A 43915-nucleotide genomic window follows, 5' to 3' on the forward strand; every position below is an offset into this window, starting at 1 on the left:
CGAGCGCGGCGGCGGTGTGCAGCGCGGCGGCCGCCCCCGTGCTGGCGCCGAACAGGCCGAGCGGCAGACCGCGGGTCTCCGGCCGGGCGGCCAGCCGTCCCGCGACGGCGGTCAGCCGGGCTCCCAGCAGCCCCACGTCGAAGACGTTGCGGCGGTCCGCCTCCTCGTCCTCGGTGAGCAGGTCGAAGAGCAGGGTCGCCAGCCCGGAGCGGTTCAGGTGCCCGGCGACGTGGCGGTTGCGCGGGCTGCGCCGACCGCTGCCGCTGCCGTGCGCGAACACCACGATGCCGCGGGCCCCGGCCGGGACGGTCAGCCGGCCGGTCAGCCGGACCCCGGCGGCCGGCAGTACGAGTTCGCGGTCCACGGGCCCGTCGGCCGTTGCCGGCGCGGCCCGGGCCTCGGCCAGCAGCCGCAGCACCTCCTCGTCGCCGGTCTGCGAGAAGTCGCGGTAGAACTCGCCGATCGCGAAGAACGGGGACGGCGTGCCCACGCAGACCAGCTCGTCGGCGACATCCGCCAGGCGCTCCGTCCAGTCCACGGGGGCCACCGGCACGGCGAGCACCACCCGGGCCGCTCCCCGGGCCCGGACGATCCGGCAGGCGGCCCGGGCGGTGGAGCCGGTGGCGACGCCGTCGTCCACCACGACCACCGTGCGTCCGCGTAGGTCCGCGGGCGGGCGGTCGCCCCGGTAGCGGCGTGCCCGGCGCTCCAGCTCGGCGCGCTCGCGCCGCTCCACCTCGGCGAGCTCCGCCTCACCGGCCCCGGCGAGGCGGATGACCTGCTGGTTGAGCACCCGGACGCCGTCCTCGCCGATCGCCCCCATGCCGAGCTCGGGCTGCCGGGGTGCCCCGAGCTTGCGGATCACGCAGATGTCCAGCGGTGCGCCGAGCGCCCGGGCCACCTCGGCGGCCACCGGCACCCCGCCCCTGGGCAGCGCGACCACCACGGTGCCGGGGCCGCCCAGGTGGCCCAGACGGGCGGCCAGCCGCCGGCCCGCGTCCGTGCGGTCGGTGAAGTGCGTCCCGGTGACGTGCATGACACGGCCTCCGTGTTCCACCGTACGCCGGGCGGTGGCCGGTGGAGGGGGCGGGCGGACCCGCGCGGGGAGGGGCGCACACGCGGGCGTGCGGGAGGGTTCCGGCGCCCCGGGCGTGCGGGCGGCGCCCCGGGCGCGGACCCGGACGGACCCGGCGTGGCCCAGGCCGGAGCCGGGCGGTCCCGGGACGAACCCGGGGTGGCCCGGGCCGGAGCCGGGCGCTTCCGGGACGGGCGGTTGGGCGGACCCGGCGCGCACCCGGGCCTGGCCCGGCCCGGGCCCGGGTCAAGCCCGGGCGGTGCACGGGAACGGGACGGGACGACACCCCCGTGTGGCCGGGACGACGGGCGGCGCACGGTTGGTCACAGAGGCGGACCGCCGGGCCCGCCCGCGATCGGAAGGAGCCCCGAAATGCCGGGCACCGTCATCACCGATCTGCGCCGCCGCGGCGCGGTCGACCCCGGCCGCCTGCTGTCGGGTCCCCTGTGCGGCGTCGGACTCCAGTGGCTCGACCCGGGCCACAGCACCGAACTGGCCGCCGACGAGGTCGAGCACGCGTTCTACGTCACCGCCGGCTCCGGTCTGGCCTCCGTTCCCGCGGAGGCCCTCCGGGCGGAGGAGGCCGGTGCGGGCGTCCCGCTGGTGGAGGGCACCTCGGTCGTCCTCCCGCTCGGCTCCCGGACCGTCCTCACCGCCGGCACCGCCGGGCTCGAGTTCTTCCACGCCGTCCTCGCCGTCCCGGTGGGCAGCACGGCCACCGCCGACGCCTTCTCCGCGGACGGAACCGCCGCGGACGACACCTCCGACGACATCCCTGACGCCCCCGACGCCTCCAGCGCCCCCGACGACGTCGACGCCCCTGACGCCGCCGACGCTCCCGACAGCCCCGACACCCCGAACGAAGGTGAACCCAGGTGATCGTCACCACCGACACCGGCACCGCCATGGTCCTCCTCGGCCCGGACGGCGAACGCGTACGGGTCCGCCCGCTCGCCCGCCGCGCGATGCTCACCAGCGCCTGCGAGTCCTTCGACCACCTGCGGCTGAGCCCCGGCGCCCACCACGTGCTCCCGGGCCGCCCCGACGCCGAGACCGTGCTGCACGTCCTGCGCGGGGCCGCCGTCGTCGGCCGGCTCCCCGACGGGACCGACCACCTGGCCTCGGACGGCGACCTGCTGCTGGCCCCGCGCGGCAACGCGCTCCACCTCGAAGCCGGACCGCTCGGCGTGGAACTGCTCTGCCTCACCCTCGCCGTCCCCCGGCACGCCGCCGGCACCCGGGCAGCCCTGGCCCGGCGCCGCGCCGACCGCCGAGCCCGTCCCTGACCGCACCGCCCGAGGAGGCCGTCGTGATCCTCGTCCCCGCCGCCGTCCCCCGTACCGCGCCCGCCCTCCGGCGGCTGATCGATCCCGCACAGCGCCCGGCGGTCCTCGCCGGACTGACCGTCGAGGCCCTGCCCCCCGGTGTCCACGTCGAGCAACTCCCCTGCACCGGGCCAGAGTCGGCCACCGTGGTGCTCGCCGGCCGGCTGATCGCGGCGGACCGGATCCTGTCGCCCGGCGAGGCCCTGCACCACCGGTCGGGCCGGGCCTGCCGGTTCACCGCCGTCCGCGGCGCGCCGACCGTGCTGCTCACCGTCCGCCCGGTCGCGTCCGAGGCCGCCATCCCGTCCCAGCGCTCGAACTCTCACCCCGCCGACGACCGCCGGCGGGTCACCGTGGAGACCGTGGAACTCGCCCCGGGCGAGGTCCACGGCGTGTCGGCCGGCCCGGGGGCGGACGCCTTCCTGCTGGTCCTCTCGGGCACCGGCGGCTTCCTCGACACCGCCGGAGAGGCGTCGCTGTACCCCGGCGACCTGCTCTACCTGCGGGCGGGGGAGCGCTGCGGCCTCCGGGCCGGCCCGCGCGGGCCCGTCACGGCCGTGCTGGGGCGTGCCGGGGCGCTCGCCCCCGGTCTCCGGGCCGAGCGCCGGGAGGAGCGGGCCCGGTCGCTCCCCTGACCCCGCACCCTCCGGCCCGTCGGCCGTGGCCCCCGCCCGGGGTCGCGGCCGACGGCCGTTCCGGTACCCCGACGGCTCCGGCCGCCGTCGGATTCCGGGACCGGAATGGGACGGCGAGCCCATGCGACCGGGGCGTCGCGCTCCGCACAGTGGAGACAAGAGCGATCGACCGAACGGTTGCTCGGAACATTGAGGAGAACCACCCCATGGCTACGAACACCGCGACCAAGGCGCTCTGCCTGGCCTCGGCCCTGGCCGGAGCGATCGCCTCAGCCATCGCGTTCAGGAACGCCTGCGCCGTCGCCGCGCCGGCCAAGCCCAGCAAGCCGAACACGACCCCTCCGCCCGCGGACATCTGCACCCTCGGGCAGGGCGACTGCAACCCCTCTTGACTCCGGTGTGACGACCGTGGCGGCGCACCCGCCACCCCGTCCCGTCCAGGCCCCCGGCACCGCCAGTGCCGGGGGCCTCCCCGTGCCCCGAGCCCTTCCCGTGTCGCCTCCGGCTCCTGCGCCCGCCGTCCCGGGTACGGGCCCGGCACCCGAACGGGCTAACCCGCCCCCGTCCCGCCCGGGGCGTCCGTCGCGCCGGTGGCGCCCGCCGCACCGGCAGTACCAGCAGCACCGGCGGCGCCGGGTGCACCGGCCGCCGCCGAGCGCGGCAGCACCGCCACCACCCGGGTGCCGGGAGTGCCCGGCAGCGACTCCACGGTGCAGTGCCCGCCGATCTCCGCGGCGCGGTCCGCCATCGAGCGCAGCCCCACCCCGCCCGGCCCGTCCCCGTACGGCCCCTGCGGCGACCGCTGCTCCAGCCCGTCGCGGCCCGCCGCACCGCCGCCGTCCCCGCCCCCGGCTCCGGTCCCCGTCCCGACCCCGACCCCGTCGTCCCGGACGGTCAGGGTGAGCGCCGCGTCGTCGACCCGCACCGTCACCTCGGCGGTGCGGGCCCGGGCGTGCCGCAGCACGTTGTTCAGCGCCTCGGCGACGATCCGGTAGGTCGCCACCTCCACGGCGGCCGGCAGCTCGGGCAACGGGTCCGGGCGCAGGTCGGCCGTGACGGTGAGCTCGGCGGTGTCGAAGCCGGCGGCCAGCTGCCGGATCGCCCGGGCCAGCCCGAACTCGCCGAGCGGGGCGGGGCCCAGCCGGTCGGTGATTCGCCGGACCTCCCTGATCGCCATCGCGAGGCCGTCCGAGATGCCGTGCAGCGTCCCGCCCAGGCGGTCCTCCCCGCCACCACCGGCGGCGGCGTTGTCCACTCTCAGCCGCAGCCCCGCCAGCGCGGGCCCGAGGCCGTCGTGGATGTCCCGGCGCAGCCAGCGCCGCTCCTCCTCGCGCGCGGCGACGATCTGCTCCCGGCTGGCCTGCAGGTCCTCCAGGAGCTGCAGGGACGCCACGGCGGGGGAGGCCTGGTCGGACAGCGAGCGCAGGATGTCGATGTCGCTGGCGTCCAGCTCCTGCTCGCCCTCGCGCAGGCCGACGGTCAACTCGCCGATCGGCGCGCCGCGGTGGACCAGCGGGAAGGCCTGCCTCCGCCCGTCCAGGCGGCCGACGGCGGCCAGCCGGCGCTGCCCGGCCCGGGTGGCGACGGTCAGGGCGACGCCGGGCAGCCGCAGCTGCTCCGCGACGGCGGCGCACAGCGCGTCCGGCAGCCGTTCCGGCTCGCCGACCTGCCGCACCCGCCCGGCCAGGGTCCGCAACACCTGGTAGGGGTGGGCGCGTTCGCCGTAGTACAGGTGGTCGATCAGGGAGACCGCCCGGCGGGTGGCCCGGGGCAGGCCCGCACCGAGCGCGAAGACCAGCCCGATCAGCAGCAGCGCGGCCCCGCCCCGCCCGGGCACCAGCCAGCTCGACAGCACGGCCGCCAGCACCACGAACAGCGTCAGCAACCCGGTGGCCAGCAGCAGCCCGGTCAGCACGCTGCGGGCCGCCCGGTCGAGCCGCCAGCCGCCGTCGCGGATCACCAGGTAGCCGATGGCGACGGCCCAGACGGCCCCGGCGACGGCGAAGACGGTGTAGCTGAGCCAGTAGTGCTCCTGGTAGTTGTGCGTGTAGAAGTCCTGCATGCCGGCGAGGAGCAGGTACGCGGCCAGCAGCCCCGCCACGTGCGCCCGGTGCCGCAGCGCCCAGTCCTTCCGGGGGTCCGCCGCCGGCGGCCGCGCGGGCCGGACCAGGCGTACCAGCAGGACGAGCGCGGCGAAGCCGATGAGCAGGTAGTTGACGGGCTGGTAGAGGTCGAGGAGCCGGTTGGAGAGGTGCCCGAAGAACGTCGCGGGGGCGGTGTCGGCCAGCGGGTTGGGGTGGCCGAAGGCGTTGGTGCGGTGCAGGAACCAGAGGTTGGCCGGCAGCTGCCACAGCGCGACCGCCCCGATGTACCACCACCAGTGGCGGCTGGTCAGCCGTCCGGAGGGGAGCCAGAGCGGCAGCACGTAGAACAGCGTCGCGCTGACCACGTCGCACACCGCGCGCAGCGCCACCGTCGCGCCGACGATGCCCGGGTCGGAGACCTCCACCCACACCGGGGCGGAGGCCGCGTTGGGCAGGATCAGGGCCAGCGCGTAGCAGAGCATCACCCAGCCCAGCGGGCTGCCCGGGCGGTGGGCGTGCAGCAGCATCCCGGCACCGGCGGTGGGCAGCGCGTAGATCAGGGTGCCGAGCTCGTTGCGCGGGTAGGTGATGGCGGGGTCGCCGAGATGGACGAGCACGTAGCAGGTCCAGAGCATCGACACGACCAGGCAGACCGAGGTGACGGTGGCCGCCGCGGCTAGCTGCCGTCGGGCGGGGGACGGTCCGGAACTGCGCCGGGAGGGCGCGCGGCCGGACCGGGGAGAGGTCACCGTGATCATGGAACCGCCTCGAAATGGACTGGGGGTGTGGTCCACCGGCCGGAATGTGGTGCGCCGGTACTGGTCGGCCGGCACACGGTCCAGTCTCGGCTGCCCGGTGTCCCGGGCGCGTGGGGCAGCGGTCCCGCTTTCCGGCCGGGACGGGTCGGGGCCGGCGGGCCGCCGCGCCCGGGAGCACCCCGGAGAGGGGCAACTCCGAGCATGTCACGGAAAGTCACGAGATCATCGCTGGTAGTGTCGGCCGGGTGGATGAACAGCCGCCGGTGGCACCCCCGGGGCGGGCGCCCGACGCCCCGCCCGTCCGTGTACTGATCGTCGACGACCACCCCCTCTTCCGGGAGGGGCTCAAGGTGGCGCTGGAGAGCGCCGAGGGCGTCGTGGTGGTGGCCGAGGCCGAGCGGGTCGCGGACGTGTCCGGGGCCGTCGAACGGCACCGTCCCAACGTCGTGATCATGGACCTCTCGCTGCCCGACGGCTCGGGCCTGGAAGCCGTCCGGCGGCTCTCGGCGCAGGAACAGGCGCCGCCGGTGCTGATGCTGACCATGTCCGACGACGACGGCAACCTGCTCGCCGCCCTCCAGGCCGGTGCGCGCGGCTACCTGGTCAAGGGCGCCGGGCGGGAGGAGGTGCTGCACGCGGTGCGCACCGTCGCGGCGGGCGGCGCCGTCTTCGGCGGCGAGGTCGCCGGGCGGATCACCGCCCTGCTCGCCGGCGCCCGGATGCGCGAGGCGGAACAGCTCTTCCCGGAGCTCACCGCGCGGGAGGCCGAGGTGCTGGACCTGGTCGCGCGCGGCCTGGACAACCGGCGGATCGCCCGGGAGCTGGTGGTCGCGGAGAAGACCGTCCGCAACCACGTCACCCACATCTTCGAGAAGCTGCACGTCGCCACCCGGGCCGAGGCCGTCGCCCGGGCCCGGGACATGGGCCTCGGCGACGGCTGAACGGGGCCGGGGTGCCGGGGGTCCTGGACGCGCCGGGGTGCCGCGGGTGCCGCGGGACGGAACCGGGGGTGCCGGTCCGCCGACCGGCACCCCCGGGGGTCCCTCCGTGGTCTTTCCCGACGGGTGACTACGGCTGCATCTCGTACGCGCCCGACAGCCCCTCGACCATCGCCCACACCGCGTCGGCGCGCACCGCGTTGGCGACCGGCCGGCGCACGTTCGCCAGCGCCCAGGCGGCCTGCTCCTCGGTGGTCGAGGACTTGCCGTGCAGCTCGGTGGCGTGCGCGGAGAAGTCGCGGACCAGCGCGTCGAAGATCTGGTCCAGCACGTCCTCGTCCAGGCCGGTCAGCTCGGCCTGCTCCAGCACCAGCTGGCCGTAGACGATCAGCGCGAAGAGCTGGCCGATCTCCAGCAGGAAGTCCAGGTCGGCCTGCTGCTCCTTGCTCGGCGCGTGGCTGAGCAGCAGCTCGCAGAAGCCGTCGGCCTGCTCGCGGAAGCGGGCGACGTTCGGGACCTGCGCGTGGCGGTCGTAGGCCGTGCGCCAGTCGTGGAAGCGGATCGCGCCCAGGCCGCGGGCCGCGCCCTGGCGGAACAGGAAGGCGTCGTCGGCGGCGTCCAGGCGGCTCGGCACCGGCGCGTACTCGGTCGGGGCGAACAGGTAGTTGCCCATGAACTTGAGGATCAGCGCTAGGTTGACGTGGACGGTGCCCTCCAGCTTCGGCAGGCCGCGGATGTCCTTCGCCGCCTTGTCGAAGTAGGTGTCCGCCTCGAAGCCCTTGGCCGCGATGACGTCCCACATCAGGTCGATGACCTTCTCGCCCTCGGTGGTGACCTTCATCTTGGTCATCGGGTTGAAGAGCAGGTAGCGGCGGTCCTCGGGGGAGGCGGTGCGGAAGTAGTCCACGGCGCGCGCGCTGAACAGCTTCATCGCCACCAGGCGGGCGTACGCGTCGGTCAACTCGCGGCGCACGTGCGGGAAGTCGGTGACCTTGCGGCCGTACAGCACCCGGTTGTGGGCGTGTGTGACGGCCTCGTACATCGCGTGCTCGCAGATGCCGACGGAGGCCGTGCAGAGGTTGAACTTGCCGACGTTGACGGTGTTCAGCGCCGCGTCGAAGGCCGCCTGGCCGGTGTGCAGCACGTCCTCGGCGCGCACCGGGTAGTCCTCGAGCCGGAACTCGCTGACGTACATCTGGGCGTTCACCACGTTCTTGACCAGGTGGTACGCCTCGTGGCGGCTGTCGGCGGCGAAGAAGACGTAGCCCTCCGGGCCCTCGACGTCCGAGCGGCGGCCGAAGACCGAGACCAGGCCGGCCACGTTGCCGTTGCCGATGTAGTACTTGGAGCCGGTCGCGGTGAAGCCGCCCTCGCCGTCGGGGGTGAGGATCATGTCGGTGGAGTAGATGTCGGCGCCGTGGGTGCGCTCGGAGAGCCCGAACGCCATCACGTGACCCTCCGTCAGGAGCTTGGCAGCACGGGCCCGGACGGCCTCGTTGCCGCTCTGCCAGACCGGGCCGAGGCCGAGGATGGTGACCTGCCAGGTGTACCAGTAGCCGAGGCCGTAGAAGCCGAGGATCTCGTTCAGCTCGGCGATCCGGGCGGTGTCCCAGCGCTTGCCGGCGTCGGCCGAGGACGGCGTCAGGAACTCCGCGAACAGGCCCTCCTTGGCGGCGAACTCGAGGAAGTCGCCGTACCAGCTGCGGTCGATGTAGGTGTCGATCAGCGCCTTCTTGCCGCGGGACTCGAACCAGTCCACGGTCGCGCGCAGCAGCCGGCGGGTCGGCTCGTCGAACTGCGCGGGGTCGTACGTACGCGGGTTGAAGAGCATCACGGGCTCCCGGGGGTCGAGGGTGTGTCGGGGGGTGTGGGTCGGTCGGGCGGCTGTCGGCCGGGCGGGGCGACTGACGGATCACGGGTTTCAGATGACAGGTGACAGATTTCAGATTTCATCATCTGTCATCTGTCATTCGTCATCCGTCATCCGTCGGCGGGCGTCCGGTGTCCGGCGCCCGCCTTCGGCCGTCCGTCCGGCGCCCTTCGTCGATCGGTCCTCCGGCCCGGGTTCCCCGCCGTGCGCCGTCCGCTGTTCGATCGTCGGATCCGGTGGCGGGGCGCCGGGCGGAGTCGTCAGGACTGCCGGTCGGCGGCGAGGCGGTGGAGCGTTTCGAGCACGTCGTCGAGCCAGGCGAGGGTCATCCGCTCGTACTCGATGCCGCCGCGCAGCACCACGTGCTGGAGCTCCTGGCGGGTGTCGAGCGAGGTGAGGTCGGGGAAGTCGCGCTGTTCGCCGTGCAGGTAGCGGGCGAGCAGGGCGGCGTGTCCCTCGCGGTGCCGTTCGACCTCGGAGATCAGCGCGGCCGGGTCGTCGAAGGCGGCGGCGCGGATCTTGACCGCGAGCTCGTGGCGGACGGTCTCCGGTTCGACCGGTTCGCGCAGCCAGCCGGCCAGTGCGGCCCGGCCGGGCTCGGCGGCCGAGTAGACCTTCTTGTCCGGTCTGCCGTCCTGGGCGACCTCCTCGGCGGCGACCCAGCCGTCGGCCTCCATGCGTCGCAGCACCCGGTAGATCTGCTGGTGGGTGGCGGTCCAGAAGCGGCCGATGGAGCGGTCGAACCGCCGGGCCAGCTCGTAGCCGGAGCCGGGCTGCTCCAGGAGGGATACGAGGATCGCGTGCTCCAGTGCCATGCCCGCATCCTGCTATGCAACGAGTTGCATAGGCAATGGGGCCTCGGGCCGGTGAGACGCAGGTCACCGGCGTGATCGGATGGTTATCGATCATTTCGGACAATCAGGTACAAAACGTTAGAGAAGGGCCAGAATGGGTACGGGGCAAGCGCCTTCCATGTTCCGAACCGTAGGAGGTGGTATCGGTGTCTACCCAGATCCCGATGGGCATGGAACACCACCCGGACATCGTCGAACTCCGGGAACACTACGAGCGGGTCACCTCGACCCCCCGGGCCCAGGGCGTGGAGGCCCTGGCCGTACTGGCCGGTCTCTTCCTGGCCGCGTCGCCGTGGATCGTCGGCTTCACCGCGTTCAGCACCCTGACCGTCACCTGTCTGATCGTCGGCCTGGCCTACTGCCTGCTGATGGCGGGCTACGGATCGGCCTACGAGCGCACGCACGCGAGGGCCTGGGCGGCCACCGCGCTCGGCGCGTGGACGATCATCTCCCCCTGGGTCGTCTCCGGGTCGGTCGCGCACGGCAAGAACATCGTCACCTGCGTCATCGTCGGCGCCGTGATGTTCCTGCTCGGACTCGCGGCGATCTCGATGGCCACGATCACGTCGAACGGAGCTGCGATGCGGCTCGGCCGGGCCGGCCGAGCGAAGGACTGATCCTCCCCTCGTCGGGGTCCGGGGCGCGGAGGACGGAACCGACCTCCGCGCCCCGGCATGCGCCGCCCGCCGCACCGGCGGGCGGCGCGCCGCGTCGGGGGCGGGTCAGGGGCGGGTCATCCGCAGCACGTCCAGGGCCTCGTCGAGCTGCTCCGCGGTGAGCGCGCCCCGCTCCAGGTAGCCGCGTTCCAGGACGACCTGGCGGATCGTCTTGCGCTCCGCGAGGGCCTGCTTGGCGACCTTGGCGGCCTCCTCGTACCCGATGTACCGGTTCAGCGGCGTCACCACCGAGGGCGAGGACTCCGCGTACTCGCGGGCCCGTTCGACGTTGGCGGTGATGCCGTCCACCGTCCGGTCCGCCAGCAGCCGGGCGCTGTTGGCCAGCAGTCGCACCGACTCCAGCACGTTGCGGGCGATCACCGGGAGCATCACGTTCAGCTCGAAGTTGCCGCTCGCGCCGGCCAGCGTCACCGTCGCGTCGTTGCCGACCACCTGCGCGGCGACCATCAGCACCACCTCGGGCAGCACCGGGTTCACCTTGCCCGGCATGATCGACGAACCGGGCTGCAGATCAGGCAGGTTGATCTCGCCGAGGCCGGTGCGCGGCCCGGAGCCCATCCACCGCAGGTCGTTCGCGATCTTCGTGAACCCGACTGCCACCGTGCGCAGTTGGCCGCTCAGCTCGACCAGGGCGTCGCGCGCGCCCTGCGCCTCGAAGTGGTCCCTGGCCTCGGTCAGCGGCAGCTCCGTGGCGCGGGCCACCTCCTCGATGACCGCGGCCGGGAAACCGGGCGGGGTGTTGATGCCCGTGCCCACCGCCGTGCCGCCGAGCGGGAGTTCGGCCACCCGGGGGAGCGTGGCCAGCAGCCGCTCGCGGCCGTGCCGCACCTGGGCCGCGTAGCCGCCGAACTCCTGGCCGAGGGTGACGGGCGTGGCGTCCATCAGGTGCGTCCGGCCGGACTTGACCACCTGCGCGAACTCGGCGGCCTTGCGCTCCAGGGCCTCCGCCAGGTGCTCCAGTGCCGGGATCAGGTCATGGGTGACGGCGGCGGTCGCGGCGATGTGGATCGACGACGGGAACACGTCGTTGGACGACTGACTGGCGTTGACGTGGTCGTTCGGGTGGACCGGCCGGCCCAGCCGCTCCGTCGCCAGGGTCGCGATCACCTCGTTGGTGTTCATGTTGGACGAGGTGCCCGACCCGGTCTGGAACACGTCCACCGGGAACTCGCCGTCCCAGCGCCCGTCGGCGACCTCCTCGGCCGCCGCCGCGATCGCCGCCGCGGTCTCCTCGTCGAGGACGCCGAGGCGGGCGTTCACCCGGGCCGCCGCCGCCTTGATCCGGGCCAGGGCCGCGATGTGCGCACGTTCCAGCCGCTGACCGGACACCGGGAAGTTCTCCACGGCCCGCTGGGTCTGCGCCTGCCACTTCGCGGCGGCCGGCACCCGCACCTCGCCCATCGAGTCGTGCTCGATCCGGAACGCGGACCCGCCCTGCCGGCGGTCGTCCTGCCGCTCCACCTGCTCGTCACCCATCGCGCGCTGCACCTCCTGAACGGGCCGGTCCGGCCCCCGGGCTGTCTTCGATCACCACAGCCGCGCGCGGGCCCCGGGTATTTCCGACGGTGCCCGGGACCGTCCGGGCGGCCGAATCCGCCAGGGCGCGCCCCGGGCAGGACCCGGCGGGGTGCCGGGCGGGACCCCGGGGGCCCCGCCGTCGTCCGGCAGGGTCATGATCACTCGAACGGATGAATACTCGCGTGGAGCGCTTCAAACGGCCGTGCGCCGCTTCGTACGCTCCTGCCGGGCCACCACGACACGGTTGGCCATGACGAGGGGGCGGACGGATGACGACGACGGGGCTGCGGGGGCGCACGCGGGTGGGGGCGCGAACGCCGATTCGTGCGGAGGCGTGAACACGGGCCTGAAGCCGGGCACGGGCCTGAAGCCGGGCACGGGCGTGAACCCGGGGACGGGCGTGAGCGCGGAGACCGCGGACCCGACCGGGGACACGGCCCGCCGGGGTCGGGCCGACGCGCGGGGCGCGGGCCGGGCGGCCGGTGGGGGAGCCGGCCTCACCCGGCGGCAGCTGCTCGGCGCCTCCGCCGCCCTCGGCGGCGCGGCCTGGCTGCTGCGCGGCACCGTCGGCCCGGACAGCGCCGAGGCCTCGACCCCGGCTCCGCCCGGACTGCCCGCCGGCACCGAGCTGTACCAGCGGGTGTTCCAGAACTGGTCCGGGGAGATCCGCACCGACCAGCTGTGGACCTGCGCGCCGCGCACCCCCGAGGAGGTCCCGGCCCTGGCGGACTGGGCCCACGCCAACGGCTGGCGGCTGCGCGCCACCGGCTACCGGCACACCTGGGCGCCGCTCACCGTCGCCGACGGCACGCCCGGCAGCGCCCGCGTCCTGCTGCTGGACACCAGCCGCCACCTCACCGCGATCACCGCCGACTCGCCGACCACCGTGCGCGCCCAGACCGGCGCCACCATGGAGGACCTGCTGGCCCACCTGGCCGGCCGTGGACTCGGCCTGACCGCCTGCCCGGCCCCCGGCGAACTCACCGTCGGCGGCGTGCTCGCCATCGGCGGCCACGGCACCGCCGTCCCCGCCACCGGCGAACTCCGGCCGGACGGGCAGGGTTACGGATCGGTCAGCAACCAGGTCGTCCGGCTCACCGCCGTCGTCCTCGACCCGGCCACCGGCCGCTACGCGCTGCGCACCTTCGACCGTGCCGAGGCCGACACGGCCGCCTTCCTGGTGCACCTGGGCCGGGCCTTCCTCACCGAAGTCGTGCTGCGGGCCGGCGCCGACCGCCCGCTGCGCTGCGTCAGCCGCCTCGACATCCCGGCGAGCGAACTCTTCGCCCGACCCGGAACCGCCGGTGGTGCCGGCGGTGCCGGTGCCGGTGCCGGTGGTGGGTCCGGCTCCGGTTCCGGGAGTGGCGGCGGACTGCTCGGCGGTGTCCTCGGCGGCCTCCTCGGCGAGGGCGGCGGGCCCCGCACCTTCGCCGAGTTCGTCGAACGCGACGGCCGCGCCGAGGCGATCTGGTTCGCCTACACCGACTACCCGTGGCTCAAGACCTGGAGCGTCACCCCCGCCAAGCCGCTCGCCTCCCGAGCCGTCGACGAGCCCTACAACTACCCCTTCTCGGACATCGTTCCGGAGCCCGTGGCGCGGCTGGCCGGCCAGATCGTCGCCGGCGCCTGGGGATCGGCCCCGCTCTTCGGCCAACTCCAGTACCTGATCGCCAAGGTGGCGCTCACCGGCGACCTCACCGACGTCCTGCTCTCCGGCGGAGTCCTGCGGGACCTGCTCTCCGGCGACCTGCTCACCCACCTGCTCGCCGGCGGCCTGCGGTCCGACCTCTGGGGCCCTTCGCGCACCCTGCTGCAGTACGTCCGCCCCACCACCCTGCGGGTCACCGCGAACGGGTACGCCGTCCTCGCGCGGCGCGCCGACCTGCAGTGGGTTGTCAGCGAATTCGCCTCCTACTACCGGCAGTTGCTCGCCGAGTACCAGTCCCGCGGGGAGTTCCCGGTGAACGGCGCGGTGGAGATCCGGGTCACCGGCCTGGACGACCCAGGCGCGGTCGGGGTGCCGGGGGCGCGCCCGCCGCTGCTGTCCGCGCTGCGCCCGCGGCCGGACCGGCCGGAGTGGGACACCGCCGTCTGGCTCGACGTCCTCGCCTTCCCCGGCACCCCCGGCCTGGAGCGCTTCGCCCGGGACCTGGAGCAGTGGCTGCTGCGCACCTTCGACGGCACCCGGGCGGGTCTGCGGGTCGAGTGGTCCAAGGGCTGGGCCTACACGGCCGGGGCGGCCTGGTCCGATCCGGACGTGCTCGGCCGGGTCATCCCCGCCAGCCTGCGCGACGGCGGCGGGCCCGGCTGGGACGAGGCGGTCGCCGTCCTGGACCGCCACGACCCGCACCGGGTGTTCGGGAACCCGTTCCTGGACGGCCTGTTGAAGTGACCTGGCCGGCCGGCAGGTTGGCCGGATGGCTGGTCGGCCGGTGCGGGCGGGCCTCGCAAGGGCTCCTCCCGAGGATCCCGGCCGGACGGGCAGTGGTGGCGAATCGTCAGATGTGCTCCATCACGATCACCGCGAGGGTGTCCGGTGCCAGTGCGCGGAAGACGTGCGGGGCGTCGCCCGGGTAGCTCACGTAGTCGCCCGGGCCCAGTTCGACGGGTGCCTCGGTCGGGCCGACCAGCGCCCGGCCGGAGCCGATCATCACGTGTTCGACGGTGCCGGGCATGTGCGGGTCGGAGGCCCGGGTCTCGCCCGGCTGGGCCTCGATCCGGTAGATGTCGCGGCGGGCGTTCGGCGGGCACGAGGACAGCACGGTGGCTGCGTAGTCGGCGCGCTCGGAGTGCGTCACCGGACCCTCGCCGGCCCGGATCACCTTGACCGCCGGCCGGGGCGGATCGACCAGACGGCTGAACGGGACGTTCAGGGCGACGCCGAGCGCCCAGAGCGTCTCCACGCTCGGATTTCCGGCGCCCGACTCCAGCTGCGAGAGCGTCGACTTGGCGATGCCCGCACGCCGCGCCAGCTCGGCCATCGACAGCCCGCTGCGCTCGCGTTCGCGCCGGATCGACGCGGCGATCAGGCTGATCAGCTCCACGCCCGAGCCCGCGGGCGGGGCGGTCCGGTCACTCATGCTTGCCACTCGCGCATTCTCCCTGGCTCCTTCTGCCGCTCCGGCTGGTGCCGTTCATGCTGCCACTGTCGACGGCGGCTGCCTCCGGCACCTGCGTTCGCTCTGTCGGTTCATTCGTTCGGCTTGACGAACCCCGCTCGGCGGGTTCACTCTGATGGACATGCGTTCGCTCCTCCGAACACTGGAACATGCCACCCTCCGTGACATCGCTCTGGTCTGCCTGGCCGACGCCCTCGTCGGCGCCTCCTTCGGCGCGATCAGCGTCTCCGGCGGCCTGCCACTGTGGGTGCCGATCGCCCTCTCCGTCCTCGTCTTCGCCGGCGGCTCCCAGTTCGCGGCCGTCGGTGTGGTGCTCTCCGGCGGCGGCGCGCTCGCCGCGGTCGCCACCGGGCTGGTGCTCAACGCCCGGCTCCTGCCCTTCGGCTTCACCGTGGCCGACGCGCTCGAAGGCCCCCTGTGGCGGCGGCTGTTCGGGGCCCAGCTGATCACCGACGAGAGTGCCGCCTTCGTCCTGCGCCAGGACGACGGGCGCCGGCGCCGGGCCGCGTTCTGGCTCTGCGGCGTCGCGCTGTACCTGGTGTGGAACGTCTCGGTGCTGCTCGGGGCCCTCGCCGGCGGGCTGATCGGCGACACGGACGCGCTGGGACTCGACGCGGCCTTCCCCGCCGTCCTGCTCGCACTCGTCCTGCCCTCGCTCACCGACCGCCGCACCCGCACCGCGGCCGTCGTGGGCGCCGTCGTGGCCGTCGCCGCCACGCCGTTCGTCCCGGCGGGGCTGCCCGTCCTGCTCGCCCTGGTGGGGCTGCTGTTCGCCGGAGGGCCCGGAGCCCCCGGTGTGTCGGAGGTCGGTGTGTCGGAGGTCGGCGGGTCGGAGTCGGTGGTGCCGACGGCGCCGGGCGGGGTTTCGGGTGGGGCGTCGGGTGGGGCGTCAGGCGGGGTACCGGCGGTGGCGGCGAACGTCGGCGCGGCCGAGAAGGAGGAAGTCCGATGATGCCGCTGTACGCCGTCCTGCTGTTGGCCGTCGGGACGTACGCCTTCCGTCTGGCCGGGCCGCTCCTCGGCCACCGGCTCGCACTCTCGGAGCGCCTGCGGCACCTGCTCGCCGTGGCGGCGGCCGTCCTCCTGGTCGCTCTGGCGGCGACCGGGGCCCTGACGCAGGGGCACGGCTTCGCGGGCGTGGCCCGTCCGGCCGGTGTGCTGGTCGCCGGAGTGCTCGCGCTTCGCCGGGCTCCGTTTCCGCTGGTGGTCGTCGCGGGGGCGGTGACGACGGCGCTGCTCCGGTTGTGCGGGGTCGCGTGACGGGCTGCGCGGACCGGGAGGCGTGACGGTCGCACGCGCCCGGGCGGGCTTCGACGAGCCCGACGGCGAACGGATGACAGCGAACAGCGAACAGATGACAGATGACAGATTTCGAAATCTGAAATCTGTCATCTGTTCGCCGTCATCCGTCATCCGTCATCCGTCAGCTGACCGCGGGACCACCGCCCAGGGCCTTGAAGAAGATCGTCGTCGGATGCGGGACGCCGGCGGGATCGGTCGCGTAGTCCGGTACCGAGCCGACCCTGGTCCAGCCGCCCGCCTCGTACATCCGTTCCGCCGGGCTGCCCGTCTGGGTGTCCAGCACCAGCAGTCGCAGCCCCAACTCGCCCGCCTGCTCCTCCAGGGCCGCCAGCAGCCGCCCGGCGAGCCGTTGCCCGCGGTGCTCCGGATGCACCATCAGCTTGGCGACCTCGCCGCGGTGCCGGCCGTTCGCCGTCGCCGCGGGCCGCAGCTGGACCGTCCCGGCGAGCCGCCCGCCGTCCACCGCCCGGACCGTCCACAGCAGCAGCCGTCCGGTCTCGAGGTCCGGGGCGAGCGCCCGCCACCACGCGACGGCCTCGGCCCGCTCCAGCGGTGCGAGGAACCCGAGCGAGGCGCCGCCGCGGACGGTGTCCGCCAGCAGCGCGGCCAGCTCCTCCGCCGCACCGGGCAGTTCCTCCGCCGTCACCCGGCCGACCGCGTACCGCACACCGCCCACCCCGCCGGCGGAACCGTTGCCGTCGCCGTCTGCGGTGCCACCGACGGGGCCGCCCCGCCGGCCGTGCTCCGCGCCCGCGGGCCTGCCGCCGTCCATGTCGCTTTCCTCACTCGTTCGCGCCCGCCCGCCGCCCTCCCGGGTGCGGAATACTCGCCGGTACTCCGCCGAGACTACAAGGAGCTTCAATGACGAAGCCGACCCGGATCGACCCGTCCGACCTGCTCGCCGTCGGCGACCTCCTCTCCGACGAGGAGCGGCTGATCCGCGACACCGTCCGCCGGTTCACGGAGGAACGGATCCGCCCGCACATCGGCGACTGGTTCGAGCGCGGCGTCTTCCCGGCCCGCGAGCTGGCCCCCGAGCTCGGCGCCCTCGGCGTGCTCGGGATGCACCTCGACGGTTACGGCTGCGCCGGCGCCGGGGCGGTCGCGTACGGGGTCGCCTGTATGGAGCTGGAGGCCGCGGACTCGGGGCTGCGCAGTTTCGTCTCCGTCCAGGGCTCGCTCGCCATGCGGTCGATCCACGCGTTCGGCTCCGAGGAGCAGAAGCAGCGGTGGCTGCCCGGGATGGCCGCCGGTGAGCTGATCGGCTGCTTCGGCCTCACCGAGCCCGACTTCGGGTCGGACCCGGCCAACATGCGCACCCGGGCGGTGCGCAAGGGCGGCGACTGGGTGCTGTCGGGCAGCAAGATGTGGATCACCAACGGCAGCATCTCCGACGTCGCCGTCGTCTGGGCGCAGACCGAGGAGGGTGTGCGGGGCTTCCTGGTCGAGCGCGGAGCCCGTGGTCTGACCGCCACCGACGTGCACGGCAAGCTGTCCCTGCGCGCCTCGGTGACCAGCGAACTCGCCTTCGACGAGGTGGTCCTGCCGGCCGACGCCGTCCTGCCCGGCGTCACCGGTCTGCGCGGGCCGCTCTCCTCCCTCAACGAGGCCCGCTACGGCATCCTCTGGGGCACCGTCGGCGCCGCCCGCGACTGCTACACCGCGGCCCTCGACTACGCGAAGTCCCGGATCCAGTTCGACCGCCCGATCGCCGGCTTCCAGCTCACCCAGCAGAAGCTCGTCGAGATGATGCTGGAGGTCGAGAAGGCCTACCTGGTCGCCCTGCGGATCGGCCGGCTCAAGGAGGAGGGCGCCGCCCGCCCGCCGCACATCAGCTTCGGCAAGCTGAACAACGTCCGCACCGCGCTGGAGATCGCCCGCAGTGCCCGGACGGTCCTCGGAGCCAACGGCATCACCACCGAGTACCCGGTCCTCCGGCACGCCAACAACCTGGAGTCGGTGCTCACCTACGAGGGCACCAGCGAGATCCACACCCTGGTGCTGGGCGAGACCATCACCGGCGAGTCCGCGTACCGCTGACCCGGCGCCGGCCGTCCCGGGTGCCGGGGTACTCCGGCACCCGGTGCGGCTCTGGTAAGCCTCCGGGGCGCGCCTCGGCGTCCGCGGTCCGCCAAGGCCGCTGGGGAACCCGGCCGCTGGGAACCCGGCCGCCGGGAAATCCGGTGGCCGGGTCCGCCGTGGCCCGGCTACCGTCCCGGCCATGGAGAACCGGCCCACCGCGAGCGGCACCGCCCCGACCACCACCCTCTGGCGCCCGACCGGCCCCGAGGAACTGGCCCTGGTCGAGGCGTCCGGCCGGCGTGCCTGGCCGCCCCGGCTGCCCGAGCAGCCGATCTTCTACCCCGTCCTCGACGAGGACTACGCGATCCGCATCGCCCGCGACTGGAACGTCCCGGCCTCCGGCGTCGGCTACGTGACCCGCTTCGAGGTCGACACCGCCTTCCTCGCCCGCTACCCCGTGCAGCAGGCGGGCGGCCGGACGATCCTGGAACTCTGGGTGCCGGCCGAGGAGTTGGCCGAGTTCAACCGGAACATCGTCGGCCGCATCGAGGTCGTCCACACGTTCCACCCCCAGCCGTGACGGGCCGCTCCGTGACGAGTCGGGCGGTGACGGGCCAAACGGCGGAGGGCCGGGCGGTGACGGGCCGGGCTACGGCGGGCCAGGCCGGGCCCGGCCGCGTGCTGCTCACCTCCGCCCAGCGGACCAGCACCACCGCCCTGCTCGTCGAGGCCGCCGCCGGGCGGGGTCTGGCCACCGCCGTCCTCGACGGCCCCGCGACCGTCGAGCGCCTCGCCGGGCGACCCCTCCACTGGTACGGCGGCCCGTTCGCGGCCGCCCGGGTAGCCGGCCCGCTCGGCCTCGCCCTGCTCGAACCCGAGGACGACTGGCTCACCCGCCTGCCCGCGGAGTACACCCGCCGCCGGATCGAACTGACCACCCTCGCCGAGGCGTGGGCGCTGCGCCGTCCGGCGTTCGTCAAGCCACCTGCCGACAAGTCGATCCCGCCCGCCGTCTACCCGGACGGCACCCGGCTGCCGCGCACCGGTGACCGGATCGGCCCCGACACGCCCGTCCTGGTCAGCGAGCCGGTGACCTTCGCCGCCGAGTACCGGCTGTTCGTCCGCGACGGCGAGGTGCTCACCGGCAGCCGCTACGCCCGCTTCGGACGGCTCGACCCGGCACCGCTGGACGCCGGGGCGACCGCCTTCGCCCGGCGCCTGCTCGCCGACGTCGGCGAGACCCTGCCGAGCGGGGTCGTCCTGGACGTCGGCCCGATCGCCGACCCCTACGACCCGGCCGTGCACTGGGCCGTCGTCGAGGCGAACATGCCGTGGTTCGCGCACTGCTACGCCGCCGACCCGGACCGCGTCCTGGACGTGGTGCTGCGCGCGGCCGGACCGGCCGCGGAACTCGCCGCGGCCGACCGCCGGTTCGTCCGTACCGCCGCCTGACACCTGGCGGACACCCGGCGTTCGGCGGGCGGACGCCGGGCGGTACGGCGGGAGGTGAAACATGGCGCGGTCGGCGGCGCCCTCGGCGGGCGCGGCCGGGTGTGCACGACCGAAAGGAAGCCCTGCCATGTCCGCTGCCCAGTGGCCCCGCCCCCGCGTGCTCGTCGTCGGGATCGACGGTGTCCGCCACGACTACCTGGAGCACGTGCCGATGCCCCGGCTGCAGGAGGTCGCCGAGGCCGGTTTCCTGGTGCCGGTCACCGTCGCGGACACCACGCCCACCATGTCCGGGCCGTGCTGGGCCACCATCGTCACCGGGGTCGAGCCCGCCAAGCACGGCGTCTGGGGCAACCACCTCGCGGGCAACCGGCTCGACGTCTTCCCCGACTTCGCGACCCGGCTCGCCCGCGGTGACCGCCGCCGCACCTTCGTCGCGGCCGGCTGGGACCCTCTGGTGATCAACCAGTCCGGCGGCCCGCTGTTCCGCGCCCCCGGCCGGCTCTCCTACGTCTCCCCGGCGGAGGACACCCCCGAGGCATGGGAGACCGTCGACGAGGAGGTCACCCGGGAGGCCGTCCACGTCCTGTCCACCGCCGACCCGGAGGCGTCCTTCGTCTACCTCGGCGCCGTCGACGAGACCGCCCACTTCCTCGGCTGCGGCGAGGAGTACCGCGCGGCCATGCGCACCGCGGACGAGCGCCTCGGCCGGCTGCTCGACGCCGTCCGCGGCCGGGCGACCCACGCCGACGAGCAGTGGACCGTCATCGTCGTCACCGACCACGGGCACGTCGACGCAGGCGGGCACGGCGGCCGCACCCCCGAGGAGCGCACCGCCTGGGTCGCCTGCGCCGGGCACGACGTCCCGGCCGGTCCGCCCACCGGGGAGATCCGCCACCCGGACGTCGCCGCCCAGGTGTACGCCTCCCTGCTGCGCCCCATCGACCCGCACTGGACCCTCGACGGCCGGCCCTTCCCGCTCGCCCGACCGGTGTCCGCGGCCCCCGCGGCCCCCGCGGCCCCCGTGACGCCCGCGGAGCCCGTGACGGTCTGAGCGGGGCGGCACCCCGCCCCACCCCTCCGTCCGCCCCGGACGGAGCCTCAGACCGGCCCGCCGGAACGACCCGGACGCCACCTCAGAAACCCCGCGCCGCCCCCCGGGTGCAGCACACCGGGCTGCGCCGTCGCCGCACCTGAGTGACGCTCGATCGGGGCCCCGGCAAGGCCCGACCGCCGCAGGACACCACCGCGAGGGCGGCCTACCCCTGAGACCCGGCCGCCGGACATACCTCTGAAGGTGGAGACCGTACCCCGTGGGATGGAGGCGAGATCTCGACCTGGTGGTGACGCTCCGGCCGGGCGGCGCACGCCACGATGGATACACCCGGGCGGCGGACGTCGCGGACCGGGCCGGGGGCGGTCACCGACACGGCGACCGGCCTCGCAAAGGCAACGGACACGGAGAGGGCAGACGGGCATGAAGGGCATCGTGAGCAAGGTCGCGCTGGGAGTCGCGGGCACCGGCATGGCCGTCGCCGTGGCAGCCGTGGCAGTCGGCCCGCGGGTGTCCGAGTGGTACGACGGGCGCCACCAGGAGCACGCCTCCTTCGCGAGCGGGAGCCAGGCCAAGGCCGAGCGCCGCTCGATGCCCACCTGGCTGCCCGACAACGCCTCCGCGGTGCAGTACCTGATGTCGACGACCGGTGACGACCGCCTGCTGCGCGCCACCCTCCCGGACGGCCGGCTGCCCGTCGGCTGCACCACGGGCATGCCCGGCAGGTCCGCGCACTCGGTGCCCGTGACGCTCAAGGCCGGCTGGTTCCCCGAGGGCGTCGCGGCCAAGGCCAGCGCGACCTGCGGGCACTACAACGTCACCCTCACCGGCAACCAGCTCTATGCGTGGCAGGACGGCGCGGCGGTCCAGGCGGCGCTGCGCGCCGAGCGGCCGACCAAGCACTGACCCGCCGGACTCCTCGGTTCCACGGCCCCTCGGCTCCACGGCCCCACCGGGACTCGGTCGTCCCCCGACCGGCCCACCGTCCTTCCCCGACCGGCCCGTCCCGCACCCCCGTGCGAGGCGGGCCGTCGTCGTGTGCAGACCGTCCGCAGGCCCCCCGCAGGCCGTACGGCGGCGGCGCGGACGCCGCTCGGGGGCCTTGAGCACGGCCGACGCTGAACCACCTGGTGGACCCCCGCTGTCGGAGGCGCCCCGGGCTGCGATAGGACGGAGCTGGACGAACGCGTCCCGCCCCCTGTCCCGCCCCGCCCCCCGTTCCGTGAGGAGCCCCATGCCCGGCCCGACCGTCGGCCCCGCCGGTGACACGTCGACCACCACCTCCGCCACGACCGCCACCGACCGGGGCGGGACCGGCCGGGCCACCGTCGCCGTCCTCGGCGGTCTCGTCGCGCTCGGCCCGCTCACCACGGACCTCTACCTGCCCGGGCTCCCCGACATCGCGCAGGAGCTGGCCGCCGACCCGGCCGCCGTCCAGCTCACCCTCACCTTCTCGATGTTCGGCGTGGCGTCCGGTCAGCTGCTCTTCGGACCCCTCAGCGACCGCTTCGGCCGCCGCCCGCCGCTGCTCGCCGGACTCGCCCTCTTCACCCTGGCCAGCGTGGTGTGCGCGATCGCGCCGAGCCTGACGGTGCTGATCGTCGCCCGCTTCGTCCAGGGCGCGGCCGGATCCGCCGGACTGGTGATCGGCCGGGCCGTCGCCCGGGACCGCTTCCAGGGCGTCGCCATGCTGCGCTTCCTGGCCTCGATCGCCCTGATATCCGGGCTGGCACCGATCCTCGCCCCGATCGTGGGTGCGCAGCTGATGCGGTTCACGTCCTGGCGCGGCACCTTCGGCGCGCTCACCGCGCTCGGACTGCTGCTCACCCTGGTCGCGTTCGGCGCGCTGCGCGAGACGCTGCCGCCGCACGCCCGCAACGGGGGCGGCGTCGGCGCGGCGCTGCGCACGATGGGCGGGCTGCTGCGCGACCTGCCGTTCCTCGGGGTGGCGCTGACCAGCGCCTTCGCGTACGGCGCGCTGTTCGGCTACATCAGCGGGTCGTCGACGGTGCTGCAGCACGTGTACCGGGTCTCGCCCCAGACCTACAGCCTGCTGTTCGGGGCGAACTCACTGGCCATCGTCGTCATGACCCAGCTGAACGGGCGGGTGCTGGCGAAGCGCTTCACGGCGCGGGCGCTGATGCTGGCCGGGCTCGGGACGGCGGTGGCCGCGGGGGCCGTGCTGGTGCTGACGACGACGGTCTGGGACTTCGGTCTGCTCGGGTTCTGCCCGCCGCTGTTCGTGATGATGGGCAGCATGGGCGTGCTCCTGCCGAACACGGCGGCGCAGGCGCTGAGCCTGGTGGAGCCGCCGGCCGCGGGGACGGCCTCGGCGCTGCTCGGCACCGGGAACTTCCTGTCCGGGGCGGTGGTCGCGCCGCTGAGCAGCCTCGGCGGGAAGCCGTCGGCCGTGCTGCTGGCCGTGGTCGTCCTTGCCTGCGGGGTGCTGGCCACGGTGACCTATCTGACGCTGTGCCGGGCGTCGAAGGCGCAAACAGATGACAGCTGACAGATGATGAAATCTGTCAGCTGTCATCTGAAATCTGTTACTCGTTATCCGTCACCCGCGAGCTGATCGTCAGGCGATCGCGAAGTCGTCCCCGTAGACGTTCCCCTGGCCGTACCAGCCGTGCAGGTACACGGTGACGGTGCCGGAGGCGCCGGTGGTGAAGGGGACGGTCAGCTTCGTCCAGCCGGTGGCGTTCGCCCAGGTGCTGCCGGTGGCCCCGCCGCTGACGCCGAGGTAGGCGTAGTTGCCCTGGACCCAGCCGCTCAGCGTGTAGCTGGTGTTGGGCTTCAGGGTGACGGTCTGCGAGCACTCGCCGGTCTGGCCGCCGGTGGCCGCCGCCTGCAGCGCGTAGGACCCGGAGTGGGCCGGGGTGGAGACCACGGCGCCGCCGCTCTGGCAGGTCCACGGGGCGAGGCTGCCGCTCTCCAGGCCGCCGTTGACCAGACCGGTCGGCGGGGTCGTTCCGGTGACGGTCAGCGTGTAGGCGGCGGTGTGGCTGCCGGACGGCCCGCTGGCGGTCACCGTGAGCGGGTAGGTGCCCGCGGCGGCCGCCGCGGTGGTGGCGATGTTGAGGGTGGCGCCGGTGCCGGCGGTGACGCTGCCGGGGGTCACGGTGGCGGTGACGCCGGTCGGGGCGCCGCTGACCGAGAGGGTGAGGCTCTGGGCCGAACCCGCCGTCACCGCGGTGGCGACGGCCGCCGAGGCGGACGAACCGGCCGCGACGGTACCGGAGTTCGGGTTCACCACGACGGAGAAGTCGTTGCCCGGCTGGGTGCCGGTGACGTTCAGGGTGAACACGCTGCTGTGGCTGCCGGAGGCGGCGCTGCCGGTGACGGTCAGCGGATAGGCGCCGGGCGCCACGGCCGCGGTGGTGGTGACGTTGAGGGTGGCGCCGGTGCCGGCGGTGACGCTGCCGGGGGTGACGGTGGCGGTGACGCCGGTCGGGGCGCCGCTGACCGAGAGGGTGAGGCTCTGGGCCGAACCCGCCGTCACCGCGGTGGCGATGGCCGCAGAGGTCGACGAACCGGCGCTGACCGTGGCCGAGTTGGGGTTGACGGCGACGGAGAAGTCGTTGTTCACCGTCGAGCCGCTGGTGAACGGCGCGAAGATGTGGGTGAAGTCCCAGGTGTTCTGGTTGATCCCGGAGCAGGAGTCGTCGCCGGACTTGCCCGGGCAGCCTCCGTTGTCGCGCTGGAGCGCCCAGAAGGACAGCGTGTTGATGCCCTTCGACACCGCCCAGTTGTAGACGGTGGTGGCGTTGGCGACGGTGAAGGTCTCGGCTGCGCCGAAGTCGTCGATGCCGACCATCTCGGTGATCCCGATCGAACCCCACAGCTGCGCGGGGGTCTTGGACGGGTAGAGCTTGGCGAGCTGGTTGTAGAGGCCCTGCGCCGAGGTCTGGGTGTCGGCCGCCATGTCGTGGGCGGCGTTGTCGTAGTAGTCGAAGGTCATCATGTTGACGACGTCGATCCGGGCGTTGTTGGTGACCGCGTTCTTCAGTACGGCGAGGCCGCTGGAGGCCAGCCCGCTGGTGGTGGTCGGCAGCGTGTACGAGAACTGGACGTTGCGCCCGTTGGCCGCGGCCCAGTCCTGCACGACCTTGATCGCCTTGTTGCGGCGGTCGATCCCGGCCGTGTTGGTCAGCGAGTTGTCCTCGATGTCGAGGTCGATCCGGCTGATGTCGTAGGTGGTGATCAGGTTCTCGTAGGCGGCCGCGATCTGGTTGACGTCGGTGCAGCTGTCGGCCAGTTCGGTGCCGGTGTTGTCGGCGGTGTAGCCGCCGAAGGAGGGGATCACGTCCCCGCCGTTGGCGCGGATGGTGGCGATGTCGGCGCCGAAGGTCGAGCTGGAGACGGGCTTGGAGGTGTCGCCGTTCCAGTACGGGGTGCAGGAGCCCTTGGTGGCGGCCTGGAGGAAGGCCATCGTCAGGTACTTGGCGCCGGACTGGGCGGCCAGGGTGGCGGGGCTCTGCCCGGTCCAGGACTCGAAGTAGGGGGCGAAGACCCGGCTGGGGAGCGGGGTCGCGGCCTGGGCGGTGCCCGTTCCGGCGGCGACCAGGCCGGCCGAGGCGGCCAGGGTGGCGCAGGCGGTCAGGGCTGCCTGGATCGTTCTGCGTAGACGCATGGGTTCTCCAACATTCGTGGTGGGGCGGGACGTTGGCGATTCGGACTGGTGCGGGCCCAGGACCTGCGGGGGCGGTCCGGCCGGATCGCGGCGGCCGTGTGGGGTCGGCCGGGCGGCTCCGGGCGTGCCGGTCCGGGCGGGAAGGCGCAAGGGCGTACGGACGTGCGGGTGCGTGGACGTGCAGGTGCGTGGACACGGATACACGGATACACGGATACACGGGGGCAAGGGGACATGTCGGCGCGCGGAGGCCCACCGGCCCGCGCGGGGGCGGGTGGCGGTTCGCGGGCGTGCGCGCCGGACGGTGCGGGGGTGGAGCGGAGCAGGGCAGGGCAGTGCCTCAGCCGCCGGTGGTCACACCCCCACAGTGCATCCCGGTCGGATCGACATGCTTATGGTTGGACTAGACCACTTGTCTGTCAAGAGCCCTAACAGTTCGTCAGCACACGGCCGTGGCGGCCCAAGGGGACGTCCCGGCACCTCGGGTGGCGCGGCGGGGAGCCGGGAGCGCGGGCAGGCAGGCCTGCGCTGCGCCGCAGGCGGGCGCGCGGGGTGGGGCCGTGGCCGCGCACCCGTCGCAGGGGCGCGGCCACGGCGGCCCGGCGCTCAGGACGCCGGGCGGTCGGGGCGTGTCGTCGCCGGGGCGGTCCCGCCGGTTCCGGTGGTCCTCACGGTCCGGCGGGTCGGGCGGCGGGTCGCGGGACGGGTCACGTGGCGGGTCGCGGGACGGGTCGCGCGGCGGGCTCCGCGGCGGGTCACGCCGGCGGGCAGAGGGTGGCCCGCAGCGCGTCGTTGATCTTCGCGGCGGTGTCCGGCCCGAAGCCCTGCGGGTGGTCGGGCGAGGTGAAGCGCTGGTTGGCCAGCTCGACCAGCTTCGCCTTGTCCTTGGGGAACTGGTACATGGCCTGGCACTGGTTGCGGGCCCGGTCCACGGCCTGGTCGGGCTTGTCGCCGACGATGGCCGGGTCGATCGCCTTCAGTGCCGCCACCAGCTTGTCGGTCAGGCCGCCGTCCGGCTTGGCGGGCAGGCCGGCGTCGGCGGGCGGTGCGGGCTTGGCCGGGGCCGCGGTGGAGCCGCCGTCCGTGGCGGGCGCCGAGGGGGTGGCGGGCGCGGGAGCCCCGGTGGCGCCGGCCGAGGGGGCGGCCGGGTCGGTGGCGCCGGCCGAGGGCGCCGTGGTGGTCGCGGGGGCCGTGGGCGCCGTGGTGGCGCCGGGCGAGGCGGCGTCGGGCGCGGTGGTGGTGGCGGCGGTGGAGGGGGAGCCCGCCGCGGCGGTGGACGTGCCGGAGCCCGTTCCGGAACTGGAGCAGGCAGCGAGGCTCACCGCGGCGAATGCCGTGAGGGTGGCGGCGAGGAGACGAGTGCGCATGGCGTCACACTGTCATGTTCGCGGCGTCGAAGGGAAGATCCCCGTGCGACGGCCGACGGCCCGGCAGGCGGGCCCGGGGATCGCCCCCGGGTCCGCCGCCGGGCCGCCGTCCCGTCGCTCCGGACTCCTGGCTCAGCCGAGCCCGTTGGCCTTCAGCCAGTCCTTGGCCACCGCCGACGGGTCCTCCTTGTCGATGGCGACGCGCTTCATCAGCGAGGTCAGACCCGCGGTGTCCAGCTTGGCCGACACCGCGTTGAGTGCCGCCGTCGCCGTGGCGTCCACGCCCGCCTTGTTGACCAGCGGGGTGACGTTCTGTGCACCGAAGGCGTTCTTCGGGTCGGCCAGCGGGACGAGCTTCAGCTGGACGATCTTGGGGTCCGTGGTGAAGACGTTGCCGACCTGGACGTTGTCGTCCTTGAGCGCGTTCGCGGTGGTGTCACCGGTGGGCTTCCACTCCTTGAACGTCAGGCCGTAGACGTCCTTGAACTGCTGTTCGCGGCGGGTCTTGAACTCCGGCGGGCCGCCGATGGTGAACTCGCCCGCCTTGGCGGCCAGGTCGGCGATGCTCTTGAGGTTGTACTTGTCGGCGGTCGCCTGGGTGACGCTGAGCGAGTCCTTGTCCTCGGCCGGGGAGGAGTCGAGTATCGCCAGCGCCCCGGGCAGCGCCTTGGTCAGCGCCGCGTTCACGTCCTCCTTGGTGACGGCGGTGGCCTTGGCGTCCAGGTAGGACAGCAGTGCACCGTTGTACTCGGGCAGGACGGTCAGGTTGCCGCTCTGCAGCTGCCCGTAGAGCACCTCGCGGCTGCCGATGTTGAACTTCTCCTCGACCTTCACGCCCTTGGCCTTGAGCGCCTGCGAGTAGATGGAGCCGAGCAGGACGTTCTCCGGGAAGTTCGCCGAACCGACGACCACCGTCGACCCGGAGCCGCTCCCGGACCCGCCGGTGGAACCGCTCCCGGAGGCGGTCGCGCCGGAACCGCCGCCGAGCGGGTCGCCGCCGGAGGAGCCGCAGGCGGTGGCGCCGAGGGCGAGCGCGGCGAGCGTGCCGAGGACGACGGCGCGTCGGCCTCTGTGGTGTGTCGACATGGTGACAGGTGTCCTTCCGGAAGGGTGGGAACGGGGTTCAGCGGGCCCGGCGCTGGGCGCGGATCCCGGGCGGGAGCGCGTACCGGGCGAGGAGTGCGAAGAAGGCCTGGGCGCCGACGGCGAGCAGCACCACCAGCAGCGCCCCGCCGACGGTGACGGCGTACCTGCGGGTGGCCAGCCCGTCCATCACGTAGCGGCCGAGGCCGCCCAGTCCGACGTAGGCGGCCACCGTGGCGGTGGCGATCACCTGGACGGTCGCGGTGCGCAGTCCGGCGAGCAGGGTCGGCGCCGCCGAAGGCAGGCAGACCTGCCACAGCACCTGGCGGTGGGTCAGTCCGATGCCCCGTGCGGCGTCCCGGACGTCCGGGTCGGTGCCGCGGACCCCCTCGACGGCGGCGACCAGCAGTGGCGGCGCGGCCAGCGCGACCAGCGGGACCAGGACGGCCGTGTCGCCGACCCCGGCCAGCAGGACGGCCAGCGTCACCAGTCCGAGCGTCGGCAGGGCGCGCGCGGCACCCGCGAAGGCGGTGACGACGGTGACGCCGCGCCCGGTGTAACCGATCAGCAGTCCGAGCGGGACGGCGAGCAGCGCCGCCCACAGCAGGGCCTCGCCGGAGAGCAGCAGGTGTTCGGTGACCCGGTGCGCGATCGAGTCCGGACCACTGCGGTGGTCGGGGGCGGAGAAGAAGTCGCCCAGCCAGCTCAGCCAGTTCACGAGCCCGCCCCCTTCTCCCGGACGGCCCACGGCGCGAGCAGCCGCCGGGCGCCCACCAGCAGCAGGTCGACGGCCAGGGCGAGGACGGCGATCAGCGCGATGCCGGCCACGATCGGGGTCGGGAAGGTGCGCTGGAAGCCGTCGATGAACAGGTAGCCGAGCCCGCCGCGCCCGACCAGGGCGCCCACGCTGGCCAGCGAGATGCTGGACACCGCCGCGACCCGCAGCCCGGCGATCAGGTACGGCACGGCGGCGGGCAGCTCGACGGCGGTCAGCCGGTGCCACGGCCCGTACCCCATCGCGGTCGCGGCCTGCCGGACGGGGTCCGGGACGGCGCGCAGCCCGTCCACGGTGGTCGGCAGCAGCACGGCGACGGCGTAGAAGGTGAGCGGGATCATCACGGTCGCCTGGGTGGCGAGACCGGTGTAGGGGATGAGCACCACGAACACCGCCAGCGAGGGCAGCGCGTAGACGACGTTGAAGACGGCGGCCAGCGGCTGGTACAGCCGCGGGAAGCGGGTGCACGCCAGTCCGAGCGGGACGGCCAGCAGCAGGCCGATGAGCACCGGGAGGAGCGCGATCACCGCGTGGTCGGCGAGCAGGTCGCCGAGGTAGCCGAGGTGGTCGCCGATCCAGTACCAGCGGACGATCGGTTCACCGTCCACCGTCGGCTCCGTCCGCGGCGCGGGCCGGCTCGGCGCCTTCGGCCGGTTCCGCGGTGCCCGTCGGCTCCGCAGCTCCGGCGGCCTTCGCCGCCCCGGCGGCCGCCGTGCTGCCGGGCCCTGGTGTGCCGGGGGCACCGGAAGCGCTGGGAGCGCCGAGGCCACCGGGACCGGGAGCGCTGGGGGTGCCGAGGCCACCGGGACCGGGAGCGCTGGGGGTGCCGAGGCCACCGGGACCGGGAGCGCTGGGGGTGCCGAGGCCACCGGGAGCGCCGGGGGCCGACAGGGCGGCGAGGACGGCGTCGCGCGTCGCGGTGCCGGTGGCCCGGCCGTCCGGGTCCAGGGCGACGGCCACCCCGGCGGGGGAGAGCACGGCCGCGTCCAGGGCGGTCCGCAGGGTGTCGGTGTCCGGGCGGTACCCGGCCGCCGGGTGCAGCTCGGCGGTGACGGCGTCGCGGTCGATCCAGCCGATCGGGCGGCGCTCGTCGTCCAGCGCGAGCTCCCAGCCGCCGTGGTGCAGCCCGTCGCCCACCGGGCGGACGTCGATGGCGCTCGCCGGGCGCAGGCCGAGGCCGCGCAGTCCGCGGTCGCGGCCGAGGAAGGCGGCGACGCCCTCGTCGGCGGGGGCGGTGAGCAGGGTGTGCGGGTCGGCGAGCTGGGCGATCCGGCCCTGCTCGCGCAGGACCACCACCTGGTCGCCGAGCCGGACGGCCTCCTCGATGTCGTGGGTGACGAAGAGCACCGTCTTGTGCAGTTCGGACTGCAGGCGCAGCAGTTCCTCCTGGAGCCCGGCGCGCACGACCGGGTCGACGGCGCTGAACGGCTCGTCCATCAGCAGGACCGGCGGGTCGGCGGCCAGGGCGCGGGCGACGCCGACGCGTTGCTGCTGGCCGCCGGACAGCTGGAAGGGGTACCGCTTGCCGGTCTCGGGCGCGAGCCCGACCAGTTCGAGCAGTTCGGCGGCCCGGGCGCGGGCCTTCCTGCGGTCCCAGCCGAGCAGGTAGGGGACGGTGGCGATGTTGTCGATCACCTTGCGGTGCGGGAAGAGGCCGGCCTGCTGGATCACGTACCCGATGCCGCGGCGCAGCCCGGCGGGTTCCAGCTCGGCGACGTCCGTGCCGTCCAGCAGCACCCGGCCCGAGGTCGGTTCGACCATCCGGTTGACCATGCGCAGCAGGGTGGTCTTGCCGCACCCGGATGGTCCGACCAGGACGGTTATCCGGCCGGTCGGGACTTCCAGGTCCAGGCCCTCGACGGCGATGGTGCCGTCGGGGTGGCGCTTGCCGGCGCCCTCGAATCTGATCACGGGGAGGTTTCCTCGTCAGGGCGCCCCGGGGAGGCGGCGCCTGTTCGGTCGTTCGGTCTTTCGGTTGATGACGGTTTGTCGACAATCGGCGGCGATGTCGGTGGAGGCCGTGTCGGCCGCCACCGCGGTGACGCGTCTGTCGGACCGTCCGTGCGGGCGTTCTTCCGCCCGCGTGGCTGCCCAGCTTTGGACCGGCGGAAACTCCGATCAGCCTATGACCTGAGTCATCTCCTGTCTCTCATTTACCACCCGGCCGGCGGCACGGAGCCCGCCCGTCCGACGGGGCGGGCCCAAACCGCCCGACTACCCGGCAGCCCCGCCGCTCGAACGGGTCGGCAGCCCGGCGGCCGCCCAGCCGACGAAGCCGCCGTCCAGGTCGGTCGCCCGGTGCAGCCCCAGCTCCCGCAGCGAGGCCGCGGCCAGGCTGGAGGCGTACCCCTCCGAGCAGACCACGATCACCTCGACGTCGTAGCCCGAGGCCTCGGGGATCCGGTGACTGCCCGTCGGGTCCAGCCGCCACTCCAGGACGTTCCGCTCGATGATCAGCGTGCCGGGGATCTCGCCCTCCGCCGCCCGCTGCGCCGCCGGGCGGATGTCGACCAGCAGTGCGCCCTCCAGCTGCGACTGGTACGCCTCTCGGGCGCGCGGCCGGTGGACTCCCTCACGGGCCCGCTCCACCAGGTCGTCGATCGTGGTCACCATTGCTCCGGTCCTTCCGTCGAGGTGCGGACGAGCCCTCCGGCCCGCAGGTCGTAGTGCGCCATCGTGCCCAGCGGGGGCGAGTAGGCGTGCAGGGTGACGGCCGGGCCCGAGGCGGTGTTGCGCACGTCGTGCACGTACTCCGGACCGAACGCGCGGGCGGTTCCGGCCGGGATCCGGCGGATCAGCAGGCCCTGGTCCGGCCCGCCCAGGGACAGCTCCTCCAACTCTCCGAGGGCGACGGTGAACGCGCCGCGCGAACCGCCGTGGTCGTGGAAGCCGGTGGACTGGCCGGGCAGCCAGCTGATCAGCCACACCTCGTGGTCGTCGTCGGACAACAGGCGCTGGTACCAGCGCTCGTCCGTGGAGAGGCGGACGAGGTGGATCCACTGGTCGGGCTGCTCGGCCAGTTCGCGGACGACGGCCCGTAGCGCGCTCGGGGTGAGCGGCGCGCGGGCCTCCTCGAGGGCGGTGGCCGTGGCGGTCGCCGGGCCGGCGGTGCCGGGGGAGGCCGGGGCCCCCGTGGCGGGGGCGCCCGCGCGGACCGGCACGGTACCGCTGCCGGTCACGGTGCCGGTCCTGGTGCCGGTGGCCCCGGTGCCGGTGTCGGGGGTGGTCGTCGGGTCGTCGGGTACGAGGTGCAGGCTCATGAGGCGTCCTCGGGTGCGGCGGGAACGTCGGCGGGTGCGCCCTGCTCCGGCGGCGACGAGGCGGGCGCGGGCCGACGGAGCGGCACGGCACGTACGGGTGCGCCGGGCGGGGCGGGGGATCAGAACTTCGGGTGCGGCTGCGCGGCACGGACCCTGGCGGACGTCACAGGGCGGGACCGGCGGTAAGGAGCAAGGTCAACAGGCACAGATGGAACTCGCCTGGCGTCGCAGATCGACGTGCAGGCGGCAAACCAGAGTGGCGCCGGAGTCCATGTGCCGGATCCTTCCCGAGCGAACCGGACGAAGTCAAGCCAGGGCAATCTCCGAGGCGGCCCGGGCAATCCGGGAGGTGGCCAGGGCAATCGTGAAGGCGGAAGGCGTGTCACCCGCCCGCCGGCGCCGTACGGCCGGCGGTCGGGTCACCCGGTGACGGTCGGGCCCCCGGCCGAGGGGCGAGCCGGCGCGGCGGGCACCGGTGGCGCCGGCTGTGCGGGCACCGACCCGGTGGTGGCCGCGCCCCCGGCGTCCGCCTCCGCCGGGGCCCGCTCACCGGCCCCGCCCTCGTGCCCGCCGAAACCCTCACCCCCGTACGCGCTCCCGTGGACGGCCCCGGCTCCGCCCGGGCACGCGGCGCCCCCGCCCCGGGCTCCGCTCCCGTGCGCGGCTGCCGCGTGCCCGGCCAGCGCCGCCTCGATCACCGGCGCGGCCCGGTCCCCGAGGTAGCGCCCCAGCGTCTGGTAGGCGTCGAACTGCCGGTGGTCGAACCACTGGTCGCTGGTGCCGTCGTTGGGGAAGGCCGGGTTGACCGCCGCGTGGGCGTGCAGCTCGTACGGCATGTCGGCGGTGAGGGCGGCGCGCAGCACGATCAGCGTGCCGTGCCGGCCGCCGCCGTCCCGGGTGCCGGCCCGGGCCGCGGTCCGTTCGTCCGCCTCGACCGGTGCTCCGCCCGGGGCCGACCGGTCGTCGAGCGGCTCGGGGTAGAGGATGTCCCCGGTGATCACCGCCCGGGCCGAGTAGCGCGCCGCGAGCGCGCCGGCCGGTGGCGGTGCGCCCGGCCCGCCGTGGCCGTCCCCGGCCTGTTCGGCGGCGCTGCCGGGGGCCAGCAGGTCCGGCCGGTGCAGGGTGATGACGACGCCGAGCTCCTCGCGGGCCAGGGTGATCGCGGCGGCGAGGCTGTCCTCGTGACCGGAGTCCCCGCTGGCGTCGACGCACACCGCCGTCCGCACCCGGTGCCGCAGCAGCTCGACCAGCCCGAGGTTCTCGTAGTGGCCGCCGTCGGTGGTGAGCAGGAAGCGGTCGTCTGCCGGGAACCGGCCGGTCAACTCCCGCAGCTGGTAGGGGAGGCGGCGTACGGCGGGCTGCGCCGGGCGGCGCCAGTCCGGGGGATCGGACCACGCCGGACCGAGCACCGCCGGATTGGGCAGCCAGGTGCCCAGCCGCGCGTTGGTGGCCGCGAAGAGCCCCTGGTAGACGCGGGACTGCCGGCCCATCGCGGAGGAGAAGGCCGCACCGGAGACCGCCATCGCCGACTGCACCGTGAGGTCCCGGGCGATGTGCCGCCGGGTGCGCCGCTCCAGCGCGTCGGTGCGCGCGTACCCGACGTCCGGGCCGCCGACGTAGTCGTGCGAGAGCGAGAAGGACACCGCCCGACGACCGGGCGGAGTGCGGGAGTTGCCGGACAGGTTGGCCGCGGCCGAGAAGATCACCTGGGGGAAGTCGGGGTGCCGGGCGGCGTAGTGGCTGAGCCACGTCTGCTCCCGGAAGAAGTCGTACGGGCGGGCCAGCACCCGGCCGCCCTCCGCCACCCGGCGCACCGCGAACGCCGAGGCGAGCCGCAGCCGGTAGAACGGGTGCAGGCTCGTCCAGGTCTGGTCGAGGTTGAGCCCGACGGCGCCGAGGACCAGCGGCAGCAGCACCTGGACGGACGCCGGCCACGCGTACCCGGTGGCGACGGCCCAGCCCAGGGCGAGCAGGGCGGCCGCGGACAGGGCCGTCAGCGCAGCCCAGACCATGACGTACTGGGGCAGGTTGGCGGTCAGTCCGCCGCCGATCCGCCCGGCGCCGCGCAGCGCCCCGCCGAGCGCGGCCGCGCCCCGGCGGATCGTCCGCCGGTCGCGCCAGAGGATGCCGAGCAGCAGCGCCAGGTAGCTGAGCACGACGGTCAGGCTGAGCCCGGCACCGGTGAGCTGCGGGCCCGCCGCGAGCGCCTGCTGGAGGCTGACCGCGCCCCAGGCCAGCCCGGGCACCGCCAGCACCCCGACGGCCAGGAGGCCGGCCAGGGCCAGCGCGGCGCGGAAGAGCCAGCGCAGTGCGCGCGGCAGCAGCGCGCTCCAGCCCAGCGGCGGGAAGGCGAGCAGCCAGAGCAGCCAGCACCCTGCCGCGGCCGCGAGCAGCCCGGCCACCGCGGCGACGGCCGGGGGCCGGAACTCCAGCGGGCCCGGTACGGCGCCGGCCCTGCGCAGACCGGCCGCCGCCAGGCCGTCCAGGTCGGTGAGCGGCACGAGGTGGTAGAAGCGGCTGAGCCCGAGGCCGACTACCAGCAGGGCGGCGAGCAGCAGGGCGAACGCCGAGATCACCCCGCGCAGCAGCGTGCCGAGCGCGACCAGCCACTCGCCGGCGCCGTCGGCGATGAACCTGCCGTGGCGGCGCAGGTGGTCCTCCTCCGGCGAGCCGGGCTCCAGCACGGTGTCGGCCGTCAGACCCGAGACGGCGTGCACCGGGCAGCCGGGAGCGGAGTCGGTGAGCGCGAGCTGCATCGCGCCGACGGTGTAGCCGCCGCCGGAGACCGAGACCAGGTAGCGGGCCCGTTTGAGCCAGGGCCGCAGCGACTGGAGCGCGCCGAGGGTGACGCAGGCCGAGCGGATCCCGCCGCCCGAGACGCAGAAGCCGAGCGGTGCGGGCTCGCGGCCCGGCGGCACCCGGGAGCCGTCGCGCCAGTGCGTGTGGTGCCCGGTCGCGGCGGGGGAGCCGGACGGCTCGGGGCCCGGAGAGTGCGCCGCGCCGTGCCGGGCGTGCGGCGGGGCGACCGGCCAGGGCGGGATCAGCAGCGGCCGGTCGGTGGCGTCGGCACCGGCGGGCGCGTCCGCGGACGCTTCGGTGGCGTTGGCGGCGTTGGTGGCTTCGGCGGCGCCCGCCTCGGCCGGCGGGCCCCGCCGGGCCCGTCGCCGCCCGATCCCGCGCAGGGCCCGGGCGGCGACCACCACCAGGACGACCGGTGCCGCCACCCCGGCGGGCAGCAGGAGCAGCCACTTGACGGTGGCGAGCGCGGTGGCGGCGGCGAAGGGGGCGTCGGAGCCCGCCCGGCCGCCGTCGAGGCCGAGGGCGAGCAGGACGTCCTCGCCGGCGTCGCAGCAGGCCGCGAGCAGTCCGGCTCCGCCGGCGGCGAGCGCGGTGAGCCGCCAGCGCGGCCGCCCGAACACGTAGCCGCCGAGCAGCGCGACGGCCGTCGAGGTCAGGCCGTACCCGGCGATGAGCCAGGCGTCGACGCGCAGCGCGGCCAGGTACTCCGCCGTCCGGCCGCCGACCACGGACTCGGCCGCCGCCCGGGAGCCGGCCAGTTGGAGGGCGACGTCCCGCACCCGGGGCGCCCGCAGTCGGAACAGCAGGACGCCCAGGGCGAGCGGCAGCAGCGCGCCGGGGGAGAGCAGCAGACCGGCCCAGGCGGGCAGGGCGGGCGGCCGCCCCGCGTGGCCGTCGCGCCGGGCCCACCGGAGCAGCCTGCCGGGGCCGCGCTCCACCGTGGCCGCCACCTTCGCCTCCCCGACTGCGTTCAACTGCCTCTTCCCCGCGCTCGATCCGCCCGGTCGATCCCCTCGCCCCGCCCGGGTGCGGCCGCGATCGGGTGCCGCCCCGCCGTGCTGCCGCTCTGCCGCCCCGCTGTGCTGCCGCCCCTGAGTCGCGCTGCGCGCCCGGAGGATAACGGTGCGCAGCCGCTTCCAGCCGCGTTTTACCCGGCCGTGGCTGATCCCGCACGTGGAGTGCCCGGTTTCGCTCGAATGAGTAAGAAGCCCGCTCCCGGGGTAGATGATCGTTTCATCCCATCCAGGGCCATCCGCGTGTCCGCACAACAGGATCGCCCCAGACGCATTGCCCCCGACGTATTGTCAGGCCACCGAGGCCCGGCCTACGGTCTACAGGTCGCTTTCTACGCACGTAGACCCCTGCGGATCCCCAGGGACCCGCAGACGAGACCCGCCCCGTCAACCCTCAGACCGCAGGCCCGACCCCACGGCCGGGCAGCGGAGTTGCGGAGGTACCCATGTCGCAGATCGTCCGTGCCGCGCTCGTCCAGACCCGCTGGACCGGCGACCAGGAGAGCATGATCGCCCTCCACGAGCGGTACGCCCGCGAGGCCGCCGCCCAGGGCGCGAAGATCATCGGCTTCCAGGAGGTCTTCAACTCCCCGTACTTCTGTCAGGTCCAGGAGCCCGAGCACTACCGCTGGGCCGAAGCCGTCCCGGACGGCCCGACCGTCCGCCGGATGCAGGACCTCGCCCGCGAACTCGGTCTGGTGATCGTCGTCCCGGTCTACGAGGAGGAACAGACCGGCGTCTACTACAACACCGCGGCCGTCATCGACGCCGACGGCAGCTACCTCGGCAAGTACCGCAAGCACCACATCCCCCAGGTCAAGGGCTTCTGGGAGAAGTACTACTTCAAGCCCGGCAACCTCGGCTGGCCCGTGTTCGACACCGCCGTCGGCCGGGTCGGCGTCTACATCTGCTACGACCGCCATTTCCCCGAGGGCTGGCGCGCCCTGGGCCTGGCCGGCGCGCAGATCGTCTACAACCCCTCCGCCACCAGCCGCGGCCTGTCCTCCTACCTCTGGCAGCTGGAGCAGCCCGCCGCCGCCGTCGCCAACGAGTACTTCGTCGCCGCCATCAACCGCGTCGGCACCGAGGAGTACGGCGACAACGACTTCTACGGCACGTCCTACTTCGTCGACCCGCGCGGCCAGTTCGTCGGCGACGTCGCCTCCGACAAGGAGGAGGAGCTCGTGGTCCGCGACCTCGACCTCGGCCTGATCGAACAGGTCCGCCAGCAGTGGCAGTTCTACCGGGACCGCCGGCCCGACGCCTACGGACCGATCTCCGAGGCGTGAGGAGCACCGCGATGACCACCCGCGACCCGCACCAGCGCACCGTCGTCCGCGGCGGCCTCGTCATCACCGCCACCGACGAACTCCACGCCGACGTCCTCGTCGAGGGCGAACGCGTCGTCGCGCTCGCCACCACCGGCAGCACCGCCGCCGGGGCCTGGACCGCCGACACCGTCATCGACGCCACCGGCCACTACGTCATCCCGGGCGGCGTCGACGCCCACACCCACATGGAACTGCCCTTCGGCGGCACCGCGGCCTCCGACACCTTCGAGACCGGCACCCGCGCCGCGGCCTGGGGCGGCACCACCACCATCGTCGACTTCGCCGTCCAGCCCGTCGGCGGCTCGCTGCGCGAGGGCCTCGACACCTGGCACGCCAAGGCCGACGGCAACTGCGCCGTCGACTACGCCTTCCATACCATCGTCTCCGACGTCAACGACGGCGTCCTCAAGGAGATGGACGCCCTCGTCGACTCCGGCGAGTCCACCTCCTTCAAGCTGTTCATGGCCTACCCCGGCGTGTTCTACAGCGACGACGGCCGGATCCTGCGCGCCATGCAGCGCGGCGCCGCCAACGGCGGGCTGATCATGATGCACGCCGAGAACGGCATCGCCATCGACGTGCTGGTCGAGCAGGCCCTCGCCGCCGGGCGCACCGCCCCCCGCTTCCACGGGGAGGTGCGCCGGGAACTCCTGGAGGCCGAGGCCACCCACCGGGCCATCAAGCTCGCCCAGGTCGCCGGCAGCCCGCTCTACGTCGTCCACGTCTCCGCCGCCTCCGCCCTCGCCGAGCTCGCGCAGGCCCGCGACGCCGGGCTCAACGTCTTCGGCGAGACCTGCCCGCAGTACCTGTTCCTCTCCACCGACAACCTCGCCGAGGCCGGTGCGGACGGCTTCGAGGGCGCCAAGTACGTGTGCAGCACGCCGCTGCGCCCGCGCGAGCACCAGGAGGCGCTCTGGCGCGGGCTTCGCGCCAACGACCTCCAGGTGGTCTCCACCGACCACTGCCCGTTCTGCTTCGTCGGGCAGAAGGAACTCGGCCGCGGCGACTTCTCGAAGATCCCCAACGGCCTTCCCGGGGTGGAGAACCGGATGGACCTGCTCCACCAGGCCGTGGTCGACGGGCACATCACCCGCCGCCGCTGGATCGAGATCGCCTGCACCACCCCGGCCCGGATGTTCGGACTGCACCCGCGCAAGGGCACCATCGCGCCGGGGTCCGACGCCGACCTCGTCGTCTACGACCCCTCCGCCGTGCAGACCGTCTCCGCCGCCACCCACCACATGAACGTGGACTACTCGGCCTACGAGGGGCGCCGGCTCACCGGCCGCGCCCGCACGGTGCTCTCGCGCGGCACCGTGGTGCTCGACGACGGGCAGTGGCTCGGCCGGGCCGGCCACGGCACCTTCCTGCGCCGCGACACCTGCCAGTACCTGACCTGACCTGAGCCGGCCCGGCCCGGCCCGGGCCGCTGTCGGCAGCCCGCCGTCGACGGCCCGCCGTCGCCCACCAGACCCCGCCGACCAGATCCCGCCGCCCGCCGGGCCTGCGCCAACGGCCCGGCCGGCGGCACCACCCTCTCCCCGGAGCCACCCATGGACATCGGCCTCGTCCTGCAGACCGACCCGCCCGCCCGCCTGCTCATCGACCGGATGATCCGCGCCGAACGGGCCGGGTTCAGCCACGGCTGGACCTTCGACTCCTGCGTGCTGTGGCAGGAACCCTTCGTCATCTACAGCCGGATCCTCGCGGAGACGGAGCGGCTGACCGTCGGCCCGATGGTCACCAACCCCTCCACCCGCACCTGGGAGGTCACCGCCTCCCTGTTCGCCACGCTCAACGACATGTACGGCAACCGCACCGTCTGCGGCATCGGCCGCGGCGACTCCGCCATGCGCGTCGCCGGGCGCCGGCCCGCCACCCTCGCCCGGCTGTCCGAGGCCATGCACGCCGTCAAGGAGCTCGCCGAGGGGCGCACCGTCGAGGTGGACGGCACCGACATGCACCTCCCCTGGGTGCGGCCCGGCGCCGAGCTCCCGATCTGGATGGGCGCCTACGGGCCGAAGGCGCTCGCGCTGACCGGCCGTCAGGCCGACGGCTTCATCCTCCAGTTGGCCGATCCGTACCTCACCGAGTATATGATCAAGGCGGTCCGCTCCGCCGCCGCCGAGGCCGGCCGCGACCCGGACGCGCTCACCATCTGCGTCGCCGCCCCCGCCTACGTGACCGCGGACGACTCCCCGGAGGCCCTCGCCCACGCCCGCGAACAGTGCCGCTGGTTCGGCGGGATGGTCGGCAACCACGTCGCCGACCTGGTCACCCACTACGGCGCCCACTCCGACCTCGTCCCGGACGCCCTCACCGACTACATCAAGGGCCGCCAGGGCTACGACTACAGCCACCACGGCCGGGCCGGGAACCCGGACACCGCCTTCGTCCCGGACGGGATCGTCGACCGCTTCTGCCTCATCGGGCCGCCGCAGGCCCAACTCGCCCGGCTGGAGCAGCTCCGCTCCCTCGGCGTCGACCAGTTCGCCGTCTACGCCATGCACGACGCCGTCGAGGCCACCATCGACGCCTACGGCAGTGACGTGATCCCGCACCTCGCCCGGTCCTGACCGCCGCAACCGCGCTCGCGCAGACGGGAGTCGCCCATGGCCGAGACCGCGATCGGCGGCGGTGGGCAGCGGCAGCACCCCGACGGCCGGGTCGAACTCGACCCGGCCGCAGGCCGGTTGCCCGCCAACGGCTTCACCAACGACGACCTGCGACCCGTCCCGGTGGAACGGCGCACCTGGACCACCTACAACTTCCTGGCGCTCTGGGTCGGCATGGCCCACAACATCCCCTCCTGGACGCTCGCCTCCGGGCTGGTCGCGCTCGGCATGGACTGGAAACAGGCCGTGCTCACCATCGCGGTCGCCAACCTCGTGGTGCTCGTTCCGATGCTGCTCAACGGGCACGTGGGAACGAAGTACGGGATCCCGTTCCCGGTGTTCGCCCGCGCCGCGTTCGGACTGCGCGGCGCCAACCTGCCCGCGCTCCTGCGGGCGGCGGTGGCCTGCGCCTGGTTCGGCATCCAGACCTGGATCGGCGGCGAGGGGATCTTCCTGCTCGCCGGCAAACTGCTCGGCTCGTCCTGGAGCACCGCGGCGCAGTTCGGCGGCTACCCGTGGACGCAGTGGCTCTCGTTCCTCCTCTTCTGGCTCCTGGAGATGGCCATCATCGCCCGCGGGATGGACACCCTGCGGCGGTTCGAGAACTGGGCGGCGCCGTTCGTGATCGTCGGCGCGCTGGCGCTGCTGGTGTGGATGACGGTCAAGGCGGGCGGGTTCGGGCCGCTGCTCGACCAGCCCTCCCAGCTGGGCTGGGGGCGCGAGTTCTGGAAGGTCTTCTTCCCCGCGCTGATGGGCATGATCGGGTTCTGGTCGACCCTCGCGCTCAACATCCCCGACTTCACCCGCTTCGGCGGCAGCCAGCGCGCCCAGATCCGCGGGCAGGCACTCGGCCTGCCGACCACCATGACCCTCTTCGCGCTGCTCTCCGTCCTGGTCACCTCCGGCTCGCAGGCCGTCTACGGCGAACCCGTGTGGGACCCGATCGAGCTCGCCGCGAAGATGGAGAACCCGGCCGGCCTGCTGTTCGCCCTGCTGACCGTCCTGGTCGCGACCCTGTCGGTGAACATCGCCGCCAACGTCGTCTCGCCGGCCTACGACCTCGCCAACCTGCTGCCCCGGCTCGTCGACTTCCGCACCGGGGCACTGATCACCGGGGTCGTGGGGATCGCGATCTTCCCGTGGAAGCTGATCTCCGACCCGCACGTGTACATCTTCACCTGGCTCGGCGTGGTCGGCGGCATGCTCGGGACGGTGGCCGGGGTCCTGATCGCCGACTACTGGGTGCTGCGCGGCACCCGGCTGCGGCTGGCCGAGCTCTACCGGCCGGGCGGGGCGTACTGGTACGCGGGCGGATGGAACTGGCGGGGGGTGCTCGCCCTGCTGGTCGGGGCCGTCCTCGCGGTCGGCGGGTCGCACGGCGGACCGTTCCCGGCGGACGGGCTGCTGCCCGCGCTCGAACCGCTGGCCGACTACGGCTGGGCGGTCGGCTTCGCGGCGGCCTTCGGGTTGTACCTGCTGCTCTGCGCGCTCCCGGGCGGCCGTCCGGCGGGAACGGACGGTGCCGAGGAGGGCCGCCGTTGAGGGCCGCCGCTGGGGGCTGCCGTTGAGGGCCGTTGAGGGTCGTTGCGGCTCGGTGTCGAAGGGGTCGCCGCTGAGGGCCGTTGCGGCTCGGTGTCGTAAGGGCCGCCGCTGACGGCCCCCTCGGCTCGGTGCCCAGGTGCGTCCAGGTCCCGAGGCGGTCACGGAGGTGTCAACTCGCCTGCACGGCCGGCGGTGCGTCGATACGGTCCGCTCAACACCCGCACCACGTACCAGAGGACACCATGCGTCCCATCCTCCCGATCCTGGTCGCCGGCGGATTCCTCGCCGCCACCGCGGCCTGCGGCAGCAGCGCCGACAGTCGGTCGGCCGCTGCTCCGCCCGCCGTTCCGTCGACCGCTTCGCCGACCGTTCCGCCTGCTGCTCCGTCCGCCGTTCCGTCCGCTTCGGCGGCAGGTGGCGCCGCGTCGGCTGCCGCGCCGTCCGCCGGCGGCCCTGCCGCGGTCGGTGCGCCCCCGAAGGAGGTGGACGCGGCGGCCGCGCTCGGCAAGCTGGCGACGGCCGTGCCGTCGCTGAAGATCGTCAAGCAGTACACCGCCGAGGACGACCCGAACCACCTGCTGGGCCGCCCGGGCCAGTACGTGTCGAAGGTGTCGTTCTCCGACTCGCGGATCAAGCCGGCCGACGTGGAGGGCGAGAGCGCGGACTCGGTGGCCCGCGGCGGGGCCGTCGAGGTGTTCGCGACCGAGGCCGATGCGAGGAAGAGGTCCGAGTACATCCAGGCGATCGTCAAGGGCATGCCCGCGCTGCTGGAGTACGACTACGTGCGCGGCGCGGTCCTGATCCGGGTGTCGAAGCACCTCACGCCGGACCAGGCGAAGGCCCTGCAGTCCGCCGTGTGAGGCGGCGGCGCCGGCGCGCCCCCGTGGGCGCCCGGGCAGCGGTTTCCACCGTGTGACGGGGCCCCGGCCGGAGCGGCCTCCTCCGGGAGCGGTCACCCGCGCGGCCCGGCGCGTTCGACGGCGGCCAGCACCTTGGCGGTGCCGTCCTCGCCGGCGAGGACGTCGGCCACCGATCTGGCGCGGCTGCGGTAGCGGGGGTCGCCGACGGCCCGGCGGAGGGCGGCCGCGAGGCGGGGGGCGGTGAGGGCGTGCAGCGGCACCGGGCCGGGGGAGACCCCGAGCCTGGCCAGCCGGTCGGACCAGAACGGCGCGTCGAGCTGGGCGGGCACCGGGACGGCGGGCGTGCCGCAGCGCAGCGTGGCGGCCGTGGTGCCGGCCCCGGCGTGGTGGACCACGGCCGCCGTCCGCGGGAACAGCCACTCGTGCGGGGTGTCGCCGATGGTCAGGACGTCGTCCGAGTCCTCGGCGCCGAGGCCGCTCCACCCCGCCTGCAGGACGGCCCGCGCCCCCGCGCCGCGCACCGCCGCGAGGACGGTCGCGGTCAGCCGCTCGGGCTCCGGGACGACCAGGCTGCCGAAGCCGACGAAGACGGGCGCGGGCCCGGCGGCCAGGAAGTCGAGCAGCCGGGCCGGGGGCTGCCAGTCCGGATCCCGCACCGGCCACCAGTAGCCGGCGACGTCCAGTCCGGGAGGCCAGTCGGCCGGGCGCGGCACGACCGTGGGCGAGAAGCCGTGCAGGACGGGGTGCCTGCGCCGGGCCCGGGCGATGCCGACCGGGGGCAGGCCGAGGCGGCGGCGCAGGGCGCGGACGGCCGGGGCGAACAGCCGGTCGGTGGCGGCCTGGACGGCGTGCCCCGCGAGCAGGTTTCCCCGCCGGCCGAGCGACCGGGTGCCGGTCACCGCCGGCGCGAACTCGCGGGTGGGGGAGAGGGGTTGGAGGTACAGCCCGATGCTGGGGATGCCGGCGGCCTCCGCGGCCACCTGGCCCAGCGCGCTGGTGGTGCTGGTGGTGAGCAGCAGATCGGTGCCCAGCGCGGTGGCGTCCGCGATGCCCTCGCCGAGGGCCGGCATGAACCTCCGCCCCAGGCGCAGCAGTTGCAGGATCGCGTACGGTCCGCTGCCGGCGCGCAGCAGCCGCTGCCCGTCGTCGGAGGCGAGTTCCGCGCGCGGGTCGACCGGCAGCGGGCGGAACTCGAGCCCGGCGGAGCGCACCGGCGCGGTGAAGGTGGTGTGCGTGGCGACGGCCACCTGATGGCCGGCCGCTCGCAGGCGGACACCGAGCCCGATGAACGGGGCGACGTCGCCCCGGGAGCCGGCGGTGGCGATCAGGATGCGCATGGCGGCAGTATCCCGGCGCGGGCGCCCGGGCGGGAGGGTGCCACGCCCGGGGCAGGGGCCCGCGGGGCCCGTCGGGCGGGTGTGCCGGGAGGGGCCGGTTCGAAGCCGGGCCAGGGGCGGCTCCGGACTGGTCGGGCCGGTGCGGGGCGCCCTGCGTCGTCGCCTGCCGTGTCGCCGGTGCGTGTCGCCGGTGCGTGTCGCCGGTCGGTGTCGCGGGGGTGGTGGCGCCGGAACCGCGGGCCGGGCGGGTGGCGTCCTCCGGTGCAGAGCGGCGGGACGGGGCCGTCGCGCCGCGAACGGGAGGGACAGATGAGCATCGTCGCGTGGATCGTGCTTGGCCTGGTGGCGGGGGCCCTGGCCAAGCTGCTGCTGCCCGGGAAGGACCCGGGCGGCCTGATCGTGACCACCCTGATCGGCATCGCCGGCTCCTTCGTCGGCGGTTGGATCGCGTCGCACTTCCTACACAGGTCGGTGACGGCGCACTTCTTCGACATGGCCACCTGGTTGTCGGCGATCGGTGGCGCCCTGGTGCTGCTGATCGTCTACCGGCTGCTGTTCGGCAGTTCGCGGCGTTAGGGCCTGCGGTGAGCCGGGCGGCGGCGGACTCGTGCCCGCCGCCC

Annotated in this window: 38 protein-coding genes and 1 pseudogene (1 of these 39 only partly in view); 21 read left to right on the forward strand and 18 right to left on the reverse strand. The window is 74.4% G+C overall.

What is annotated here, in order from left to right; genetic code table 11:
• Positions 1 to 1036, reverse strand: partial view of a phosphoribosyltransferase family protein gene (locus ACIA8Q_RS03145; RefSeq protein ID WP_360205240.1) — the 5' portion only. Its footprint begins 308 nt before the window's first position; the window shows 1036 of its 1344 coding nt (coding positions 1-1036); it begins with the start codon at positions 1034 to 1036; its stop codon lies beyond the left edge, outside the window.
• A 411-nt stretch (positions 1037 to 1447) separates the two neighbouring features.
• On the opposite strand from ACIA8Q_RS03145, the gene ACIA8Q_RS03150 reads away from it, so the two are divergent.
• The 4 genes from ACIA8Q_RS03150 to ACIA8Q_RS03165 all read left to right on the forward strand — a co-directional run bounded on the left by ACIA8Q_RS03150 (position 1448) and on the right by ACIA8Q_RS03165 (position 3427).
• Positions 1448 to 1954 (forward strand): hypothetical protein, encoded by a 507-nt coding sequence (locus tag ACIA8Q_RS03150; RefSeq protein ID WP_360205243.1) that lies wholly within the window; start codon positions 1448 to 1450, stop codon positions 1952 to 1954.
• Positions 1951 to 2361, forward strand: a complete 411-nt coding sequence (locus ACIA8Q_RS03155; RefSeq protein WP_360205245.1) for a hypothetical protein — start codon at positions 1951 to 1953, stop codon at positions 2359 to 2361. Before ACIA8Q_RS03150 ends, ACIA8Q_RS03155 begins: the two co-directional genes overlap by 4 nt.
• Positions 2362 to 2384: 23 nt before the next feature.
• A complete protein-coding gene (locus ACIA8Q_RS03160; RefSeq protein ID WP_396316690.1) occupies positions 2385 to 3035 on the forward strand; it encodes a hypothetical protein in 651 nt (216 codons plus the stop codon).
• 206 nt (positions 3036 to 3241) lie between these two features.
• Positions 3242 to 3427, forward strand: coding sequence for a hypothetical protein (locus ACIA8Q_RS03165; protein ID WP_360205249.1), 186 nt, complete (start codon positions 3242 to 3244; stop codon positions 3425 to 3427).
• A gap of 158 nt (positions 3428 to 3585) precedes the next feature.
• Here ACIA8Q_RS03165 and ACIA8Q_RS03170 read toward each other — a convergent pair whose 3' ends face one another.
• Positions 3586 to 5868 carry an ATP-binding protein gene (locus tag ACIA8Q_RS03170; RefSeq protein WP_396316691.1) on the reverse strand — a complete coding sequence of 761 codons (2283 nt, stop codon included), beginning with the start codon at positions 5866 to 5868 and terminating at the stop codon, positions 3586 to 3588.
• 254 nt (positions 5869 to 6122) lie between these two features.
• Here ACIA8Q_RS03170 and ACIA8Q_RS03175 point away from each other — a divergent pair, with 254 nt between their 5' ends.
• Positions 6123 to 6818 (forward strand): response regulator transcription factor, encoded by a 696-nt coding sequence (locus tag ACIA8Q_RS03175; protein ID WP_360205255.1) that lies wholly within the window; start codon positions 6123 to 6125, stop codon positions 6816 to 6818.
• A 127-nt stretch (positions 6819 to 6945) separates the two neighbouring features.
• Here the strand turns inward: ACIA8Q_RS03175 and ACIA8Q_RS03180 are convergent, their stop codons facing one another.
• Together ACIA8Q_RS03180 and ACIA8Q_RS03185 are read right to left on the reverse strand one after the other, a co-directional pair.
• Complete coding sequence (locus ACIA8Q_RS03180; RefSeq protein ID WP_360205258.1) at positions 6946 to 8646, reverse strand: acyl-CoA dehydrogenase family protein; 1701 nt, start codon at positions 8644 to 8646, stop codon at positions 6946 to 6948.
• 299 nt (positions 8647 to 8945) lie between these two features.
• Positions 8946 to 9500, reverse strand: a complete 555-nt coding sequence (locus ACIA8Q_RS03185) for a PadR family transcriptional regulator (protein ID WP_360205261.1) — start codon at positions 9498 to 9500, stop codon at positions 8946 to 8948.
• 185 nt (positions 9501 to 9685) lie between these two features.
• Between ACIA8Q_RS03185 and ACIA8Q_RS03190 the strand changes: the two genes are divergently transcribed.
• Positions 9686 to 10156 (forward strand): SPW repeat protein, encoded by a 471-nt coding sequence (locus ACIA8Q_RS03190; RefSeq protein ID WP_360205264.1) that lies wholly within the window; start codon positions 9686 to 9688, stop codon positions 10154 to 10156.
• Between the two features lie 105 nt (positions 10157 to 10261).
• Here ACIA8Q_RS03190 and ACIA8Q_RS03195 read toward each other — a convergent pair whose 3' ends face one another.
• Positions 10262 to 11692: a class II fumarate hydratase gene (locus ACIA8Q_RS03195; protein ID WP_360205266.1), complete on the reverse strand. Its 1431-nt coding sequence runs from the start codon at positions 11690 to 11692 to the stop codon at positions 10262 to 10264.
• Between the two features lie 442 nt (positions 11693 to 12134).
• Between ACIA8Q_RS03195 and ACIA8Q_RS03200 the strand changes: the two genes are divergently transcribed.
• Positions 12135 to 14126, forward strand: a complete 1992-nt coding sequence (locus ACIA8Q_RS03200) for a cholesterol oxidase substrate-binding domain-containing protein (protein WP_387896878.1) — start codon at positions 12135 to 12137, stop codon at positions 14124 to 14126.
• A gap of 106 nt (positions 14127 to 14232) precedes the next feature.
• Here the strand turns inward: ACIA8Q_RS03200 and ACIA8Q_RS03205 are convergent, their stop codons facing one another.
• Positions 14233 to 14814, reverse strand: coding sequence for an XRE family transcriptional regulator (locus tag ACIA8Q_RS03205; protein WP_360205464.1), 582 nt, complete (start codon positions 14812 to 14814; stop codon positions 14233 to 14235).
• Positions 14815 to 14974: 160 nt separating this feature from the next.
• Here ACIA8Q_RS03205 and ACIA8Q_RS03210 point away from each other — a divergent pair, with 160 nt between their 5' ends.
• Entirely contained in the window at positions 14975 to 15805 is an 831-nt protein-coding gene (locus tag ACIA8Q_RS03210) for an AzlC family ABC transporter permease (RefSeq protein ID WP_360205270.1), read from the forward strand.
• Positions 15805 to 16113, forward strand: a complete 309-nt coding sequence (locus ACIA8Q_RS03215; RefSeq protein ID WP_396316764.1) for an AzlD domain-containing protein — start codon at positions 15805 to 15807, stop codon at positions 16111 to 16113. Before ACIA8Q_RS03210 ends, ACIA8Q_RS03215 begins: the two co-directional genes overlap by 1 nt.
• Positions 16114 to 16276: 163 nt before the next feature.
• On the opposite strand, the gene ACIA8Q_RS03220 is transcribed toward ACIA8Q_RS03215, so the two are convergent.
• Positions 16277 to 16927: a GNAT family N-acetyltransferase gene (locus tag ACIA8Q_RS03220; RefSeq protein WP_396316692.1), complete on the reverse strand. Its 651-nt coding sequence runs from the start codon at positions 16925 to 16927 to the stop codon at positions 16277 to 16279.
• An 89-nt stretch (positions 16928 to 17016) separates the two neighbouring features.
• Here ACIA8Q_RS03220 and ACIA8Q_RS03225 point away from each other — a divergent pair, with 89 nt between their 5' ends.
• From ACIA8Q_RS03225 to ACIA8Q_RS03250, 6 genes are all read left to right on the forward strand, one after another.
• Positions 17017 to 18195 carry an acyl-CoA dehydrogenase family protein gene (locus tag ACIA8Q_RS03225; RefSeq protein WP_387896882.1) on the forward strand — a complete coding sequence of 393 codons (1179 nt, stop codon included), beginning with the start codon at positions 17017 to 17019 and terminating at the stop codon, positions 18193 to 18195.
• Positions 18196 to 18376: 181 nt separating this feature from the next.
• Entirely contained in the window at positions 18377 to 18757 is a 381-nt protein-coding gene (locus ACIA8Q_RS03230; RefSeq protein WP_360205280.1) for an ADP-ribosylation/crystallin J1, read from the forward strand.
• Positions 18758 to 18855: 98 nt separating this feature from the next.
• Complete coding sequence (locus tag ACIA8Q_RS03235) at positions 18856 to 19629, forward strand: ATP-grasp domain-containing protein (protein WP_387897491.1); 774 nt, start codon at positions 18856 to 18858, stop codon at positions 19627 to 19629.
• Positions 19630 to 19756: 127 nt separating this feature from the next.
• Complete coding sequence (locus tag ACIA8Q_RS03240) at positions 19757 to 20680, forward strand: alkaline phosphatase family protein (protein WP_360205283.1); 924 nt, start codon at positions 19757 to 19759, stop codon at positions 20678 to 20680.
• A gap of 423 nt (positions 20681 to 21103) precedes the next feature.
• Positions 21104 to 21586, forward strand: coding sequence for a hypothetical protein (locus ACIA8Q_RS03245; RefSeq protein WP_360205285.1), 483 nt, complete (start codon positions 21104 to 21106; stop codon positions 21584 to 21586).
• A gap of 328 nt (positions 21587 to 21914) precedes the next feature.
• Positions 21915 to 23189, forward strand: coding sequence for a multidrug effflux MFS transporter (locus tag ACIA8Q_RS03250; protein ID WP_360205288.1), 1275 nt, complete (start codon positions 21915 to 21917; stop codon positions 23187 to 23189).
• Positions 23190 to 23258: 69 nt separating this feature from the next.
• On the opposite strand, the gene ACIA8Q_RS03255 is transcribed toward ACIA8Q_RS03250, so the two are convergent.
• From ACIA8Q_RS03255 to ACIA8Q_RS03300, 10 genes and pseudogenes are all read right to left on the reverse strand, one after another.
• Positions 23259 to 25313: a glycosyl hydrolase family 18 protein gene (locus ACIA8Q_RS03255; protein WP_387896887.1), complete on the reverse strand. Its 2055-nt coding sequence runs from the start codon at positions 25311 to 25313 to the stop codon at positions 23259 to 23261.
• Positions 25314 to 26068: 755 nt separating this feature from the next.
• The gene (locus tag ACIA8Q_RS03260; RefSeq protein WP_360205293.1) at positions 26069 to 26680 is read right to left on the reverse strand and encodes a hypothetical protein; all 612 of its coding nucleotides are present in this window, start codon (positions 26678 to 26680) and stop codon (positions 26069 to 26071) included.
• Between the two features lie 132 nt (positions 26681 to 26812).
• Complete coding sequence (locus ACIA8Q_RS03265) at positions 26813 to 27766, reverse strand: ABC transporter substrate-binding protein (RefSeq protein ID WP_387896891.1); 954 nt, start codon at positions 27764 to 27766, stop codon at positions 26813 to 26815.
• 37 nt (positions 27767 to 27803) lie between these two features.
• Positions 27804 to 28481 (reverse strand): ABC transporter permease, encoded by a 678-nt coding sequence (locus ACIA8Q_RS03270; RefSeq protein ID WP_360205297.1) that lies wholly within the window; start codon positions 28479 to 28481, stop codon positions 27804 to 27806.
• Complete coding sequence (locus ACIA8Q_RS03275) at positions 28478 to 29146, reverse strand: ABC transporter permease (RefSeq protein ID WP_387896893.1); 669 nt, start codon at positions 29144 to 29146, stop codon at positions 28478 to 28480. The genes ACIA8Q_RS03270 and ACIA8Q_RS03275 overlap by 4 nt, the downstream gene beginning before the upstream one ends.
• Positions 29147 to 29351: 205 nt before the next feature.
• Positions 29352 to 30449: pseudogene (locus ACIA8Q_RS03280) on the reverse strand (ABC transporter ATP-binding protein); the annotation flags it as partial.
• A gap of 303 nt (positions 30450 to 30752) precedes the next feature.
• The gene (locus ACIA8Q_RS03285; protein WP_360205304.1) at positions 30753 to 31151 is read right to left on the reverse strand and encodes a rhodanese-like domain-containing protein; all 399 of its coding nucleotides are present in this window, start codon (positions 31149 to 31151) and stop codon (positions 30753 to 30755) included.
• Positions 31145 to 31798: a cysteine dioxygenase family protein gene (locus tag ACIA8Q_RS03290; protein WP_360205306.1), complete on the reverse strand. Its 654-nt coding sequence runs from the start codon at positions 31796 to 31798 to the stop codon at positions 31145 to 31147. The genes ACIA8Q_RS03285 and ACIA8Q_RS03290 overlap by 7 nt, the downstream gene beginning before the upstream one ends.
• Positions 31799 to 31993: 195 nt before the next feature.
• A complete protein-coding gene (locus ACIA8Q_RS03295) occupies positions 31994 to 32071 on the reverse strand; it encodes a putative leader peptide (RefSeq protein WP_107086570.1) in 78 nt (25 codons plus the stop codon).
• 146 nt (positions 32072 to 32217) lie between these two features.
• Positions 32218 to 35571 (reverse strand): hypothetical protein, encoded by a 3354-nt coding sequence (locus tag ACIA8Q_RS03300; protein WP_387896899.1) that lies wholly within the window; start codon positions 35569 to 35571, stop codon positions 32218 to 32220.
• 485 nt (positions 35572 to 36056) lie between these two features.
• Between ACIA8Q_RS03300 and ACIA8Q_RS03305 the strand changes: the two genes are divergently transcribed.
• The 5 genes from ACIA8Q_RS03305 (at position 36057) to ACIA8Q_RS03325 (ending at position 41958) form a co-directional block, all read left to right on the forward strand.
• Positions 36057 to 36899 (forward strand): nitrilase-related carbon-nitrogen hydrolase, encoded by an 843-nt coding sequence (locus tag ACIA8Q_RS03305; protein WP_360205310.1) that lies wholly within the window; start codon positions 36057 to 36059, stop codon positions 36897 to 36899.
• Between the two features lie 11 nt (positions 36900 to 36910).
• Entirely contained in the window at positions 36911 to 38341 is a 1431-nt protein-coding gene (gene hydA, locus ACIA8Q_RS03310) for a dihydropyrimidinase (RefSeq protein WP_360205313.1), read from the forward strand.
• Between the two features lie 153 nt (positions 38342 to 38494).
• Positions 38495 to 39517 (forward strand): TIGR03842 family LLM class F420-dependent oxidoreductase, encoded by a 1023-nt coding sequence (locus ACIA8Q_RS03315; RefSeq protein ID WP_360205315.1) that lies wholly within the window; start codon positions 38495 to 38497, stop codon positions 39515 to 39517.
• A gap of 36 nt (positions 39518 to 39553) precedes the next feature.
• Positions 39554 to 41098, forward strand: coding sequence for an NCS1 family nucleobase:cation symporter-1 (locus tag ACIA8Q_RS03320; RefSeq protein WP_360205317.1), 1545 nt, complete (start codon positions 39554 to 39556; stop codon positions 41096 to 41098).
• Between the two features lie 482 nt (positions 41099 to 41580).
• Positions 41581 to 41958, forward strand: a complete 378-nt coding sequence (locus ACIA8Q_RS03325; RefSeq protein WP_360205319.1) for a hypothetical protein — start codon at positions 41581 to 41583, stop codon at positions 41956 to 41958.
• A 92-nt stretch (positions 41959 to 42050) separates the two neighbouring features.
• Here ACIA8Q_RS03325 and ACIA8Q_RS03330 read toward each other — a convergent pair whose 3' ends face one another.
• A complete protein-coding gene (locus ACIA8Q_RS03330) occupies positions 42051 to 43295 on the reverse strand; it encodes a glycosyltransferase (protein ID WP_360205322.1) in 1245 nt (414 codons plus the stop codon).
• Between the two features lie 309 nt (positions 43296 to 43604).
• Here ACIA8Q_RS03330 and ACIA8Q_RS03335 point away from each other — a divergent pair, with 309 nt between their 5' ends.
• Entirely contained in the window at positions 43605 to 43871 is a 267-nt protein-coding gene (locus ACIA8Q_RS03335; protein ID WP_360205325.1) for a GlsB/YeaQ/YmgE family stress response membrane protein, read from the forward strand.
• The last annotated feature ends 44 nt before the right edge of the window (positions 43872 to 43915 follow it).

The sequence above is a fragment of the Kitasatospora sp. NPDC051705 genome (assembly GCF_044453265.1).
GTDB lineage: Bacteria > Actinomycetota > Actinomycetes > Streptomycetales > Streptomycetaceae > Kitasatospora.

What these genes read in the sequence shown, in the direction of transcription:
- ACIA8Q_RS03150 (WP_360205243.1), top strand. Translation starts at nt 1,448, where the DNA reads ATGCCGGGCACCGTCATCACCGATCTGCGCCGCCGCGGCGCGGTCGAC.
- ACIA8Q_RS03165 (WP_360205249.1), top strand. Translation starts at nt 3,242, where the DNA reads ATGGCTACGAACACCGCGACCAAGGCGCTCTGCCTGGCCTCGGCCCTG.
- ACIA8Q_RS03180 (WP_360205258.1), bottom strand. Translation starts at nt 8,646, where the DNA reads ATGCTCTTCAACCCGCGTACGTACGACCCCGCGCAGTTCGACGAGCCG.
- ACIA8Q_RS03185 (WP_360205261.1), bottom strand. Translation starts at nt 9,500, where the DNA reads ATGGCACTGGAGCACGCGATCCTCGTATCCCTCCTGGAGCAGCCCGGC.
- ACIA8Q_RS03195 (WP_360205266.1), bottom strand. Translation starts at nt 11,692, where the DNA reads ATGGGTGACGAGCAGGTGGAGCGGCAGGACGACCGCCGGCAGGGCGGG.
- ACIA8Q_RS03205 (WP_360205464.1), bottom strand. Translation starts at nt 14,814, where the DNA reads ATGAGTGACCGGACCGCCCCGCCCGCGGGCTCGGGCGTGGAGCTGATC.
- ACIA8Q_RS03210 (WP_360205270.1), top strand. Translation starts at nt 14,975, where the DNA reads ATGCGTTCGCTCCTCCGAACACTGGAACATGCCACCCTCCGTGACATC.
- ACIA8Q_RS03215 (WP_396316764.1), top strand. Translation starts at nt 15,805, where the DNA reads ATGCCGCTGTACGCCGTCCTGCTGTTGGCCGTCGGGACGTACGCCTTC.
- ACIA8Q_RS03220 (WP_396316692.1), bottom strand. Translation starts at nt 16,927, where the DNA reads ATGGACGGCGGCAGGCCCGCGGGCGCGGAGCACGGCCGGCGGGGCGGC.
- ACIA8Q_RS03225 (WP_387896882.1), top strand. Translation starts at nt 17,017, where the DNA reads ATGACGAAGCCGACCCGGATCGACCCGTCCGACCTGCTCGCCGTCGGC.
- ACIA8Q_RS03230 (WP_360205280.1), top strand. Translation starts at nt 18,377, where the DNA reads ATGGAGAACCGGCCCACCGCGAGCGGCACCGCCCCGACCACCACCCTC.
- ACIA8Q_RS03240 (WP_360205283.1), top strand. Translation starts at nt 19,757, where the DNA reads ATGTCCGCTGCCCAGTGGCCCCGCCCCCGCGTGCTCGTCGTCGGGATC.
- ACIA8Q_RS03245 (WP_360205285.1), top strand. Translation starts at nt 21,104, where the DNA reads ATGAAGGGCATCGTGAGCAAGGTCGCGCTGGGAGTCGCGGGCACCGGC.
- ACIA8Q_RS03250 (WP_360205288.1), top strand. Translation starts at nt 21,915, where the DNA reads ATGCCCGGCCCGACCGTCGGCCCCGCCGGTGACACGTCGACCACCACC.
- ACIA8Q_RS03255 (WP_387896887.1), bottom strand. Translation starts at nt 25,313, where the DNA reads ATGCGTCTACGCAGAACGATCCAGGCAGCCCTGACCGCCTGCGCCACC.
- ACIA8Q_RS03260 (WP_360205293.1), bottom strand. Translation starts at nt 26,680, where the DNA reads ATGCGCACTCGTCTCCTCGCCGCCACCCTCACGGCATTCGCCGCGGTG.
- ACIA8Q_RS03265 (WP_387896891.1), bottom strand. Translation starts at nt 27,766, where the DNA reads ATGTCGACACACCACAGAGGCCGACGCGCCGTCGTCCTCGGCACGCTC.
- ACIA8Q_RS03285 (WP_360205304.1), bottom strand. Translation starts at nt 31,151, where the DNA reads ATGGTGACCACGATCGACGACCTGGTGGAGCGGGCCCGTGAGGGAGTC.
- ACIA8Q_RS03290 (WP_360205306.1), bottom strand. Translation starts at nt 31,798, where the DNA reads ATGAGCCTGCACCTCGTACCCGACGACCCGACGACCACCCCCGACACC.
- ACIA8Q_RS03295 (WP_107086570.1), bottom strand. Translation starts at nt 32,071, where the DNA reads ATGGACTCCGGCGCCACTCTGGTTTGCCGCCTGCACGTCGATCTGCGA.
- ACIA8Q_RS03305 (WP_360205310.1), top strand. Translation starts at nt 36,057, where the DNA reads ATGTCGCAGATCGTCCGTGCCGCGCTCGTCCAGACCCGCTGGACCGGC.
- hydA (WP_360205313.1), top strand. Translation starts at nt 36,911, where the DNA reads ATGACCACCCGCGACCCGCACCAGCGCACCGTCGTCCGCGGCGGCCTC.
- ACIA8Q_RS03315 (WP_360205315.1), top strand. Translation starts at nt 38,495, where the DNA reads ATGGACATCGGCCTCGTCCTGCAGACCGACCCGCCCGCCCGCCTGCTC.
- ACIA8Q_RS03320 (WP_360205317.1), top strand. Translation starts at nt 39,554, where the DNA reads ATGGCCGAGACCGCGATCGGCGGCGGTGGGCAGCGGCAGCACCCCGAC.
- ACIA8Q_RS03330 (WP_360205322.1), bottom strand. Translation starts at nt 43,295, where the DNA reads ATGCGCATCCTGATCGCCACCGCCGGCTCCCGGGGCGACGTCGCCCCG.
- ACIA8Q_RS03335 (WP_360205325.1), top strand. Translation starts at nt 43,605, where the DNA reads ATGAGCATCGTCGCGTGGATCGTGCTTGGCCTGGTGGCGGGGGCCCTG.